Origin of the sequence: Streptomyces sp. NPDC050121, from assembly GCF_044460385.1 — a bacterium.
In the GTDB taxonomy this organism is placed as follows: domain Bacteria; phylum Actinomycetota; class Actinomycetes; order Streptomycetales; family Streptomycetaceae; genus Streptomyces; species Streptomyces soliscabiei.
In genome coordinates this window covers 1-55334 of the sequence record NZ_JBITJV010000006.1, presented here as the reverse complement: position 1 = coordinate 55334, position 55334 = coordinate 1, and the positions used below count along the sequence as shown (strand labels likewise).

Sequence of the window (55334 nt, the reverse complement as noted above, 5' to 3'; positions counted from 1 at the left end):
CCCTCATTGCCACCCCCCCCCCCCCCCCCCCCGCCCGCCCGGGCGGGGGCGCCCCCCCCCCCCGCCCCCGCCCCCCCCCCCCGGGCGGACGACGCTACTTTCGAAACACGCCCTACACCCGGCCGGTCCGCCGCGCTCTGCCCGGCGGACCCCTTTCCTGCGCCTTGCCAGGTTTGCGGCGTGGCCGTACGGAAGCCGGCTGACCGCCTCGGCGCACGGACGATCTCCACAGGGCGTGTTTCGGGTGACCGCGGTGCGGCTGTTGACCCTCCGGGGGACGGCGGTCGTAGAGTCGTGTGCGGCCGGACTCGATCACGACTCGAACGGGCCTGCACGCCCGGGGCGGAGTGGCACGGTGGGCACGGAAACCAGCCAGGCACGGGCGCGCATGGACAGCGATCTCGCGGAGGCGCTGGTGCGCAGCCGCCGCTTCTTCACCCGGGCGGAGGTCTCCGAGGACCTGCGCACCCTGCACCGCAAGGGCGGCCGGCAGGCGGACGAGTTCTACCGGGACCGCTGGTCGCACGACAAGGTGGTGCGCTCCACGCACGGTGTGAACTGCACCGGTTCGTGCTCGTGGAAGGTGTACGTCAAGGACGGCATCATCACCTGGGAGGCACAGCAGACCGACTACCCCTCGGTCGGCCCGGACCGCCCTGAGTACGAGCCGCGCGGCTGCCCGCGCGGGGCCGCCTTCTCCTGGTACACCTACTCGCCCACCCGGGTGCGCTACCCGTACGTGCGCGGCGTGCTGCTGCAGATGTACCGGGAGGCCAAGGTCCGCCTCGGCGATCCGGTGGCGGCCTGGGCGGACATCGTCTCCGATCCGGAGCGCGCCCGCCGCTACAAGCAGGCGCGCGGCAAGGGCGGCCTGGTGCGGGCGAGCTGGGACGAGGCGGTGGAGATGGTCGCCGCCGCCCACGTGCACACCATCAAGGTGTACGGGCCGGATCGGCTGGCCGGGTTCTCGCCGATCCCGGCGATGTCGATGGTCTCGCACGCCGCAGGCGCCCGCTTCTACTCGCTGCTCGGCGGCGTGATGCTCTCCTTCTACGACTGGTACGCGGACCTGCCGGTTGCCTCGCCGCAGGTGTTCGGCGACCAGACCGACGTGCCGGAGTCGGGGGACTGGTGGGACGCCGGCTACCTGATCATGTGGGGCTCGAACCTGCCGGTGACCCGCACCCCGGACGCGCACTGGATGGCCGAGGCCCGCTACCGCGGCCAGAAGGTGGTGGCGGTCTCCCCGGACTACGCGGACAACGTGAAGTTCGCCGACGAATGGCTCGCGGCCCAGCCCGGCACCGACGGAGCCCTCGCCATGGCGATGGGGCATGTGATTCTCAAGGAGTTCTTCGTCGACCGGCCGACCCCGTACTTCAGCGGTTACGTCAAGCAGTACACGGACCTGCCGTTCCTGGTCACCCTCGACGAGGCCGAAGGGGAGCCGGGCACCTTCACACCGGGCAAGTTCCTCACTGCCGCCGACCTGGGCGGCGAGGCTGCCGCGGGCGAACATGCGGAGTTCCGCACCGTGCTGCTCGACGCTGCCACCGGGCAGCCGGTGGTGCCCAACGGCACGCTCGGCGACCGTTACGGCGAATCCGGCGCCGGAAAATGGAACCTGGATCTTGGCGACATCCAGCCGCAGCTGTCCGCCGAGAGCAGCGAGGAGGCCCCGGTCGCCGTCGAACTGCCTCGCTTCGACGACTTGGACGGCAGCGCGGGACGACTGCGGCGCGGAGTGCCGGTCCAACGGGTCGCCGGGCGGCTGGTGACCACGGTGTACGACCTGCTGCTGGCCCAGTACGGCGTGGCCCGCGACGGCCTGCCCGGCCGGTGGCCCACCGGCTACGACGACGCGAGCGAGCCATACACCCCCGCCTGGCAGGCGGAGATCACCGGCGTGGGCGCCGACAAAGCGGCCCGCATCGCGCGCGAGTTCGCGGCCAACGCGGAGGAGTCCGGCGGCCGCTCGATGATCATCATGGGGGCCGGGACGAATCACTGGTTCCACTCCGACACCATCTACCGGGCGTTCCTCACCTTGACCACGCTGACCGGCTGCCAGGGTGTCAACGGCGGCGGCTGGGCGCACTACGTCGGCCAGGAGAAGGTGCGCCCGATCACCGGCTACTCGGCGATCGCGACGGCCGCGGACTGGAACCGGCCGGCCCGGCAGATGATCCAGACCGCGTACTGGTACCTGCACGGCGACCAGTTCCGCTACGACCCGTTCTCCGCCGACACCCTGGCGGCGAAAGGCTCCGGTGCCGGCCCCTTCGCCGGAAAGACCACCGCAGATGTCATCGCGCAGTCCGCGCGGATGGGCTGGATGCCGTCGTATCCCACCTTCGACCGCAACCCGCTCGATCTTGCGGATGAGGCCGAGGCCGCCGGTCGTGCGGTGGGTGAGCACGTGGTGGAGGAGCTGAAGGCGGGGCGGCTGGGATTCGCGGGCGAGGACCCTGACGCGCCCAAGAACTTCCCACGGGTGCTGACCGTGTGGCGGGCCAACCTGCTGGGCTCCTCGGCGAAGGGCAACGAGTACTTCCTCAAGCACCTGCTGGGCACCGACGCATCGGTGCGCGCCACCGAGGCGCCGCCCGAGGCCCGGCCGATGGACGTGGTGTGGCGCGAGGAGGCGCCCGAGGGCAAGCTCGACCTGCTGCTCACCCTGGACTTCCGGATGACCAGCACGACCGTCTTCTCCGACGTGGTGCTGCCGGCGGCGACCTGGTACGAGAAGCACGACCTGTCCAGCACCGACATGCACCCCTTCGTTCACGCCTTCAACCCGGCCATCGCCCCGCCCTGGCAGACCCGCACCGACTGGGACGCCTTCCACACGATCGCCGCGGAGTTCAGCCGCCAGGCTGCCGGCCACCTCGGCGTGCGCAAGGACGTGGTGGCTGCCCCGCTGCTGCACGACACCCCCGACGAACTGGCCAACCCACGCGGGAGGGTGCGGGACTGGAGGGCGGGCGAGTGCGAAGCGGTGCCCGGCCGCACCATGCCCAAGCTCGTCACCGTCGAGCGTGACTACGGGGCGATCGCGCAGAAGATGGCCGCCCTCGGCCCGCTGTTGGACTCCCTCGGCGCCACGACCAAGGGCGTGACGTTCAAGGTCGAACGGGAGCTGGATTACCTACGGCACAAGAACGGCACCGTGCGCGGGGGAGCGGCCGACGGCCGTCCGTCGATCGCCAGGGACGTACACGCCTGCGAGGCGATCCTCGCGCTCTCCGGCACCACCAACGGTCATCTGGCCACACAGGGTTTCCACACCGTCGAAGCACGCACCGGCAAACCGCTCGCGGACCTGGCCGCCGAGCACGAGGGCAAGCAGATCACCTTCGCCGACACCCAGGCCGCACCGGTCCCGGTCATCACCTCGCCGGAGTGGTCCGGCTCGGAGACCGGCGGGCGCCGCTATTCCCCGTTCACGGTCAATGTCGAGCGCCTCAAGCCCTGGCACACCCTCACCGGTCGGCAGCACTTCTACCTCGACCACGACTGGATGACCGCGCTGGGCGAGCAACTGCCCGTCTACCGGCCCCCGTTGAACATGCACGCCCTGTTCGACGAGCCGCGGATCGGTGACACCGGCGAGCTGGGCGTGACGGTCCGGTACCTGACCCCGCACAACAAGTGGTCCATTCACTCCGAGTACCAGGACAACCTGTTCATGCTCTCCCTCTCCCGCGGTGGGCCGACCATCTGGATGAGCACCCAGGACGCGGCCAAGGTCGGAGTCAAGGACAACGACTGGATCGAGGCGGTCAACCGCAACGGCGTCGTCGCCGCCCGCGCGATCGTCTCGCACCGCATGCCCGAGGGCACCGTCTACATGCACCACGCCCAGGACCGCCTGATCGACGTGCCCCGCACCGAGACGACAGGTCGGCGCGGAGGCATCCACAACTCCCTGACCCGCCTGCTGATCAAACCGAGCCATCTCATCGGCGGCTACGCGCAGTTGTCGTACGCCTTCAACTACCTGGGTCCGACCGGCAATCAGCGCGACGAGGTCACCGTCATCCGCCGCCGCAGCGACCAGGAGGTGACGTACTGATGCGCGTCATGGCACAGATGGCGATGGTGATGAACCTCGACAAGTGCATCGGCTGCCACACCTGCTCGGTCACCTGCAAGCAGGCGTGGACCAACCGCACCGGCGTCGAGTACGTGTGGTTCAACAACGTGGAGACCCGGCCCGGCCAGGGATATCCGCGCCGCTACGAGGACCAGGACACCTGGAAGGGCGGCTGGGAACTCAACAAGAAGGGCCGGCTCGCGCTGAAGGCGGGCGGCCGGTTCAAGAAGCTCATCCAGATCTTCTCCAACCCGGTCCTGCCCACACTCGACGACTACTACCAGCCCTGGACGTACGACTACGAGACCCTGACCAACGCCCCGCTGCAGGAACACACCCCGGTCGCCCGCCCCAAGTCCCTGATCACCGGCAAGGACATGAAGATTGCCTGGTCGGCGAACTGGGACGACGACCTCGGCGGATCGGCGGCGACCGGCGAGCAGGACGTGCTGCTGAACGAGGTCTCCGAGAAGATCAAGTTCGAGTTCGAGCAGACCTTCATGTTCTATCTGCCGCGGATCTGCGAGCACTGCCTCAACCCGTCGTGCGCGGCCTCCTGCCCGTCCGGTGCGATCTACAAGCGGGAGGAGGACGGCATCGTCCTGGTCGACCAGGACCGCTGCCGCGGCTGGCGGATGTGCGTCACGGGATGCCCGTACAAGAAGGTCTACTTCAACCACCGCACCGGCAAGGCCGAGAAGTGCACCTTCTGCTTCCCGCGCGTCGAGGTCGGCCTGCCCACCGTCTGCTCCGAGACCTGCGTCGGACGGCTGCGCTACATCGGCCTGGTCCTCTACGACGCCGACCGCGTCCTGGAAGCAGCCTCCACGCCCGAGGACACCGGCCTGTACGAAGCCCAGCGGAAGGTCTTCCTCGACCCGACCGCCCCGGACGTCGTCCGCGAGGCGGAGAAGGCGGGCATCCCCCGGGACTGGATCGAGGCAGCCCAACGCTCCCCGATCCACGCCCTGATCAACACCTACAAGGTGGCGCTGCCGCTGCACCCGGAGTACCGCACCCTGCCCATGGTCTGGTACATCCCGCCACTGTCCCCGGTCGTCGACGCCGTGCGCGACACCGGCCGGGACGCTGAGGACCACCGCACCCTCTTCGCCGCCGTCGACGCCCTGCGCATCCCCATCGACTACCTCGCCCAACTGTTCACGGCGGGCGATCCGGCCCCCGTGGACGCCGTGCTGCGCCGCCTCGCGGCCATGCGTGCGTACATGCGTGACATCAACCTCGGCCGCGAGCCGAACGCCGCCATCCCCAAGGAGGTCGGGATGGGCGAGGAGCAGATGTACGACATGTACCGGCTGCTGGCGCTGGCCAAGTACGACGAGCGGTACGTCATCCCCCCGGCCCACGCCGAACAGGCGCACCAGCTCGAAGAACTCGCCACCGAGTGCAGCCTGGACTACGAGGGCGGCCCCGGTATGGGCGGCTCCGGCCCCTTCGGCGAGACCTCCGGCGGACCGGCACCCGTCGCGGTGGAGACCTTCCACGCCCTGCGGGACCGCCAGACGTCCGACACCCTCGCCGCCCCCACCGACAAGGCCACCCGCGTCAACCTCCTCAACTGGGACGGCAAGAGCTCACCACCCGGCCTTTTCCCGGACAAACCGTCCGACAGCGGTAGCGGTGCCGACGGGGAGGCCGAGCCGAAGCCATGAAGAGGAAGCCCACGCGCACAGCCCGCACGCAGCCCTGGCACCCCCACGCCTGGCAGGCCCAGTCCCTGCTGTTCGCCTACCCCGACGAGCAGTTCGCCCAGCGCCTGGCCCTGGCCGGCCAGGTCGCCGCCACCCTGCCGGAACCGGTCGCCGGCCCCCTTCTCCGCTTCACCGCACACGCCGGACAGACCGCCCCCGCCGACCTGGCCACCGCCTACGTCGCCACGTTCGACCACCGCAAACGCTGCTGCCCCTATCTGACGTACTACGCCCACGGCGACACCCGAAAACGAGGCGTCGCCCTGCTGCGCCTCAAACAGGCCTACGCCGCGGCCGGATGGCGCCTGAGCGACGACGAACTGCCCGACCACCTCGCCGTCGTCCTCGAGTTCGCCGCCACCGAACCAGACACCGGAGCGGGCCTGCTCACCGAACACCGGGCCGGCCTGGAACTCCTGCGCCTCGCCCTGCACGACGACGACTCACCCTGGGCCCACGTGCTGGACTCAGTCTCCGCCACCCTGCCCGCCCTCGCCGGCAACGACCGCGAAGCCGTCCTGCGCCTCGCTGTGGCCGGGCCGCCCGAGGAACAGGTCGGCCTCGACCCGTACGCCTCCCCGGTGTTCCTGCCCGACCCCGTCGTAGGAGGCCCCCGATGACCGCACCCGCGCAGCCCCTCACCCTGGCGGCGGAGGCCGGCACCGGCTCCATCCTGCTGTGGGTCGTCCTGCCCTACGTCGCCCTCGCGATCTTCGTCCTCGGCCACGTCTGGCGCTACCGCTACGACAAGTTCGGCTGGACCACCCGCTCCTCCCAGCTCTACGAGAACCGCCTGCTGCGCATCGGCAGCCCGCTGTTCCACTTCGGCATCCTCGTCGTGCTGCTCGGCCACATCGGCGGCCTGGCCATCCCCAGGAGCTGGACCGACGCGGCCGGCATCAGCGAGCACACGTACCACATCGGCGCGGTCGTCCTCGGCACCATCGCGGGCGTCGCCACGCTCGGCGGACTGGCCATCCTGATCTACCGCCGCCGCACCGTCGGCCCGGTCTTCTCCGCCACCACCCGCAACGACAAGGCCATGTACATCTCCCTGACGGCGACCATCGTCCTCGGCCTGTCCGCCACCGTCGTCGCCAACATCATCGGCGGCGGCTACGACTACCGCGAGACCATCTCCCCCTGGTTCCGCTCCATCTTCTACTTCCAGCCCGACCCGGACCGGATGACGGGCGCCCCGATCCTCTTCAAACTGCACGCCATCAGTGCGCTGCTCCTGCTCGCGGCCTGGCCGTTCACCCGCCTGGTGCACATGCTCACCGCGCCGCTGGGCTACCTGACCCGCCCCTACATCGTCTACCGCAGCCGCGACACCCAGCTCGGCGCCCGCCGGCAACGCCGCGGCTGGGAGCGAGTGGGCTGACCACCACTAGCCGTGTCTCGTAATCCGGAGCGCGTGTGCCTGTCTCTGTGCTGCCTCAACGGCAGCGGCAAGCGACCCTGCTCCCAGAGACGAGAATCCCTGTGAACACCACTTCTTCCGTCGTGCCCACCGCTTGGATGCGCGAACACACCACGCTCCTGACCACGATCGACCCGGCTGCGGGCTTGGACGACCTTGAACCGCTGAGGCGGATTGTCGGTGACGCCCGCGTCGTCGCGATCGGTGAGGGCGCGCACTTCGTGGAGGAGCTCTCCACCGTCCGTCAGCGCGTGATGCGGTTTCTGGCGGGTGGGCTGATGGCCTGGCTGCGTGAGCAGAACGCCACCAGCGGCAACCCGCTGCGATTCGTCGGGGTCGACGTGCCTGAGGCCGGCGGTGCGCTGCGTCCCGTCCTTGCTCAGCTGCCGTCCGCCCGCCGGATCAGATGACGGATCTTGTTCGACCTGATGGTCGGGTGGTCGAGCCCCTGTGGTGAGCGTCACGCTGCTCTTCGGGAGCCGTTGCGTACGCTGATCGCGGCCGTTCGTGAGGGGCGCCTGGGGGTGTGAGGGCGACCCCGAGTGCTCCTCCCGGCGTCTGATGCACCGTCAGAAAAGTCGGCATTCGGTCAGCATGAGTCCTGAGAAACCTGGGGAGGGCTGCCTGGGCATGCGACTCGCTGTAGGGTGTAAAAACAGCCCTTGACCTGCAAAAACGCAGGCAGGGAGCCTGACTGTGGGAGTGCACCGATGTTGCGTACTATGTTCAAGTCCAAGATCCACCGTGCCACCGTCACCCAGGCCGACCTGCACTACGTGGGATCGGTGACCATCGACGCCGAGCTGCTGGACGCCGCCGATCTGTTGCCGGGTGAGCTCGTTCACATCGTCGACATCACCAACGGGGCACGGCTCGAGACGTACGTCATCGAGGGGGAGCGCGGCTCGGGCGTCGTCGGGATCAACGGGGCCGCCGCCCACCTCGTACACCCCGGCGATCTGGTGATCATCATCAGTTACGCTCAGGTGACCGACGTCGAGGCGCGGGCTCTGAAGCCACGGGTTGTACATGTGGACCGCGACAACCGGATCGTGGCCCTCGGGGCCGACGCCTCGGAGCCGGTACCGGGCTCCGACCAGGAGCGCAGCCCGCAGGCCGTGTCGGTCTGACCGAAGCAGGCATCGCATGCATCGCACGCATCGCACCGGGAGTGCCCATGAGTGACATCGAGATCCGCGACGACCGGGCGGCGGGCCGCCTCGAGGCCCTCGATGACGGCGGCGAAGTCGTGGGCCGCATCGAGTACTTCGTGCTGGAGTCGCCCGCACCCGCCCTGGTGCCGGTGCACACCATCGTCGAGCAGGCCCACGAGGGCAAGGGCATCGCGGGCGCGCTGGCGCGTGAGCTGTACGCCGTATCCGCGCGCGAGGGTGTCCCCGTCGCCCCGCTCTGCCCGTACGTCGTGAAGTGGGCGGCCCGCCACCCCGAGGAGGCTCCGGTGGCCGACCCCGAGCTGCTGAGCGCCGCCAAGGACTGGCTGCGTGCGCACCCCGGGCGGTTCTGACCGAGGAGGAGCACCCCGGCACCTCGCCCGCGCGGCTGTACGGAGTGCCGTCCTGCCCTCGGCCGGGCCTCGCCGCGGGCGTGCGGGCCGGCCGGGTCGTAGTGGCCCGGGTGAGCCCAGCCGGGTGAGTGTCCGGGGCGGAGCCGGGTACGCGGGAAGATAGTCCAGAGCCGAGCTTCTCGACTGCCCGGAGGACACCATGCCGAACCCGCAGCCCGACCCGGTCCCGCCCGGACCCGTCCCCGGCCCACCGGACCCGTACCCGAGCCCGGTGCCGACCCCGCAGCCTCCGCCGTCACCGGAGCCTCCGTCGCCCACCCCGCCCCCGCAGCCGGGCCCGCCCCCGCAGCCGGGCCCGCCCCCGGAGCCGTCCCCGTCCCCGGTCCCGCCGGGCCCCGAGCCGGTCCCGAGCCCGGAGCCGGGGCCGCCGCTCACCTGAGGGGACCGATCGGCCCCGGGCAAGCGCGCGGGGGTGGGGGAATCTCAGGATGACCCCGTCAGGGGGGACGGTGACGGTCAGGCCTCAGGCCGCCGTCAGGCCGTCACCTCAGACCGGTCGCCGCCCCACAGGGTGTGGAACGCGCCCTCCTGGTCCACCCTCCGGTACGTGTGCGCGCCGAAGAAGTCCCGCTGCCCCTGCGTCAGCGCCGCGGGCAACCGCTCCGCGCGCAGCGCGTCGTAGTAGGCGAGCGCCGCCGCGAACCCGGGCGTGGGCACGCCCTGGAGCGTCGCGGCCACCAGCACCTCGCGCCAGGGGTCCTGCGCCGCCGCGATCTCCGAGGCGAACGTCTCGTCCGACAGCAGGCTCGGCAGGTCCGCCCGGGCGTCGTAGGCGGCGCGGATCCGGTCGAGGAAGGCCGCGCGGATGATGCAGCCGCCGCGCCAGATCGCGGAGACGGCGCCGAGGTCGATGTCCCAGCCGTACTCCTCGCTGCCCGCGGCGATCTCGTGGAAGCCCTGCGTGTACGACACGATCTTCGAGGCGTACAGGGCCTGTTCCACCCGGTCGGCGAAGGCCTGCGCCTCCGCCTCGCCCAGCGCCGACGCCTTGGGCCCCGCCAGACCGCGCGAGGCGTCGCGCAGCGCCGCGTGCCCCGACAGCGACCGGGCGAAGACGGCCTCCGCGATGCCGGACACCGGCACGCCCAGGTCGAGGGCGATCTGGACGGTCCAGCGGCCGGTGCCCTTCTGCTCGGCCTGGTCGACCACCACGTCCACGAAGGGCCTGCCGGTCGCCGCGTCCACGTGGGACAGCACCTCGGCGGTGATCTCGATCAGGTAGGAGTCGAGGCGGCCCGTGTTCCAGGTGCGGAAGACGTCCGCGATCTGCGCGGGCTCGTACCCGGCGACGTCGCGCAGCAACTGGTAGGCCTCGCCGATCAGTTGCATGTCGGCGTACTCGATGCCGTTGTGGACCATCTTCACGAAGTGACCGGCGCCGTCCGGGCCGACGTGGGTGACACAGGGCGTGCCGTCCGCCGCCTTCGCGGAGATCTTCTCCAGCATCGGGCCCAGCGACTCGTACGACTCCGGGGAGCCGCCCGGCATGATGCTCGGGCCGTGCAGCGCGCCCTCCTCGCCGCCGGAGACGCCCGTGCCGACGAAGTGGATGCCCTGCTCGCGCAGTTCGCGCTCGCGGCGGCGGGTGTCGGCGAAGTGCGCGTTGCCGCCGTCGATGATCATGTCGCCGGGTTCGAGCAGCGGGGCGAACTCCCGGATCACCGCGTCGGTCGGCTCACCGGCCTTCACCATGACGACCAGACGGCGGGGCCGCTCCAGGGCCGCCACGAACTCCTTGGCCGTCTCGGCGGCGACGAACTCGCCCTCGTGGCCGAACTCCTCGACCAGGGCGTGCGTCCGCGCCACCGTCCGGTTGTGCAACGCGACCGTGTAGCCGTTGCGTGCGAAGTTGCGGGCGAGATTGCGGCCCATGACCGCCAGTCCCGTGACACCGATCTGCGCTGTCGTGCTCATACGGTTGGCTCCTCCGGGGGTGTGCCCGTCAGTATCGTCCTGGGGACCATCTTGACGGGTTTCCCGACGGGATTCCCGGTGGGGTGCCCCGAGCTCCAGGGCGCGTCGGAGCGGCCGGTTGTCGCCTTGTCATGGCCAGTTCGTGGCCCTTATTTTTGCCCCTCCTGACGCTCGTCGAGGGGGACCTCCATGGCCGTACGCGGCCGGCACCGCCGGTATCAGCCGAACAGGATCAACCGCGCCTCACTCACCGTCACGGCGGGCGGCGCCGGCATGGCGATACCGCTCATCGGCACCGGAGTCGCCCAGGCGGCCGACGTGGACACCTGGAACAAGGTCGCCGCGTGCGAGTCGACCAACGACTGGAACATCAACACCGGCAACGGCTTCTACGGCGGGCTGCAGTTCACCCAGTCCACCTGGGAGGCGTACGGCGGCACGCGGTATGCGCCCCGTGCGGATCTGGCCACCAGGGACCAGCAGATCGCGGTGGCCGAGAAGGTCCTGGACGGGCAGGGGCCCGGCGCCTGGCCGCTGTGCTCGGTCAAGGCCGGACTGAACAGGGGCGGCGACGCCCCCGACGTCCACCCGAACGGCTCGTCGGGGAAGACGGCCCACGGCACGAAGCCGTCCACGTCCTCCAAGGCCGCCAAGGCCTCCGCCAAGGGCTCGAAGACGTCCCTCGAGGACGTGCAGCCCCAGAGCACGCCCCAGTCCCGGGCCGGCACCGCCGAGATGTACACCGTCGTCCGCGGCGACACCCTCTCCGGCATCGCCGAGACCGAGGAGGTCAAGGGCGGCTGGCAAGGGCTGTACGCGGCCAACCGGACGACCATAGGCGGCGACCCGGACCTGATCCTGCCGGGCCAGCGGCTCAGTCTGAGCGAGCGCGCGGCCGCCACGGGCAAGGCCCCGAGCCACCATGCCCCGAGCACCAAGGCCCCGGGCCGCAAAGCCCCGACCGGCAAGGAGAGCAAGCCGGCCAAGAACACCAGGACCAGGGACGACGACAAGGCGACGACCGGCCATACCCTCGTCGCGCCGGTCAGCGCCGCCACCGGGACGCAGTACCACGCGACCGGCTCCTCGTGGTCGAAGGGCTACCACACGGGCGTGGACTTCCCCGTGCCCACCGGCACGTCCGTGAAGGCGGTCAAGGCGGGGAGCGTGGTGAGCGCGGGCTGGGGCGGTTCCTTCGGCTACCAGGTGGTCATCCGGCACGCCGACGGCCGCTACACGCAGTACGCCCACCTGTCGGCGATCTCCGTGCGCGAGGGGCAGTCGGTCGGCGGCGGCCAGCGCATCGGCCGGTCGGGCTCCACCGGCAACAGCACGGGCCCGCATCTGCACTTCGAGGTGCGGACGGGGCCCGGTTTCGGGTCGGACGTCGACCCGGTCGCCTACCTGCGTGCAGGCGGCGTCAGGATTTGACGCGCACCCGATGCCGGTCGACGGCCGGCATCGGGACGAGCAGCCCTCCGTAGACCGGAGCGTAGTACCACGGTCGTTCAGCGTCGTCGGGGTCCGAGAGGTCCTCCTCGCCGGGCGAGGCCGGGGCCGGTACCCGCCGGTCCTCCCGTACGTCCTCCAGCAGCGACGCGACCGGCAGTTCCGGGATCTCGATCTCCGCGGGGATCTCGATCTGCTCGGGGATCTCGATCCCGCCGAGCGTCTCGTCCGCCGCCGTGGCCGACGCGGGGGCGGCGTCGGCCTGTGCCCGCGGGGCGGGGACACGGGCCGGAGCCGCTTCCGCCTGCACAGTTGACTGCGACTGCGACTGCGACTGCGACTGCGACTGCGACTGTGCCTCCGCCTGTGCCGTCTCCTGCTGGGCTCCCTGCAGGCGCTCCGTCGTGAGCAGGATCAGTCCGCCCGCCGCCACCACACCGCAGCTCAGGGCGAGCGCGGTGCCCGTGGTGCCGTAGCGGAAGGTCTCGCCGAACATCGTGATGCCCACCGCGGCCGCCACCACCGGGTTGATGACCGTGAGCGTGGCCAGCGGGGCCGCGAGGCCCGCGCCCCGGTAGGAGGCCTGCGAGAGCAGCATGCCGGCCGTGGCCAGGACGCCGATCACGGCCAGGGAGGGGATGTCGGCCGCCGTGACGCCGTCGCTCCAGTCGACGGCGACGGTCTTGGTGAACACCGACGACATGCCGAACGCGATGCCCGACGCGGTCGCCAGCAGCATGCTGCGCACCGCCGGGTGCCGGTGCGCGGCCCGCGCGGCCACCATCAGGGTCACCACCGCGGCGGCGGTGACCATGGCCACCGTCACCCGCTGCGGGGTGCTCAACGTCTGCGCGTCGGCCGCCCCGACCAGGGACAGCAGACCGGCGAGACCGACCGTCGCCATGATCGCCCCGCGCCAGGCCGTCGCCCCGGCCTTGCGGCCGACGAACAGCGCGGCCATGGGCAGCGCGAACACGATGGTCAGCGCGCCGAGCGGCTGGACCAGGCTGAGGGGACCGTAGGCGAGGGCCACCACGTGGAGGAGGCCGCCGAGACCGTTCATCGCGACCGCGGCCCACCAGCTCGGCCGGCGCAGCGGGGCGTACTCCTCGGCGGGCGAGGACACCGCGACCCGCTCCTGCACGATCGCCCCGCCCGCGTACGCGACAGCGGAGACGAGCGACAGGACGACGGACAACGCGAGGGCGCTCATGAGCTGCTCCTCTGCGTGAGGCGGGGGCGCAGGGCCCGGCGCGGCGAACGGTCGGCTCTCATAACCAACACGATGCCTTCTCGATCTGTTCCCGTCGTCGTCCCTGAGCACGCAATGGGTCCTACTACCGATGGAGTACAACGGGCCCGCCGTCCTCCCTCAGGCGGGTGACGTACCAGGGATCCCCCTGATCACCGCCCCTACTCGCCTTGGTACTACTGCACTTCGTGGACATCGACCCCGAACTCGCCGCGCTCCGCCCGCTCGGCGGCTTCTTCGTCCTGCGCACGCTACGAGGCGACCCAGGAGAACCGCCGGGAGCGCTGCCGACCCTCGCAAGGGCCTATGAAGAAACCCCCGATCGCGCCGCCTCGGACGGGTACGGAGATCCGCTGGCCTTCAGGGTCGGAAAGGTCTCCCGGGCCCTGCGCTCTCCCGAGGACCGGATCGCCGCCTCCGTGACGCAGCAGGGCCTGGCGGCCCGGCTGTGGTCGGTGGCCCTGGGCTGCGCCGTCCTCTACGGGCGCGTCCCCGACCTGGCCCCGGGGCTGCTGCGCTGGGACCCGGACGCCGGCGCGCCCGACGATCTGTGGCTGACGGAGGTGCGGTCCCTGCCCGGGGACGCGGCGACCGTCGCCGCGACTGTCCTCGTCGGCCACCTCGAACCCCTCTCCGCGGCCCTGCGCGCCCGTCGATCGGTGGCGCCGGGCCTGCTGCGGGGCAACGCCGGATCGGCGCTGGCCGGAACCGCCCGGCAGCTCGACCAGTGGGCCCGGGCACACGGCCGCCCCGACGCCGCCGCACGCGCGCGTGCCCTCACCGCCGAGCTGTTCACGCACCCCCTCCTCGCCGGCACCGGCACACTGACGGGTACCGCGTTTCGCCGCCGCAGCTGCTGCCTGTACTACCGGGTGCCCGGCGGGGGCCTGTGCGGTGACTGTTGCTTCACACGACCCCCGCGCTCTTCCCCACGCGCCCCGTCTGGGTGACCATGAAGGGAGCCGACCGCTGAGACTGGGGGTTCCGGGTGCGAGTGGGACTGCTGACCCGGGAGTATCCCCCGGACGTGTACGGCGGAGCGGGCGTCCATGTCGAGTTCCTCGCCCGCGAGTTGCGGCGGCTGGTCGACCTCGACGTGCACTGCTGGGGCGAGGGCCGCACGGACGGCGTGCTGCGCCACCGCCCCTGGTCCGCGCTCGACGGAGCCAACGACGCGCTGCGCACGTTCTCCGTGGACCTCGCCATGGCGGCCGCCCTCGAAGGCCGCGAACTCGTCCACTCCCACACCTGGTACGCCAACCTCGGCGGTCACCTCGCCAAGCAGCTGTACGGCGTTCCGCACGTGGTGACCGCGCACTCGCTGGAGCCCCTGCGGCCCTGGAAGGCCGAGCAACTCGGCGGCGGCTACGCCCTGTCGAGCTGGGCCGAGCGGAGCGCGGTGGAGGCCGCCGACGCGGTGATCGCCGTGTCCTCTGCGATGCGCGAGGACATCCTGGCCTGCTATCCGACGCTGGCCCCGGACCGGGTCCATGTCGTGCACAACGGCATCGACACCGGTCTGTACCGTCCCGACCACGGCACCGACGCCCTCACCCGGATCGGCCTCGACCCGGACCGCCCGTATGTGCTGTTCGTCGGCCGCATCACCCGGCAGAAGGGCGTGCCCCATCTGCTGCGCGCCGTACGGGACATCGACCCGGCGGCGCAGGTCGTGCTGTGTGCGGGAGCGCCCGACACCCCGGAGATAGACCAGGAGTTCCGTGATCTCTTCGCGGAGCTGAGCCGAGCCCGGGGCGGGGTGCACTGGATCCCGAAGATGCTGCCGCGCCCCGAGGTGATCCAACTCCTCACGCACGCGGCCGTGTTCGTCTGCCCCTCGGTGTACGAGCCCCTCGGCATCGTCAACCTGGAGGCGATGGCCTGCGGCACCCCTGTCGTGGCCTCCCGGGTCGGCGGGATCCCGGAGGTCGTCGAGGACGGGGTGACCGGGACGCTCGTCACCGTGGACGAGGGATTCGAGACGGGTCTCGCGCGGGCGCTGGACGCGATCCTCGGCGATCCGGCGGCCGGGCGTCGCATGGGGGAGGCCGGGCGGGCGCGCGCGGTGGGGGAGTTCGGCTGGGACGCCGTCGCCCGGCGTACGGTCCGCCTGTACGAGGAGATCGTCAAACAGGCGTAGCGCGCCCCCCACGGGGGAAGGTCATGGTTCAACCAGGGTGAGGGGAGCGGCCATGCGTCGTGGTGGGCCTTCGGTACTCGGGATCGTGCTGGCGGGCGGTGAGGGCAAGCGCCTCATGCCCTTGACCGCGGACCGCGCCAAACCGGCGGTCACGTTCGGCGGCACGTACCGGCTCGTCGACTTCGTCCTGTCCAACCTCGTCAACGCCGACGTCCTGCGCATCTGCGTGCTCACGCAGTACAAGTCGCACTCGCTGGACAGGCACATCACCACCACCTGGCGGATGTCGAGCCTGCTCGGCAACTACGTCACCCCGGTCCCGGCCCAGCAGCGGCTCGGCAAGCGCTGGTACCTGGGCAGCGCCGACGCCATCCTGCAGTCGCTGAACCTGGTCTACGACGAACGGCCCGAGTACGTGGCCGTGTTCGGCGCCGACCATGTGTACCGCATGGACCCGCGCCAGATGCTCACCCAGCACATCGAGAGCGGCGCGGGCGTCACGGTCGCCGGGATACGGGTCCCGCGCAGCGAGTCCTCCTCCTTCGGGGTGATCACCCCGGGTTCGGACGGCCAGACGGTCGAGCGGTTCCTGGAGAAGCCCGCCGACCCGCCCGGCCTCGCCGACGACCCGGACACCGTGTTCGCCTCGATGGGCAACTACCTCTTCACCACCAAGGCCCTCATCGAGGCCCTTCAGCGGGACGCCGAGGACGAGGACTCCGTGCACGACATGGGCGGCTCGATCCTGCCCCAGCTCACCGAGCGCGGCGAGGCCCAGCTGTACGACTTCAGCGGCAACCACGTCCCCGGTGAGACCAGCCGCGACCAGGGCTACTGGCGGGACGTCGGCACGCTCGACGCGTACTACGACGCCCATATGGACCTGATCGCCGAGCGTCCCGCCTTCAATCTGTACAACCGCAGCTGGCCGATCTACACCCACTCGGGTCAGCTCTCCCCGGCCCGCTTCGCCGCCGGCGGCATGGCCAGCGAGTCGATCATCAGTGCGGGCTGTCTGATCCGCGGGCAGGTGACCCGGTCGGTGCTGTCCCCGGGCGTCGTGGTCGACCCGGGAGCGGTCGTCCAGGGCTCGATCCTGCACGACAACGTCCACATCGGACGGGGTGCAGTGGTGCGCGGGGCGGTCCTGGACAAGAACGTCGAGGTCCCTCCGGGTGCGGCCATCGGCGTGAACCCGGAGCGGGACACGGAGCTGTACACGGTGTCCAAGAACGGCGTGATCGCCCTGGGAAAGGGCCAGCGGGTGTCCTGAACTTAACGGCTTGTTAACTGTACGTAGTCTGATCGTACTTGACCGTAATCGCCCGGGCGCGCTTGACTACTTGCCTCACCCTTCGTCGTTGCGAGGCAAGTCCTTGACTGCTGATGATCTGCTGGCACCCCTCGACCTGGCGTTCTGGAACCTCGAGTCGGCCGAGCACCCCATGCACCTGGGGGCGCTCGGCGTCTTCGCGGCGCACTCGCCCACCGCGGGAGCCCACGCGGCCGACCTGCTCGCTGCCCGCGCGGCCGCCGTCCCCGGGCTGCGCATGCGGATCCGGGACCTGTGGCGGCCCTTCGACGCCGACCGGCCCCTCGACCTGCGCGGCGCGCTCGCCTTCGGGGGCGCGACCCGGGAGCCGGACCCCGACTTCGACCCCGTCCACCACGTCACCCTGCACACCCCCACCGCCGACTTCCAGACCGAGGCAGGCCGGCTCATGCAGCGGCCCCTGGAGCGCGGCCGCCCGCCCTGGGAGGCACACGTGCTGCCGGGAGCGGACGGCGTCTCCTTCGCCGTGCTCTTCAAGTTCCACCATGCCCTCGCCGACGGCCTGCGCGCCCTGACGCTGGCCGCGGCCGTCCTGGACCCCATGGACCTGCCCGCGCCCCGGCCCCGCCCCGCCGAGCCGCCGCGCGGGCGCCTCCCCGACGTGCGCAGGCTGCCCGGTCTGCTGCGCGGGGCCGTCTCCGACGTGGGCCGCGCCCTCGACATCGGCGCCTCCGTCGCCGTGCACACCCTGGGCATGCGCCCCACGCCCGCCCTCACCGCCCGGCCCACCGGCACCCGCCGCACCGCCGGCGTCGTGATCGACCTCGACGACGTGCACCGGATCCGCAAGACCGAGGGCGGCACCGTCAACGACGTGCTGATCGCGGTCGTCGCCGGGGCCCTGCGCCGCTGGCTCGACGAACGCGGCGACGGCAGCGAGGGCGTCGTCCCCCGCGCCCTCATCCCCGTCTCCAAGCGCCGCCCGCGCACCGCCCACCCGCAGGGAAACCGGCTCTCCGGGTACCTGATACGGCTTCCTGTCGACGACCCGGACCCGCTGCGCCGGCTCGGCACGGTCCGCGCCGCCATGGACCGCAACAAGGAGGCGGGACCCGGCCGGGGCGCCGGCGCCGTCGCCCTGCTCGCCGACCACGTCCCGGCCCTCGGCCACCGCCTCGGCGGTCCGCTGGCCGGCCAGGCCGCCCGGCTCTGGTTCGACATCCTCGTCACCAGCGTCCCCCTGCCCAGCCTCGGCCTGAAGCTCGGCGGGAACCCGGTGACCGAGGTCTTCCCGTACGCCCCGCTCGCCCGCGGTCAGGCCCTGGCGGTCGCCGTCTCGACCTACCGCGGCCGCGTCCACTACGGGCTCGTCGCCGACGCCGAGGCCGTCCCCGATCTCGACCGGTTCGCCCGCGCGCTGACCGCCGAGGTGGAGACACTCATCACGGCCTGCGGCTCTTGACGGGAACGGGTTTGGAGGAGGGGCCCGGCGCTCCGTAAAATTCCCCGTTCGAGGCGGGCGCGGTCGGAGCGCCGCACGGGTGATCAGGGAAGCGGCAGCGCGATGACGGTGACAGAGGACGGCTCGACGGCGGTCACGGAGGAGGTCGTGGACGAGGTCGTGTACGGGCCCGGCATCGACCCGGAGCGGCTCGCCCTCTGCCTGTCCGTGCTGGAGGAACTCGATAAGCTGGACGTCGACCACCCCGACGCGATCGCCGTGCGCCGCGCCACCGCCGGCATCTACCGCACCGTGAAGCAGCGCCGCCGTCAGGAGCGCCGGGCCGCCAAGACCGCCCACGACAAGGCGGTCACGGAGGCCACGGCGACCGGCTCCGCCCAGCGCATCGACGACGAGACCGAGGGCATCCTCCCGTCGTCGATCACCGAGGAGGGCCGGGTCGCGGGGATACTCCAGCGCCCGCGCTCCTGCTACACCTGCAAGACCCGGTACGTCGAGGTCGACTACTTCTACCACCAGCTCTGTCCGGACTGCGCGGACCTGAACCGCGCCAGGCGCGACGCCCGCGCCGACCTCACCGGCAAGCGCGCCCTGCTCACCGGCGGCCGCGCCAAGATCGGCATGTACATCGCGCTGCGGCTGCTGCGCGACGGCGCGCACACGACGATCACCACGCGCTTCCCCAAGGACGCCATCCGCCGCTTCAAGGCCATGGACGACTCGGCGGACTGGATGCACCGCCTGGAGGTCGTCGGCATCGACCTGCGCGACCCGGCGCAGGCCGTGGCCCTCGCCGACCAGGTCGCCGAGGCGGGCCCGCTCGACGTCCTCATCAACAACGCGACCCAGACCGTACGCCGGCTGCCGTCCGCCTACGCCGCCCTGGTCGAGGGCGAGAGCGCCCCGCTGCCCGCCGGTGAGCTCCCCGCCCACCACGTCATCGGCGCCTTCGGCTCCGGCGCGGTCGACGGCCTGGCCGCGCTGCCCGTCGGCATCAGCGGCCTCGACGCACAGCAGGTCGCCGACCTCGCCCTGGTCGCGGGCAACGCCAGCGTCGCCCGGCACCTCGACGGCACCGCCATCGACGCGGGCGGCCTGGTCCCCGACGTCGTCGATACCAACACCTGGGTGCAGACCATCGAACAGATCTCCCCGGTGGAGCTCCTCGAGACCCAGCTGTGCAACTACACGGCGCCGTTCATCCTGATCAGCAAGCTGCGGCCGGCCATGGCCGCGGCCGCCCGTGCGGCGACGAGCGGGCGCGCGTACGTCGTGAACGTCTCCGCGATGGAGGGGGTCTTCGGCCGTGGGTACAAGGGCGCGGGGCACCCCAACACGAATGCCGCCAAGGCCGCGATGAACATGGTCACGCGGACCAGCGCGCAGGAGATGTTCCAGGCCGACGGCATCCTCATGACCTCCGTCGACACCGGCTGGATCACCGACGAGCGGCCCCACTACGACAAGCTGCGGCTTGCCGAGGAGGGGTTCCATGCGCCGCTCGACCTGGTGGACGGGGCGGCTCGGGTGTACGACCCGGTCGTGCGGGGTGAGGCGGGGGAGGACGTGTACGGGGTCTTCTTGAAGGACTACGCGCCCGGCAAGTGGTAGGGCCGGCTACGCCTGATGGGTGGGCGCCGGTCGTGGCGGCTGGTCGCGGGCCGCGGCGAAGCCGCCGAGCGATGCGGCCCCGCGCCCCTGAGGTGCGGAGCTCGCCGCCCGGACTCTCGTGCCGCCGTCCACCACCAGGTCCGTGCCCGTGATCCACTTCGCCTCGTCCGACGCCAGCCACACCACCGCCCTCGCCACGTCGTCCGGCTCGCCGATCCTGCCCAGGGGCAGTCCCGCGGCGATCTCCTCCTCCCTCGGCTCCCACATGAAGCGGGCCATCTCGGTCCGCACCAGTCCGGGGGAGACGGAGTTGACCCTCACCCCCGGCCCCAGCTCCCCCGCGAGCTGTTGCGTGAGGTGCAGGAGGGCCGCCTTGCTGGTGCCGTAGGCGCCGACGCCCGGGCCCACATGGGTCGCGCCCTCCGTGCAGATGCTGACGACCGCTCCGCCGTGCTCGCGCATCCAGCCCCGCCACGCGCACTGCACCAGCCGTAGCGGCGCCTCGACGTTCACCGTGAACGCCTCGCGCCACAGCAGCGGGTCGGCGTCCATGAGCGGGCCGTAGGGCTGGTTCGTCGCCGCGTTGTTGACCAGGACGTCCAGCCGGCCGAACTCACGCAGACACAGGTCCGTCAGTTCCCCGGGGTGACCGGGGTCCCCGACGCTGCCGGCCAGGCCCACCCCGCCCAGCTCCGCGGCGGTCCGCCGCACCTCGTCCGCGTTCCGCGAGCTGACGCACACCCGCGCCCCGGCCTCCGCCAGCGCTCGTGCCACCGCCAGGCCGATGCCCCGCGTGGCGCCCGTGACGACTGCGGCCCTGCCTCGTAACGCATGCGACGACGTCATCGGCGTACGGTCTCACGGTGGGCCGTCAGTCGACAGCCCCGAGACGTGAGGTGCGGGCCGCCACCAGTTCCAGGACCGTGCGCCAGTCCTCCAGCACACCCGCGTCGAACCCGGCGACCCGGCCGTCCTCGTCGGCCTGGCGCAGGCTGAGCAGGTCGTCGTCGGCGGGTGTGCCGAGCCAGGGGTGCAGGCCGACGAGGCGGGAGACACGAGGGCCGAGCAGCGGGCGTACGGCGTCGGCGGCGCGCTCCGGGCGGCCGGCGGGGTCGGTGGGGCACAGGAGATGGCCGATGGGGTGGACCAGCCCGGTGAGCTGGAGCTCCTTGTCGGCGGGGCGGCTTCGGCGCAGCAGAGCGGCCGTCTGCAGCGCGTGATCGTGCAGGTCGACGCCGGGTCCACCGTGGACCGGCGTGTCACGTACGCCCCGGCAGGCGTACAGCAGGTCCATCAGCTCCTCGACGCCGCGCAGCTCCATGCGTCTGTCCTTCCGCGAGACAGCCGTTGCCGGACGCCAGCAGATCATGGCCGGCTTGCGATCGGACGAACGGGACCTGAACTGCACTGTCGTAGCCCGGACGGGCGAATTCGAAAGGCGTGAAAGGTGGTAAAAGTGTTCAATTCTCCTACGGGGAGCTGAGAGTGGCTTCCCATGGTTACCTCAAATCTTCAGCCCTATCGAGCGGACCCCCGCTCATTTGGTTACCCTGTAGCGGACGGACGACAAAACGGAGTGCCACCCACACCCACAGTCCGTCATGGGACAAGCCGCTTCACAACGGCCTGCTCTCCACAGGAGTTGCCGGCGCCACCGCGTCCTTGACCGACTTGAGCCAGACCCGAGGGAGCGTCAGGTGCCGGACCGCAGACTGGTCGGCACGCCCCGAGGGTGACCCGACACATAAGGAGTGCGCGGTGACACCGGAGAAGACGAATCGCGAGCAACGCCCCAAGGAACGCCCGGAGCGGGCCGGCCGCAGGCCCGGCGAGATCGGCAGCCTCGACGTGTGGGCCCGCTCCGCCCCGATCCGCCTGGCAGGCTACGAGGACGACCTCGCCGAGCCCCACATCCTGCCCAGCGTGGACTGACCCGCTCGCGATCGCTCACCGCATGGGCGTGCACCCGGCACGCCCATGCCGAGCCCCCTGCTCTCCCGGCCCGGCCGCCTCCGAGTCGCTCAGTCGAGCGGCGCCGTCCGCCGCCACGGACGCAGGTTCTCCAACTGCTCCGCCACCCGCAGCAGTTCGCCCTCCGCCCCCGGTCGGCCCACCAGCTGCACGGCCGCGGGAGCGCCCGACGGCAGCGTGCCGAAGGGCACCGCCATCGCGGGCCAGCCGGTCAGATTCCACGGCGGGGTCAGCGGCGAGTAGTTCGTGTTCACCAGGATGTTGCGCAGCCAGCCCCGCTCGTGCCACGCCGTCGCCTTCGGCGACCGTCGCGCGAGCGCCGGTGTGAGCAGCACGTCGTACTCCACGAAGAACGGCTCCAGGCGGCGGCGCAGTTCCTGCCGCGCCGAGCCGTCGCGCACCCCGTTCATGAACCGCCGGCCGAGGGCCGCGTGCACCCGGGTGCGCCGGGTCAGCAGGCGCGGGTCGAGCGGCGCGGCGTCCACCGCCGTGCCCGCCGTCCAGTGCGCGAGCGAGGTCATGCTCAGCGACAGCGGGTACGGCGGCTCGGCCCGCTCCACATGATGTCCCGCCCGCACCAGCACCCCGGCCGCCTCCCGCGCCGCGCTCGTGTACGGCCCGCTCACCGCGACCCCGGCCAGCGGGCTGCGCACCGAGACGGCGATCTTCAGCGCCCCGGGTTCCTCGGCCCGGACGGCGTCGGCGTCGGTGCCGGCCAGGACCGACAGCATCAGCCGAGCGTCCCCGACGGTCGTCGCCAGCGGGCCGTTCTCCGACATCCCGAACCAGTCGCCGTCCCCGATCTTGGCCGGGACGACGCCGCGGCCCGGCTTGATGGTCACCAGGCCGCAGTTGGCCGCCGGTATGCGCAGGGACCCCATGCCGTCGTTGCCCAGCGCGATCGGCGCCATCCCGGCGGCGACCGCGGCAGCGCTGCCGCCGGACGAGCCGCCGGCCGTGCGCGAGGTGTCCCACGGGTTGCGGGCGGTGCCGTGGACGCCCTCCGTGGTGCCGAAGACACACAGCTCCGGCACGTTCGTCAGGCCCACCACCACCGCACCGGCCGCCCGCAGCCGGGCCACGGTGACATGGTCGGCGCCGGCCGGGGTGTCCGGCGTCGCGGCCGAGCCGACGCGGGTGGACTCGCCCCGCACGGCCAGGTTGTCCTTGACCGCCACCGGAACCCCGGCCAGCGGCAGAGCGGCCAGGTCGCCGCGGGCGGCCACCTCGTCCGCCTCGGCGAGCGCCGCCTGCGCCCGCACCGTACGGAACGCACCGATCCGGCCGTCCAGCCGCTCGATCCGCGCGAGATGCTCCGCCACCACCTCACGCGGGGTGACCTGCTTCTCCCGCACGGCGGCGGCGATCTCGACGGCGGTCCGGCCGGCCCAGCTGGTCACAGGCAGCTCCCTCGGTGTGCGCGCACTACTCGCGAGTACGTCGCGTAGGGAGAACTGTGCCCGGCCCGGAGCGCCGCGTCGAGGGGCGACCGTACGCCCTGCAGATCTCAGTCACGCAGATCTCAGTCACGCAGATCTCAGTCACGCAGATCTCGGTCACGCGGGTCCCGGTCAGGCGGTCCCGGGCGCGTGAGGGTCGGGCTCGTGGGGGCCGGTCACAGGCTCACCTGGGCTCTCAGCCACTCCTCCACCTCGCCCACGTGCGCGGCCGCCGCCGCCCGCGCGGCCTCCGGGTCGCGGGCGGCCAGGGCGCGGTGGATCGCCGCGTGCTCGCGGCGCGTACGGGCGAACGCGCCCTCCTCCTGGTAGCCGCGCCAGACACGGGCCCGGAACGTGCGCGAGGACAGGCCGTCCAGGATCGCCGCCATCGTCTCGTTGCCGGCGGCCGTCGCGATCGCGCGGTGGAAGGCGAGATCGTGGGCGAGGATCTCCTCCGGGTCGTCCGTGGCGTTCATCGCCGCCAAGTGCCCCGCCACGACGGCCAGTTCCTCCGGGGTGATGCGGGCGGCGGCCAGTGCCGTCGCCGTCGACTCCAGGATCCGGCGCACCTGGAGCAACTCGACCAGACGCGGGCCCCGCGAGAGGTCGGCCACCACCCCGAACGTCTCCAGCAGATCACCGGCCTTCAGCGCGGTGACGTAGATGCCCGAACCGTGCCGGGCCTCCAGCACGCCCAGGACCGTGAGCGCGCGGATCGCCTCACGCATCGAACTGCGGGAGATGCCCAGCTGCGCCGCGAGGTCCCGCTCGGTGGGCAGCCGCTGACCGGGTTCCAGCAGACCGTCGGCGATCATCGCCTTGATGCGCTCGATGGCGCGCTGTGTCACCGTGCCCCTGGGGGCGTGCGCGCTGGACGGGGTGTCTTCCACGGGGCCTCTCCTGTCGCTGATGCGCCGCAGTCCAGCCAGGGAGGTGGTCGGACCACTTGAGGCAATAATGCGCCGAATCTCCACTCGAAGGGTGTTGTCGAGGCGAAGTGGTCTGATAAATATGCGTCAACCGTAGGGGAAGTCCGACGCCAGACCGGTCGGGCGGCCGCGGTACGTGTATCCCGGCGGCGACTGCTGGACAGCCAGCCTCAAGAGCCGAAGGAGAAGGCGGCGTGAGCGACTTCGAAGGGCTGACGGCCCTGGTGACGGGGGGCGGCTCCGGCATCGGCCGGGCGACCGCACAGCTCCTGGCCGAGCGCGGCGCCCGGGTCGCCGTCCTCGACCTGGACCTGTCGGGCGTGGAAAAGCCGCTGCTCGGCTACCGGGCCGACGTCGGCGACGACGCCTCGGTGCGGGAGGCGGTCGCGGCCGCCGTCACCGACCTCGGCGGGCTGGACGTCCTGGTCAACAACGCGGGCATCGGCGCCCAGGGCACCGTGGAGGACAACGACGACGCCGAATGGCACCGCGTCCTCGACGTCAACGTCGTCGGCATGGTCCGCACGACCCGCGCCGCGCTGCCGCACCTGAGGCGCTCCGCGCACGCGGTGATCGTCAACACCTGCTCCATCGCCGCCACCGCGGGCCTGCCGCAGCGGGCCCTGTACAGCGCAGCCAAGGGCGCCGTGTACTCGCTCACCCTCGCCATGGCCGCCGACCACGTGCGTGAGGGGATCCGCGTCAACTGCGTCAACCCCGGCACCGCGGACACCCCGTGGGTCGGCCGGCTGCTCGACGCGGCCGACGACCCGGCCGCCGAGCGCGCCGCCCTGGAGGCTCGCCAGCCCACCGGCCGCCTGGTCAGCGCGGCCGAAGTCGCGGGCGCCATCGCCTACTTGGCGAGCCCCCTGTCCGGCGCCACCACCGGCACCGCCCTCGCCGTCGACGGCGGCATGCAGGGCCTGCGGCTGCGCCCGGCGGACCCCCGATGACCGGCCTCGGCCGCAGCGGCGTGCAGGTCACCGCCCTCGGCCTCGGCGCCGCGCCCCTCGCCAACCTCTTCTCCGAGGTCACCGACGAGCAGGCGTACGACACCGTGACCGCCGCCTGGCGGCGGGGCGTGCGCTACTTCGACACCGCGCCGCACTACGGGCTGGGCCTGTCGGAGCGGCGCCTCGGCGCCGCCCTGCGGGACCTCCCGCGGGCGCAGTACACGGTCTCCACGAAGGTCGGCCGCCGTCTGGAACCCGTGGACCCGCCGGTCGGAGACGACCTGGCCAACGGCTTCGCGGTGCCCGCCACCCATCGGCGGGTGTGGGACTTCAGCGCCGACGGCGTACGCCGCTCCCTGGAGGCCTCCCTCGAACGGCTCGGTCTCGACCGCGTCGACATCGTGTACCTGCACGACCCCGACGACCACGCCGAACAGGCCTTCCGCGAGGGCTATCCCGCCCTGGAGAAGCTGCGCTCGGAGGGGGTGGTGGGCGCGATCGGCGCCGGCATGAACCAGGCCGAGATGCTCACCCGGTTCGTCCGCGAGACCGACGTCGACGTGGTGCTCTGCGCGGGCCGCTACACCCTGCTCGACCAGCGCGCCCGCGCTGAACTGCTGCCCGCGGCCGTCGAACGGGGCGTGTCGGTGGTCATCGGCGGCGCCTTCAACTCGGGCCTGCTGGCCGACCCGAGGCCCGGAACGACGTACGACTACGCGCAGGCCCCGGCCGAGTTGCTGGAGAGGGCCCTGCGGATGAAGGCGGTCGCCGACCGGCACGGCGTCACCCTGCGCGCCGCCGCCCTGGCCTTCTGCGCCGCCCATCCGGCGGTCGCGAGCGTCCTGGTCGGCGCGCGCTCGCCGGCCGAGGCCGAGGACTGCGCCGAGCAGTTTGCCGCCCCCGTCCCGGCCGCCCTCTGGGAAGAGCTGCGGGACACCGGTCTGTTGCCCTCACAGGAGTCGTCATGAGGATCGCCCTGCACACCAAGGTCCGCGCCGACCGGATCGCCGAGTACGAGGCCGCGCACCGGGAGGTGCCGAAGGAACTCACGGACGCCATCCGCGCGGCCGGCGCCACCTCCTGGACGATCTGGCGCAGCGGCACCGATCTGTTCCATGTCCTGGAGTGCGAGGACTACGCACGCCTCCTCGCCGAGCTGGAGAAGCTGCCGGTCAACATGGTGTGGCAGGCGCGGATGGCCGAGCTGCTCGACGTGGTGCACGACTACTCCGACGAGGGAGCCGGCGCGGGCCTGCCGGTCGTCTGGGAGCTGCCATGACCGTCGACGCCCACCACCATGTCTGGGACCTGTCGGTGCGGGACCAGGACTGGATCGCCGAAGGCAGCCCGCTGCGGCGGGACTTCGCCGTCGAGGACCTGCTGCCCGAGGCCCGCGCGGCCGGGGTCGACCGTACCGTCCTCGTCCAGACGGTCACCGTGGCCGAGGAGACCCCCGAGTTCCTCGCCCTCGCGGCCGGGCACGAGCTGATCGCGGGCGTCGTCGGCTGGACCGACCTGACCCGCCCGGACGTCGCCGACGAACTGGCCCGGCTGCGGGAGCTCCCCGGCGGCCGATACCTCAAGGGCGTCCGGCACCAGGTCCAGGGCGAGCCGGACCCGGAGTGGCTGCTGCGGGCCGACGTACGGCGCGCTCTCGCCGCCGTCGCCGACGCGGGGCTGGTCTACGACCTGATCGTGCTGCCCCACCAGCTCCCGGCCTGCACCAAGGCGGCCGCCGCCCTGCCCGAACTCACCTTCGTCCTGGACCACCTGGGAAAGCCGCCCATCGCCTCCGGCGCGTTGGAGCCCTGGGCCCGCGACATCAGGACCCTCGCCGCGCTGCCCAACACGGTCTGCAAGCTCTCCGGCATGGTCACCGAGGCCGACCCCGCCTCCTGGAGCGTCCACGACCTGCGCCCGTACGCCCACACGGTGCTGGAGGCCTTCGGACCGGCCCGGCTGATGTTCGGCTCGGACTGGCCGGTGTGCACGCCCACCGCGTCGTACGGCGAAGTCCTCGACCTGGCAAGGCAGTTGACCGACCCGCAAGACCACACCCAGATCTTCGAGGCCACGGCCGTCCGCGTCTACGACCTCTGAGAGACCCTGGCCAGCCTGGTCGGCGGCAGATACTCCCGCACATACGTCCGCTCCCAGCATGCGCCCGTCTCCCGCAGCTCACGCCAGGTCGTGTAGCGGTAGCGGAAGAGGCGGGCGCGGATGTGGCGCGGCGGCTCGTCGGGCGGGAACGGGGAGCGGCGCAGCAGTCTCAGGGTGTCGCGGTCGTTCTCCAGCAGCCGTTCCACCATCGCGCCGAACCACGGCCCGGCGTACGCGGGGGAGAGCGCGGCGAACCACATCAGCCAGTCCAGGCGCAGATGGTAGGGGGCGAACTGACGCGGCCAGCGCCGCGGATCGCCCGGTTTGCCCTTGAACTCGTACTCCCGCCAGTCGGACTCCTCGCGCGGCACGTCGTCGAGGGTGCCCTCGACCACCACCTCGTAGCGGATCCGGCTCACGCTGCCGAACGCGCCGTAGGTGTTGACCAGGTGCAGCGGGTCGAAGGAGCGGTTCATCACCTGGCGGCGGGAGAGCATGTTGACCACCGGGTGGTAGCTGAGGAACAGCAGGAGCGCTGCCGCGGCGAGGACCACGATCTCGAACCAGAGCGGTGCGGCAGGGCCCGACCGATGGCCGGTGGGGAGGGCGAGCGCAGGCACGGCCAGGACGATGGCGATCCAGTTCAGCCACGAGAAGTTACCCGACAGCACCAGCCACAACTGGGTGAGGATCATCAGGGACGCGGCCGCCGTGGCGACCGGCTGCGGGGTGAACAGCAGGAACGGCACGACGAGTTGGGTGAAGTGGTTCGCGGCCACCTCGATCCGGTGCAGCGGCTTGGGCAGGTGGTGGAAGAACCAGCTCAGCGGGCCGGGCATCGGCTGGGTCTCGTGGTGGTGGTAGAGACAGGTCAGCTTCCGCCAGCAGGCGTCGCCCCGCATCTTGATCAGGCCGGCGCCGAACTCGACCCGGAACAGGATCCAGCGCACCAGGAAGAGCACGAGAACCGGCGGGTCCACCTGGTCGTTGCCGAGGAACACGGCGAGGAAGCCGGTCTCCAGCAGCAGGGACTCCCAGCCGAACGAGTACCAGGTCTGACCGACGTTCACGATCGACAGGTACAACGCCCACGGCACCAGCCACATCACCATCCCGGCCCAGAGCGGCAGTCGGCCGTCCAGCCCCGCCAGCAGCGCCGCCGACACCGCGCAGCCCGTCCAGGCGACCGCGGCGAAGAGACGGTCGGAGTAGCGCAGCTGGAACAGGCTCGGGGCCGCCCGGAACGGCACGCGCTCGACGAAGCGGGGGATCGGCAGCATCCCGCGCTCACCCAGGAGCGCCCGGAACTGCCACGCCGCCGTCAGGAACGCGACCAGGTACACACCGGCCAGGGCCCGCTGGAAGACCAGCCGGCTCAGCCAGTACTCGGGTGCGGTGAACCAGTCCACGGCGGTGCCCTCCTCTTCTCCATTCTGGCCTCGTCACAGTGCGTGTTCCCCTCTTCCGTTTGCGTGACGCCGGCGGGTGGAGCAGACAATAGTGGTCGTGCGACTACCCACTGCCACACTGATCACCGCCTGCGCCCTCTCGGCGGCGCTCCTCGTCGTCGGCCGCGGCGGCGAAGGGCAGAAGGAATCCGCGCCGGGCTCGGAGGTCGTCGCCCCGGCGGTCGAGGGGCGTGTCCTGTTGACCGACCCCATCGACGACACCCTCGGCCATCTGTTCGCCGACGCCTCCGACACCGATCCCGCCGATCCGGCCGATCCCGCCGAGGCAGATGCGGACTCCGGTGCCGGGGGCGATGCCGATCCGGGCCTCGACCGTGCCCTGGAACCCGATGGCCCGGATGTTCCCGTCGGTCCCGGCGACATCGGCCCGGAGGTCGTCCCGGAGGTTCCCGATCCGCCCGACGGGGGCGGGCTGATCCCCGACGGGCCCGATGAGTCCGACGTCATGCCCGGCTGAAGGCCCCCGGTCGAAGAATCGGACAAACCCTGGCAAGGTGGCTCCATGGTTGATCGGGCAGCGAGCGCCCTGTCCCTCCCGGACGACTGGCCCGCCCACCCGGACCCGATCCTGGCGCTCAACCGGATGGGCAGCTTCGACTGGGACCTGGACACCGGGCTGTTCCACATGGACGCCCAGGCCCACGAGATCTTCGACCTGCGGCCCGAGGAGTACGACGGCGACCCCAAATCCCTCGCCGTGCGGGTCCCGCCGGTCGAGGCCATCCGGCTGGACGAGGTGATCGCCCAGGCCATCAAGGACGGCAGCGAGAACTACGGCGCCTACTTCCGGATGCGGCTGCGCGACGGCACCCCGCGCTGGACCCACACCCAGGGCTACATCCGGCGCGACGACACGGGCCGCCCGCGCCGCATCGTCGGCATCGTGCGCGACGCGTCCGACGAGCTGAGCGACCTCGCCGCCCGCACCGAGGAGACCACCCTCGACGACGCGCGCCGCGAGCAGACCAACGTCGTCCAGCTCACCACGGCGGCCCTGGCCCACGCCCGCACCGTGCAGGACGTCATCGACGTCCTGAAGGACACCCACGGCCTCACGCACCTCGGCGCGACCAGCCTCGTCATGGGTCTGGTCGAGGCCGGCCGGATCCGGCTGATCGCCGAGGGGCCGGAGGGCAGTTTCGTGCCCGGCACGCTGGTCACCCGGATCGACGAGCCGTACCCGATGAGCGAGGTAGTGCGCACCCTCACCCCCCGCTTCATCGAGTCACCGCAGGAGTTCGCCGGCGGCTACCCCGTGCTGTGGCCGCACCTCACCGACCTGAAGATCACCTCCGCGGCCTATCTGCCGCTCATCGTGCAGGCCCGGCCCATCGGCGCGATGGGCCTGCTCTACAGCGACCGCCACGGCTTCACCCCGGAGGAGCGCAACATCCTCGTCGCGCTCGGCAGCAGCATCGCGCAGAGCCTGCAACGGGCCATGTTCTACGAGCAGGAGAAGGACATCGCCCAGGGCCTCCAGCAGGCCATGCTGCCGCGCACCATCCCCAGCGTCGCCGGCGCCGACGTCGCCGTCCGCTACCGCGCCGCCACCATCGGCGGCTCGCTGGGCCGCGGCATCGGCGGCGACTGGTACGACCTGATCCCGCTGCCCGGCGGCCGGGTCGGCGCCGTCATCGGCGACGTCCAGGGCCACGACACGCACGCCGCCGCCGTCATGGGCCAGCTGCGTATCGTCCTGAGGGCCTACGCGGCCGAGGGCCACACCCCGGCCACCGTGATGGCCCGGGCCTCCGTCTTCCTGCACGAGCTCGACACCGACCGCTTCGCCACCTGCCTGTACGCGGAGGCCGACCTGTCCACCGGGGTCGTCCAGGTGGTCCGCGCGGGACACATCGACCCCCTGCTGCGCGCTCCCGACGGGACCTGCCGGCGCATCTCCGTGCCCGGCGGGCTGCCGCTCGGTCTGTCCGCCGAGTTCGGCAGCCTCCAGTACCCGGTCGGCACCGTCGAGCTCGACCCCGGCCACACCCTGCTGCTGTGCACCGACGGCCTGGTCGAGCAGCCCGGCGCCGACGTCGACGACGGCATGCGGGCCCTCGCCGCCATGGTCGCCGCGGGGCCGGGGGACGTGCGCAAGCTCGCCGACCAGCTCATCGAGGTCGCCGAGGAACGCGGCGGGGACGACGACGTCGCCCTGCTCCTGCTGCGCCGGCGCGGCCCGGACACCCCGCAGGCCGGGAACCGGCTCCAGCAGCATGTGGCGCCCGGCGACCCGGAGGCCCTCGCCGAGGCCCGGCACATGATCCGGGCCGCCGTCCGCGCCTGGGGCGCCGGGGACCGCGCCGACGAGATCGAGCTGGTCGCCGACGAACTGATCACCAACGCCCTCATGCACACCGAGGGCGCGGCGATCGTCACCGTGCGGGTGGTCACCGGCGGCGAGCGCCGGCTGCGGGTCGAGGTCGAGGACTCCTCCAGCGCCCTGCCGCGCCGCCGTGAGGCCGGCGAGTCGGGTGTCTCGGGGCGCGGTCTGCTGCTGGTGGACCTGCTCACCGCCGCGTGGGGCGTGGAGGCGCGGGGCGGCGGCAAGTGCGTGTGGTGCGAGTTCGTCGTACGCGAGCCCCGGTGACCTCTCGTGGCACTCTGGACGTATGCCCGAACTCCCCGAGGTGGAAGCGCTCAAGGACTTCCTGACCGAGCATCTCGTCGGCCACGAGATCGTGCGCGTGCTGCCCGTCGCGATCAGCGTGCTGAAGACGTACGACCCGCCCGTCACCGCCGTCGAGGGGCAGGAGGTCACCGCCGTGCACCGGCACGGCAAGTTCCTCGACCTGACGGCCGGCGACGGGCTGCACCTCGTCACACACCTCGCCCGCGCCGGCTGGCTGCACTGGAAGGACCGCCTGCCCGACGGCCCGCCGCGCCCCGGCAAGGGCCCCCTCGCGCTGCGGGTCGCCCTGGAGACGGGGGCGGGCTTCGACCTCACGGAGGCCGGCACCCAGAAGCGGCTCGCGGTGTACGTCGTGCGCGACCCGCAACAGGTGCCCGGCATCGCCCGGCTGGGCCCCGACCCGCTCGCCGCCGACTTCGACGAGCCCCGCCTGGCCGCACTCCTCGCCGGGGAGCGGCGCCGGCTCAAGGGCGCCCTGCGCGACCAGAGCCTGATCGCGGGCGTCGGCAACGCCTACAGCGACGAGATCCTGCACGCGGCGAGGATGTCCCCCTTCAAGCTCGCGGCGTCCCTCACGCCCGAGGAGACCCACACTGTCTACGAGGCCCTGCGCACGACGCTGACGGCGGCGGTGGAGCGTTCGCGGGGTGTGGCGGCGGGGCGGCTCAAGGCGGAGAAGAAGAGCGGCCTGCGGGTTCACGGCCGCGCCGGCGAACCCTGCCCGGTGTGCGGCGACACCGTCCGCGAGGTCTCCTTCAGCGACTCCTCGCTCCAGTACTGCCCCACCTGCCAGACGGGCGGCAAGCCGCTGGCGGACCGTCGGATGTCGCGCCTGCTGAAGTAGGCGTCACCGCCGAGGCGGCGTCCCTGCCGACCGGGGCACGAAGTGACCTGAACTCACTTCGGGCCGAGGTCAGTGGGCGTCGAGCGTCACCAGGTGCTCGCCGGTCGCCGTGCGCAGCTCGTAGCGGACGATCTCGTCGGAGTGCCAGGCCGCCGCGCCCTGCACGGTGTTGGGGCGGGCGTCGTGCTTGGGAACGACCCAGCTGGTGATCGTCTGCTCGGAGCCGTCGGCGCCGATGGCGATCAGACGGCAGGAGCGGGGGCCGGCCCCGTCCTTGACCTTCATCTCCACATGGCTGCCCCACGGCTCGTCCTCGGTGGTGATCTGCGCCCACACCCCGGACTTCTCGTCGGTCGCGGTGACCCGCGCGGCGTCGGCGCCGTCGCTGCCGCCGCCCGCCATCATCGCGATGACCGGACCGGCCAGGGCGACCACCACCGAGGCGGCCACCGCGTACAGCACCCGTCGGCGCACGGCGCGGTGCCGGGCCGCCACCTCACCGAGCAGTCGGTCCAGCAGCTGCGGGCCGGGCCCGGCGAAGGGGTGCACGGCGCGCGGGGTGGCGCGCCGGTAGAGCATCATCTGTCGGGCGGTGGGGCCGAACTCGGTGACCTGCGCCGCGCATTGAGGACACTCCATGAGGTGGTCCTCGAAGCGGAAGGCTTCCGCTTCGTCCAGCACGCCGAGCGCGTACGCGCCGACGTCGCGATGCCTCTCCAGGGACCTCATGCCGAAACCTCGTGCCGTTGAGTGCCAGTGGGGTTACTCCTTGCTCCCACCGGTACGCACCCGACGGACGAATCACTCAAGCCGCGTACCGAATCGTGACCCAGATGTTCGGAGCGGACCGGCCCGCGGATTGGTGCGGATCTAAAAGAGATGAATCGCGAGGTGCCCGAGGGGCAGTCCGAGCTGCCAGGCGGGTGTCCAGACCTTGGGTCCGTCCTCCTCGCCGACCATCGGGGCGCCGCCCGGCACCGCGTTGAGGTCGGGAGCCAGCAGCTCCGTCTCCTCCAGCCAGCGCCAGGCCGCGGCCGCCAGTTCGAGATCCGGGGCGGGCCCGTCCAACGCGGCCGCTTCAGCCGTCAGTTGAGACATACGTTCGCCGACCCAGTCCTGCCACGGCTGGTCGTACGCCGTGAGCGAAAGCCAGGTCTCCAGCTGAGTGACGACCCGGATGCCGGGCAGTTCACCGTCGGTGTCGGACAGGAAGATGGTGAGCGCCAGGGCATCGCGTCCGGCGCGGAACTCGAAGGACGTCGGTGGCATCAGATCGCCGGTCCGCAGCAGTTCGTCGGCGATGTACTCGGCGTACAGCCAGGCCATGGGGACGGTGAGTTCACCGCCGCCGGTGCCGTCCGTGTCCTGGTGACCTCTGTGCAGCATCCCTTCCTGCCTTCCTCCGGTGCGTGCGCGTCGCCCGATGCGGGGACCCCGGGGAGGACCCCATCCGGAACACGGATAAGGACACCCGATTACTCGACGGGGGTCCTCGGCAAGGCGCTTTACGGAGGCTTGACCGAGCCGTGGGTTTCAGTGCAGGTCGGCCGCGTATCCCGGAAGCACCCGGCGCAGGGCGCGCAGCGCGTAGTACGCGCGGGACTTCACCGTACCCGGAGGAATTCCGAGGGCTTCGGCGGCCTCCGCCACACTCGCCCCTTGGAAATACACCAGCACCAGGACTTCACGGTGTTCCGGAGTGAGTGTCTTCACAGCCTCGCGCACATCGAGGGCCGCGGCGGCCCGCTCGGCGTGGTCGGCGTGGACCGGCGCGTTCTCCAGCACCGCGTCCCCGACCTCCGCCGGCCGCGCCTGCCGGGCGCGCCGCGCGTCGATGGCGAGCCGTCGGCCCACGGTGAGCAGCCAGGGCCGTACGGAGTCGAAGGCGTCGGTGCGCAGTGCCTCGGGATGCTGCCAGGCGCGCACCAGGGTCTCCTGGACGAGGTCCTCGGCGCGCTGGCGGTCGCCGTCGGACAGCCTCAGCAGCAGCGCGAAGAGCGGCCTGCCGTGCTCGCGCTGCAAGGCGGCGAGTTCGTGCTCGGCGGTCGTCGGCCCGGTCGCGGTGAGGGTGGTTCCGGCGGTCATGGGCGTATGGCACCGCAGTGCGCCGGTTCGGGACAGTGTCCGCACAGGGATCTGCGGCGGACGGTCGATCGCGTCGACGAACGGTTCGACGAACGGTCCGGGCTACGCCGATCGCGGGCATCGGCCCTGGATGCGGGGAGTGGTGGGACGCTCGGACGTTTCCCATCCATTAGTACTGATACGCGCGTAAATATGACAATTCCTGTGAAGTGGAGTGATCAGGTGATCGCACGCAGACATCAGATGGCGCTGGTCCTCACGGCCGTCCTCGCGTCGGCCGCCGCCTGCCAGGCCCGGGACCGGCCGGCCGAGCGGACGGGACGTCCGGCGCCGTCCGCCGCCCGCGGGTTCACCCTCGTGGCCTCCGGCGACGTCCTGCCGCACAGCACCATCATCGACCGCGCCCACTTCGACGCGGGCGGCCCCGGCTACGACTTCCGCCCGATGTTCGAGGGCGTCAAGCCCGTCGTCTCCCGCGCCGACCTGGCCCTGTGCCACATGGAGACCGTCTACGGCGCGAACGGCGCCTACACCGGCTACCCCGTCTTCAGGTCCCCGCCCGAGATCGCCCCGGCCCTCGCCGCCACGGGCTACGACGGCTGCTCCACCGCCTCCAACCACAGCCTCGACGACGGCGCCGCCGGCGTACGGCGCACCCTCGACGCGCTGGACGGCGCCGGCGTACGGCACGCGGGCACCGCGCGCACCGAGGCCGAGGCCAACTCGGTCACGCTGCTGCGCGCGGGCCCGGCGAAGGTCGCCCACCTCGCCTACACCTACGACACCAACGGCTACCCGCCCCCGCCGGGGCAGCCCTGGGCCGTCAGTCTCATCGACGAGAACCGGATCGTCGCCGACGCCAAGGCCGCCCGGAAGGCGGGCGCCGACGTGGTCGTCGTCTCCGTGCACTGGGGCACCGAATGGCAGGACGCGCCGGACGACCGCCAACTCGCTCTCGCCCGCACACTCACCGCCGCCCGCACGGCCCGCCGCCCCGACATCGACCTGATCCTGGGCACCCACGCGCACGTCCCCCAGGCCTACGAGAAGATCAACGGCACCTGGGTCGTCTTCGGGCTGGGCGACCAGATCGCGGGCGAGATGTCCAACCACCAGGGCGTCCAGGACCCGCGCGGCAACCAGTCCACCCTCGCCCGCTTCACCTTCGCGCCGCCCGCCCGGCACGGCGGCCGTTGGGAGGTACGCAAGGCGCAGTTCGTACCCCAGCTGTTCGACATCGACGCCGGCCGGGTGGTGAACCTCAACAACGCGCTCGCCCGGGGCGCCGACGTCGAGGGCGTGCGCGACCGCATCAGGACCGTGGTCCTCAGCCGGGGGGCGGCCAAGGACGGGCTGGTGATGGGGGAGTGACCGGTGAGAGGGGAGTGAGAGGAGCGGCGGCCGCGCCTTCGGGGTGCCGGGGGTGCTACGGCACCACCGTCACCGGCCACCGCCCCGCCTTCACCAGCCGGATCGCGACGGACCCCACGATCCGGTGGCCGGCCTGTTCGGAGGCGCCCACCACCACCGCGTCCGCCTTGAGCTGGTCCGCCGCCTTCACCAGCCCGCTGTAGGGGTCGCCGCGGAAGGTGTGGAACTCCCAGCGCACATCGAATATCCCGCGCGTCCGCTCGGTGGCGTGCCGGATCTGCGCGACCAGGTCCTCGGCGATCGCGTCGGTCGTGTCGGCGACCGGCACTCCGAGCGCCGCGCCCGCCGCCAGCACCGGCTGCACGTACACCACGGCCAGCAGCGCGTGCTGGCGCCGGGCCAGACCGGCCGCGTAGGCCGCGGCCCGGAGCGAGGTGTCGGAGCCGTCCACGCCGGCGACGATGACCTTGGGTCCGTCCGTGCCCCGCTCGAACTGGTGCGCGGGCTGCTGCGAGTACTGTTCCGTCACGGCCCAGAGGTTATCGGAGCCCGCAGGTCCGCAGGGGACCCGCCCGGCCGATCACGCCGGCCCGGCGCCGAGGCTCTCCCGCGACCCGATCGGCAGGACGGCTCCCCGCGCGCGGGCCGCTCCCTTGCTCGCGCCGGCCGACCCCGCACTGCGCCGGTCGGGTGGAATCGTGCCGCCGGTGCGGTGTCGGTGTGGTGCGTCGAGGCTTCGCCGGGCGACTGATGACTCATGAAGAAGGATCAGTTGTTCACGCGGCGCCGGGCGTTGCTCGCCGGCGCCGCCGCGGTCGGAGCGGTCGGCACGGCCGGAGTGTTCGGGTGGGGCGGGGACAGCAAGCCGGTGAAGGCCGCCGACCCGGTCCCCGCGGCGGGCGCCCCGGCGCGCAGCGTCCCGCTGAAGCCCTCCGCCTACCGTCTCCAGCCGCTGACCGGCTACGGCCCCCCGCGTGCCGCGCCCGCCCGCACCCCGGTGCGCCGCGAACCGCTGCTGAGGATGAGCGGCCGCGGCAGCACCATGGTGCTGACCTTCGACGACGGCCCCGACCCGCGCTACACCCCCGGCATCCTCGACACGCTGGCCGAGTACGACGTGCGCGCGATGTTCTTCGTGTGCGGGGAGATGGCCGTCGACAACGAGGACCTGCTGGAACGCATGGCCGACGACGGCCACATCGTCGGCAACCACACCTGGTCCCACCCCCTGCTCACCCGGCTGACCCGCCGTCAGATCCGCTCCGAGATGATCCGCACCAGCGACGTCATCGAGGAGAGCTACGGCGAGCGGCCCCGCTGGTTCCGCGCCCCCTACGGCGCCTGGAACCGCGCCGCCTTCCAACTCGGCGCCGAACTCGGCATGGAACCCCTCGCCTGGACGGTCGACAGCCTCGACTGGACCACCCCCGGCACCGGCACCATCGTCGAACGGGTCGAAACGGGCGCCGCCCCCGGCGTCGTGGTGCTCTCGCACGACGCCGGGGGCGACCGCTCCCAGAGCGTGCGGGCGCTGCGCAGATATCTGCCGCAGCTATTGGATTCCGGCTATCACATCACCGTTCCGCACCGGAAGTACACCTGACACGAGGCACCCGCCCGCCCGGTCGGGAACCGCTCAACGGACCTCGACCAGGCGGGCGAAAGCGACGACGTTCCCGTCGTAACCCTTCGCCTTGGAGAAACCGCCGCCGCAGGTGATGATCCGCAGTTCGGGAGATCCCTTCGAGGCGTAGACGCGGTCGCCGGGGAAGTTGTTCTTCTCGAACACCTCGACGCCGTAGACATCGAAGACCGCGGTCTTTCCGTCCTGCCGCGCCACCTCGACGCGGTTTCCCTTCTTCAGGGCTCCGAGACCGTAGAAGACGGCCGGACCCAGTTTGTTGTCGACATGGCCGACGACGACCGACGTCCCCTTCTCACCGGGCGAGACCCCGCCCGTGAACCAGCCGGCCAGGTTCGGGTCCTCCGGCGGCGGTGCGGCCACCCAGCCGTCCGTGTCCAGGCCGACCGGCATGATCGGCGCGTCCACGCTGATGGCGGGGATCCGTACCCGGTTCGGCACGGCGTACGCCAGCGGAGTCGGGGGCAGGCCGAGGTCGCCGGCCCGGCTGTCCGCGGCCGCCGCCGAGGCCGGCTGCGGCGGGCCGATGTCGAACTCCCCCGACCCGTTCCGGATGAGCGCGAGACCGGTCAGCAGGACAAGCGCTATCACGCCCCAAGGGGCGCGCTTCTTCTGCCGCTCCTTTTCTTCCGCCGCCTCGGACAGCTCGTACGCATACATTCGCCATCCCCTTTCGATGCGGCCGTCGCCACGTCCTTTTCGCGCATACGAGAACGCTAAGTCCCGAGTGGGTAACCGGCGACGGGGCGGCAGCGAACGGGTGGCCCCCACCCTCTTCGGTGCGCCATCCGAGTTGCCGACGACAGGAATTTTCTGACAGTCCGTGACCTGCGGCGATATCCCCTTGTGCGCATGCCGCCCGGCGTGTCCTCTCACCAGTACGGACCATTCCCGAAATGCGGGCGCGTGCACGGCATCTGAGGGTCTTTTCGGGAGGTGCTTTCTCGCCGACATGCCGGGGACGGGCCCCGGGACGCCTTCCGCGGAGGATCACATGCGTACCACTCGTGTCCTGGCGGCCGCGGCGGTCTCAGCCGCCTCGGTCGCCACCCTCGGCCTCGCCGTACCCGCGGCGCTCGCGCGTGACGGCATGGGCGTCAGCCCGAGCAACATCGTCGTGCTGCCCGCCGTCATCGCCCGCGGCGGACAGATCACCGTCACCGTGGACGGCTGCCCCAGCGGCGGCACCATGACGTCTCCCGCATTCAGGACGGCCAACCTGACCCCGATCAACGGCGCCAACCAGACGGCCAAGGGAAGGGCGACCATCGACGACGACGCCCGCCCCGGCAGGTACGACATCACCGTCAACTGCTCCGGCCGGACCCTGACCCGCCCGGACGCCTTCACCGTCATCGGGGGCGTCCGCGGCGGTCTGGGCGGCGGCACCAGCACCGGCGCCACGCCGACCGACATGGCCATCGGCGGCGGGCTCGTCGCCGCGGCCGTGGTCGGCGGCGGTCTGTTCTGGATGCGACGCCGCGCCGAGCGTCGCATCTGAGCTCCGTCCCCGCACCCCCGCAGACCGCACGTCACACAGACCTTCGCCCCGGTCCCCGCCGGGATCCGGGGCGAAGACCCGTGCCCGGCGGAGCGTCAGCCGCCGTCCTCGCCGGTGCGGCGCCGGGAGAGGCAGTACGCGGCGCCGACCGATCCGGCGATGAGCGCGGCGCCCAGCCCGATCTCCTTCAGGTCGAACCCGGCGACGGTGCCGCCCTCGCCGGCTTGCACACCCCGCTGCACCGGATAGGGCGCCGGCGTGAGATCGACCGGACGGCCGCCGGCGATCGTCAACTCCTTGACGGCGCTGACGCCGCCGCAGGCGAACGTCACCCGGTACGACCCGCCCACCCTGGCGTCCCGGTCGACCAGGGTCACCGCCGACGACGACCCCCTCGCGATGGCGACAGTGTCGAACACCGGCGACGAGACCGTCACGGAGCGTCCGCAGCCACTGGCGACGCGGTCCACCCGAAGGGTGACCTGCCCGCCCGCCGCGATGGCCGAGGGCAGCACGTCGTAGCCGTTGGACATGACGTAGTGGTTGTCGTCGCCGCCGCCGTCGCTCGCGAGGGCGGCCGGTGCGGAGCAGGTCAGGGTGGTCAAGCCCAGCAGGGCGGCCGAAGCGACGCGTATCGCGTGCATGTGGATCCTCCGGTCCTCGAGGAGCAGCGGTGCGGACCTGTTCCGCTTGCGCCGTAAATACACCTCGATGACCGAAACGCTAGGAACAGGTGTGCGCCGCCGCGATCGCAGTCGCGCGAATGGGGCAAGCGTGTGGGCCGCTCAGGGGACGCCGTTCGTGCGACCGGGGGACGGCCGCGGCGTGGCGGCCGCCCCCCGGCGCGGGAACGAACCTCAGCCGCCGATGTGCGGGAAGAGACGGAGGAACGGCTCCGCCGACGCGGTGACACCCCGGCTGTAGGGCGCGTCGAAGTCCCAGATCAGGAAGAGCAGGAAGGCGATGAGAGCGGAGAACAGCCCGGCCAGGACCAGTTCACGGGGCGTGCGCCGGATCTGCAGAGCGAAGACCATGCCGATGGTGATGACGGCCCCGGCCAGCAGCCCGAACCACACCACGCCGGGCATGGTCGCCCCGGTCGAGGCCGCGCGGGCGTTGCGTGCCTGGTCCGCCGCGGCCATCTGGTCGAGCAGCGGCTGATAGGCCTGCGCCTCGAAGTCGGACGCCGGCCGGTAGTCGGTGACGTCGACCCGGACGCGCTGCAGGAGTTCGTCGCCGCGCTTGGTCACCTCGCCGTCGTCGGCCATCTTCTTCCATTCGACGGTGACGACGTGTCCGACATAGGCGTTGACATCGTCCCGAATACGGTCACGGACGTCGGTCGGGTAGACCCGCACGCGCTCGGAGATCTCGTGCAGTGCCTGGGCCTCCGCCTGGACGTGGTCCTGGGCGACGCTGCGCGCCTCCCACACGCCCGCGATGGCCAGGCCCAGCACGATGGCGTACACCACGCCGATCCACATCGTCATGTACTCGATGACGTCCGGGGTCTCGGATGGGTCCTCGTCCTCGGGCGCCCTGCGGTGCCGTACGAGGGTGACGACGACCACCACCGCACAGGCGGCGAGCATCGCGAGGGTGAGAACAAGCCATTCCGGCAAGTGATGCCTCCAGGATCATCGTTAGCGCGGTCGCATCGCGGCGACGGCGATCACCGCGGGCACGGTGATGAGCAGGACGTAGACGACCGGCGACTGGCCGCCACGGGCGGGCCGCTGGTGCACCGAGGGGCGATACACGGGATAGGTCACCGGGGTCGCGGAGGGGCGTGGCGTGGGGGTCGGCGTCGCGGTGGGGGTGGGTGTGGGGGTGGGTGTGGGGGCCGGCCGGGGCAGTGGCGCGGCGGGCCGGGGCGGCGGGGGCGCCGGTGGCTTCGGGCGCGGCACCGGGCGCGGGGTCGGCGTCGGCGGCCGGGGCTCGGGCGGCGGCGGCTTCGGGGTGGGGGTCGGCTTCGGGGTGGGTTTCGGGGGCGGGCTCGGGGTCGGCTCGGGCGGTGGCGTCGGCTTGGGCGGCGGCTCCGGTTTCGGCGGGGTGGGGCTCGGGGTGGGCGTCGGCGTCGGCTTCGGGCACACCGGGGGAGTCGGCCACGAGCCACTCCCCGCGACCGCCACCGCCTCGATGCCGTCCGGGCCCGTCGAGGCGTATGCGCACGCGTCGGCCGCCGCCACCCCGGCCGGTGCGGCCGCGAGGATCCAGGCCACGGTCACCAGTGCCAACGCCCTTGTGGCGAGGGTGGATCGGGTCTGCTGGGGTCCATGCACGACGGAGATCATGCGACCTCTCGCACCTGCCTACGCCTGCACCCGGCGGGGAATGCCCCGAACGGGGGAAGTTCGGGACCAGGCGTTTGCCGGGAGTGCGTCCGTGCATCCGGTCCCTCGCGTGCCTGTGCGACCCGGTGTCGGGCCGACTCTCCGGCGGACTCTTCGGCGGACTCCTCGGCCGGCGGATCGGCCGGCGGATCGGCCGATGAGACGGCCGGCCCGGGCCCCGGGTCACAGCTTCCGGAAAGTTTTTCGTGCCGGGTTTGAACACAACGACCGCCCGCATGCGTACTCAGGGCCGTGCGGCGGCGCAGCAGGGCGCTGCAACACCCTTGTGACGATCGGGGAGTTGTTGACGATGAAGACCACCTGGCGGAGCGCCTCACTCGCGGCGGGCACCGTGGCCGTTCTGGCGCTGACGGCGGCGTGCGGATCCGAAAGCGGCACGTCGGCGTCGAGCCAGAACGTCGGAGCCACGGCTCCGGCCGGTGGCATCGGCGGCGTCGGCAGCGGCTACGGCGGGGTCGGCGCCAGTCCGAGCGCCAGCGCGCCCGGCGGTGTCGGTGCGGGCACCGGTACCGGCACCGGAGCCCAGACCGCGGGCGCCGGTGAACTGGCCATCTCCGCGAACGGCCAGCTCGGCAAGATCTTGACCGACAGCGCAGGCAAGACTCTCTACCGCTTCGACGCGGACACCGCCGAACCGCCGAAGTCGAACTGCGACGGCGACTGCGCCACCACCTGGCCGCCGGTGTCCGCCGACGACACCAGCGCCGGCGACGGCATCGACAAGTCACTGCTCGGCGAGATCACCCGCCCCGACGGCACCAAGCAGCTCACTGTCGGTGGCTGGCCCGCGTACTACTACGCGAAGGACGCCAAGCCCGGTGACACCACCGGCCAGGGCGTCGGCAACAAGTGGTTCGCGCTGGCCCCCGATGGCAAGAAGGCCAAGTCGGGCTCGGGTTCGGGCTCGGACACCGCCCAGGCGGGCCTGTCCGTCCGCAAGGACGCCAACCTCGGTGACATCGTGGTCGACAAGAGCGGCATGACGGTCTACCGCTTCCTCAAGGACAAGGCGTGGCCCAAGCCGGTGTCGAACTGCAACGGCGCCTGCCGTGACAAGTGGCCGGTGGTCGAGCCCGTCGACTTCTCCCAGACCAAGGGGATCCAGAAGAAGGGCTACATGAACTTCACCCGGTCCGACGGCGACAAGCAGCAGACCATCAACTGCTTCCCGATCTACACCTTCTCCGGTGACAAGGCCCCCGGCGACATCAACGGCCAGGGCGTCGGCGGTACCTGGTACGCCGTGGCCCCCAACGGAGACCTGGTCGGCGCGCCCAAGCAGTAGGGATCGCCTCCCCAGGGCTGATCACCGCACCTGCTGAATGAGCGCGCACGACCACAGATCCGCCCCCTCCACGCCGCACGGAGGGGGCGGATCGCCGTTTTCCCGTTCATGCCCCGTATGCGTAGACTTTCGCCGCCCTGGGGGCCGCGCCGGAACTCTCCGGAACGCCCCGGGCACTTTTCGTAGCCCCTCGGGGGTCGTCGATTCGGCACGTGCCGCAGGCAGTGACCGGGAACGGACGGTCAATTTCCGTTTCCACTCGCCCGTTTGGCGGGCGATCAGTAGCCTCAGCTCGAACACCGGATCGCCTACGCCTTGGAGAGATAGATGGAGCGTCCCGCCTGGGCCCCTCGGAGCATCGACATCTCGGTGCCGAGCGTCTCGCGGATCTACGACTACTACCTGGGCGGTTCGTACAACTTCGAGGTCGACCGGGAAGCGGCCCGCAGGGCCATGGAGTTCATGCCGGGACTCCCGAAGATCAGCCAGGCGAACCGGGCGTTCATGCGCCGCGCCGTGCGGTACGCGGTCGGCGAGGGCATCACCCAGTTCCTCGACATCGGCTCCGGCATCCCCACCTTCGGCAACGTCCACGAGGTCGCCCAGGCGGCCGGCCCGGGGGCGCACGTGGTGTACGTCGACCACGACCCGGTGGCCGTCGCGCACAGCGAGGCGGTGCTGGCGGACAACGCCGACGCCGACGTCGTGGCCGCCGACCTGCGCAAGCCGCAGGAGATCCTCGGCAGCCCGCAGGTGGAGCGACTGATCGACCTGGAGCGGCCGGTGGCGCTGCTGCTCGTCGCCCTGCTGCACTTCGTGGAGGACGCCGACGACCCGTACGCGGCGGTGGCCGAGTTCGGCGCCGCGCTCGCGCCCGGCAGTCTGCTCGTGCTCACGCATGCCTCGTACGAGGGAATCCCGCTGCCGCCGGAGCGGGCCGAGGGCGCGGTGGACGTATACAAGGACATTCGCAACCCGCTGGTCATGCGCTCGCGTGCCGAGATCGAGCGGTTCTTCGAGGGGTACGACATGGTGGAACCGGGACTGGTGCCGATGCCGCACTGGCGGCCGGACACGGCGCCGGAGGACGAGGACCCCTGGGCCTTCTCGGGTTTCGCCGGCGTGGGGCGTACGGCGTGAGTGCGGAGCCGGACGGGCCGGAGGACAGACTGCGGCGGTTCGTGACGATCTGGAGCCGGGCCGTGTTCCCGGTGACCTCGACGTCGCTGACCCGGCCCGAGCTGGAGGAACAACTGCTGCCGCTGGCACGGCGGTTGAGCAGGGCGCTACTGGAGCGGGCCTTCGACGCGGACGCGGGCAAGGCGGTGGGCGCGGCCCTCGTCGACGCGCACTGCACCGACCCCGAGGCCCTCAGCCGCTCCCTCGACTGCGTGGACGCCTACCTGGTGCTCTACTGCGGCGAGGACGGCCCCCAGGAGGACCTGCGCACCCGTGCCTCACGGCTGCAGCACGCCATGGCGGCCGGATACGCGCAGGCGCTGCGCCGGCGCACGCTCGCCGAGCAGGAGGCCATCGCCCAGGCCGCGTTGCGGGCCCAGGGCGTGGTCGCGCAGGCGCTGCACGCGAGTGAGGCCCGCTTCCGAGCGGTCTTCGAGGGCGCCGCGATAGGAATCGGCATCGCCGACCTGGAAGGCAACGTCCTCCAGGTCAACGGGGCGTTGCTGCGCATGTTCGGCGGCTCCGAGCAGACTCTGCGGGGCCGCAGGGTCCAGGACCTGACCCATCCCGAGGACGCGCCGCAGACCTGGAAGCTGTACTCCGAACTCGTCCACGGAGAGCGCGAGCACTATCACACCGAGAAGGCGTTCAGCCGTCCTGACGGAACGGTCCTGTGGACCAACCTGACGGTCTCGCTGCTGCGTGACGCCGACGGCAACCCGCAGTACCAGCTGGCCCTGATGGAGGACACCACCGAGCGTCGGCTGCTCAACCTCCGGCTGCGCTACGAGGCCACCCATGACGCGCTGACCGGCCTGCCCAACCGCACCCTGTTCTTCGAACGCCTGGAGAAGGCGCTGGGCGCCCGCGAGAACCAGCGCTTCGGTCTGTGCTACCTCGACCTGGACGGCTTCAAGACCATCAACGACAGTCTCGGACACGCGGCCGGCGACCGGCTGCTCGTCGAGGTCGCCGACCGGCTGCAGTCCTGCGCGACGGCGCCCGGTGAGATGGTCGCCCGGCTCGGCGGCGACGAGTTCGTGGCGTTGACCACCGGCCCCGACACCCGCCGCGAGGTCGACGAACTCGCCGCCCGCATCATGAACGCCCTGCTCGCGCCGGTCAGCATCGACGGCCGTGAGCTGACCGTGCGCGGCAGCATCGGCATCGTCGAGGGGCCGGCCGGGGAGCGCAGCGCGGCGGAGGTGCTGCGCAGCGCCGACATCACGATGTACCGGGCCAAGTCGGCGGGCGGCAACCGTTTCGAGCTCGCCGACCCGGAGGCCGACGCCCGCGCGATCACCCGGCACGGGCTGACCACGGCGCTTCCGGCGGCTCTCGAACGCGGTGAGTTCTTCATCGAGTACCAGCCGCTGGTGCACCTCGGTGACGGCAGTGTGCGCGGCGCGGAGGCCCTGGTGCGCTGGCTGCACCCGCAGCACGGGGTGCTCGGCCCCGACCGGTTCATCCCGCTCGCCGAGCACACCGGGCTGATCGTGCCGCTCGGCCGCTGGGTCCTTCAGGAGTCGGTCCGGCAGGCCGGCGAGTGGCGGGAACGCAACGGGGACACCGAGCCCGTCCGTATCAACGTCAACCTCTCCCCGTGCCAGCTCACCCACCCCGGTCTGGTGCAGGACACCGTCGACATCCTGGAGCGGGCGGGCGTCGAGCCGGCGGCGCTGTGCCTGGAGGTGACGGAGTCGGCGCTGATCGGCGCCGACGACGACCTGCTCAAACCCCTGCGCCAACTCGCCGAGATGGGCGTCGACATCGCCCTCGACGACTTCGGCACCGGCTACTCCAACCTGGCCAACCTGCGCCGTCTCCCGGTGAACGTGCTCAAGCTGGACCGGTCCTTCACTCAGGGAATGCAGCAGTTCCCGGCGGACCCCGTCGACCTCAAGATCGTCGAGGGGATCGTCTCGCTCGCCCACAGCCTGAACCTCGCGGTCACGGTGGAGGGCGTGGAGACCGGCGCGCAGGCCGAGCAGCTGCGCATACTGGGCTGCGACACGGCCCAGGGCTGGTACTACGCCCGCCCCGGCCCGCCGGACCGGCTCCACCAACTGGCCCTGGTGGACGCCACGGGGTGAGCGCGGGCGGCCGGGCGCGCGGGCTGCCGCCCCTGCCCGGCCGTCAGTCCGCTTCCCGTTGCCGCGAGGGCGTCACGGCGGCGTCCTCCCCGGCCCCTTCCGCCACCGACACGGCGGCGCGGACGAGGGCTGCCGTGGCCGTCGAGCGGGACTGCTGCGGCCAGACGATGGCCAGCGCCGCGGGCGGGGCGTCCGGCACCGGGCGGTAGACGACGTTCGGGCGGGGGTAGCGGACGACGACGGAGGCGGGCAGCAGGGGCACGACGCGGCCGAGGCCGACCAGGGTGATGAGTTGGGCGAGGTCGCGGCCCTGGCTGCGGATCTCGTCCAGGTAGCGGTGCAGCTCGCCGGGGCGCAGGCCCAGGTCGGCGAGGGTCACCCGGTCACGGGCGGCGAGCGGGTGGTCTGCCGCGAGGGCGGCGACGTACGGCTCGGTGGTGAGCCTCTCGGAGTCGAGACCGGTGCGGTCGAACGGCTCGTAGATCAGCGCGGCGTCGGCCTCGCCGAGCCGCAGCAGCCGGGGCTGTTCCTGCCATCCGCTCAGGCGGACGGTGACCGGCAGTGCGGACGGCTCCTGCGCGTAGCGCGCGCACAGCGCCTCCAGCAGCCCCGCGTCGCCGTCGGCCTTCACCGCCAGCACCAGCTTCGGGCCTCCGCCGGCGGCCCGCCGCGCGCGCCGCCCCGCGGCCTCCAACGCCTCCAGCGCGAACCGGGCCTCCGTCAGGAGGACCTCTCCCGCCGGGGTGAGCGCCACGCTGTGGGTGGTCCGCTCGAAGAGGGCGGCCCCCAGCTCCGTCTCCAGCCCGCGGATCGCCCGGGACAGCGGTGGCGCGGAGATGCCCAGCCGCTCCGCGGCGCGGGTGAAGTTGAGCTCTTCGGCGACGGCGACGAAATAGCGCAGCGGACGGGACTCCATGGGCGGCCCCCCTCGGCTCGGTATTGCTCTGAGGGTAACAACCGCGACCGAACGGGTCCTTCAGTTCACCGCCGCCGGGCGGCAGGCTCGACGACGTCCCCGCCGAGTGACGTCCCGACCGAGGGACACCCCCGAGGGACCTCCCAACCGATTCTGTTTCAGGAGCAGTTCATGATTGTCGTCACCACGCCCACCGGGCAGATCGGCCGTGAGGTCGTCGCCCGCCTCCTCGACGCCGGCGAGGGCTCCGCACCGGTCCGGGTGATCGTCCGCGACCCCGGCTCGCTCGCCCCGGGGGTGCGCGAGCGCGTCGACGTCGTCCAGGGGTCGCACGCCGACCCGGCCGTGCTGAAGGAAGCCTGTCAGGGTGCCGACCAGGTGTTCTGGCTGGTCCCGCCGACCCCCACCGCGCCCGACGCCGAGGCGCACTACGGTGCGTTCACCGACCGGCTGTGCGAGGTGATCGAGGCGCAGGGCCTGGAGCGGGTGGTGGCCGTCTCCACCCTCGGCCGTGGCGTCGCGCGGGACGCCGGGCTGATCTCCGTGGGCCTCGCCATGGACGAGCGGATCGCCGCCACGGGCGTCCCCTACCGGGCGCTGTGCCCGCCCGCCCTGATGGAGAACACGCTCCGTCAACTGGCCGCGATCCGCGACACCGGAGTGTTCGCCACCGGCCATGTGACCGACCGTGTGCTGCGGCTGTGTGCCACGCGCGACGTCGGTGCCGCGGCCGCCCGGCTGCTGCTCGACGACTCCTGGTCCGGGCGGGCGGACGTTCCCGTGGTCAGCCCGGACGAGCTGACCCCCGAGGGCATGGCCGACGTCCTCGCCGAGGTGCTCGGCCGGCCCGTGCGCGCCCAGTTCCTTCCCGTCGCCGAGCAGCGAGCGGGGCTGCTGCGGGCCGGGGCGACGGAGAGCTGGGTCCGTTCCTACACCGACATGGTGACGGCCCAGAACGAGCAGGGTTTCTACGGCGCCTCCCAGCGCCCGACGCCCGACCTCGCGCCCACCACCTTCCGTCAGTGGTGCGAGGAGGTGCTCAGGCCGGCAGCCGAGGGCTGACAGCCCAGCGCTCCGGACATCGCTCCGGTCATCTCTCCAACAGCATCCGCTGCAACTCTCGGGCGGCCCGCGGCGGAGCCACGTCGCTGCGGTGCGCGAGGGCGATCGTGCGGTGGAGGCCGGGACGGGACAGGGGGGTGACCCGTAGGCCCCGGCCGGAGCGTGTCGCGACCATGCGGGGGACGACGGCCACCCCGAGCCCCGCCCGCACGAACCCGAGCACCGCGTCCATCTCGCCGCCCTCCACCGCGAAGTCCGGCTCGAAGCCCTCCGCCCGGCACGCGGCCACGGTCAGTTCCCGCAGGTCGTAGCCGTGCCGGAACATCACCAGGCGTTCGCGCTCCAGATCGGCGATCCGGACCGTGCGCCGCCCGTCGCCCGGTTTCGACGCCTCGGGGGAGGACACCACGACCAGGTCCTCCCGCAGCAGCTCCACCGTCGTCAGCGCCGGGGACGGCGTCGGCAGCGGCAGGACGACCAGGGCGAGGTCCAGGGCGCCGCGGGCCAGCTCCCGGACCAGGTCGTGCGAGCCGCCCTCCTCGATCAGCAGCCGGATGCCCGGATAGCGGTCGTGGAAGGCGCGCAGCACATCCGGCAGCAGACCGGTGCACAGGCTCGGCGTCGCCCCGAGCCGCACCCGGCCGCTGCGCAGCTGCACCAGCTCCTGCACCTCGTACCGCGCGGTCTCGGTGTCCGCCAGGATGCGCCGGGCCAGCGGCAGCAGCGCCTCGCCCGCGTCGGTGAGCGTGATGTTGCCGCGTGCCCGCAGGAACAGATCGGCGCCCAACTCCCGCTCCAGCGCCTTGATCTGCTGCGACAGCGAGGGCTGCGCCACGTGCACGAGGTCGGCGGCCCGGGTGAAGTGCCGGGTCTCGGCGACCGCCACGAAGTACTGGAGCTGCTGGAACTGCATGCCGAAACCCTACGCCTCGATAGCCGCAGCCTATGGAATCGAGGCGGACCATGTCTTGGACCGATGGGATGGCCCGGCCCTAGCGTCTTGACCCATGGCTCTGGCAACGCGGACGGACCGACGGCCGTCCATGGCACGCACCGTGTGGGACTCCTCCGTCGGCAAGAAGACCGTGATGGCCGTCAGCGGCGTGATCATGCTGCTGTACCTGGTCGCCCACATGATCGGCAACCTGAAGATCTTCTTCGGGGCGGGGGAGTTCAACCACTACGCGCACTGGCTGCGCACGGTCGGCGAGCCCTTCATGCACTACGAGTGGACGCTCTGGCTGATCCGCGTGGTGCTGGTCGTCGCGGTCTTCGCCCACGCCGTCTGCGCGTACCAGCTCAGCCGCCGCGACATCAGGGCGCGGCCCAGCAAGTACATGCACCGCAAGCCCCGGGCGAGCTACGCCACCCGCACCATGCGCTGGGGCGGGATCATCCTCGGCCTGTTCATCGTCTGGCACATCCTGGACCTGACGACCGGCACCGTGCACAGCGGCGGTTTCCAGGAGGGCCACCCGTACCAGAACGTCGTGGACACCTTCTCCACCTGGTACGGCAACGTCATCTACATCGTCGCGATGCTCGCCCTCGGGCTGCACGTCCGGCACGGCTTCTGGAGCGCCGCCCAGACGCTCGGCGTCGGCAGCCGCTCCCGCGACCGCGCCCTGAAGATCGTCGCCGACGTCCTCGCGCTGCTGCTCACGGCCGGCTTCATCGCCGTGCCCGTGGGCGTCATGACCAAAGTGGTGAGCTGAATGACCGACTACGTGGACTACGAGACCGGCGAGCCCCTCGCGGACGCCAAAGCCCCCGCCGGCCCCGTCGCCGACCGCTGGGACACCCGCCGCTTCGAGGCCAGGCTGGTCAACCCGGCGAACCGGCGCAAGCACACCGTGATCGTCGTCGGCACCGGCCTCGCCGGCGGCTCCGCCGGGGCCACGCTCGCCGAACAGGGCTACCACGTGGTCCAGTTCTGCTACCAGGACTCCCCGCGCCGCGCCCACTCCATCGCCGCGCAGGGCGGCATCAACGCGGCCAAGAACTACCGCAACGACGGCGACTCCATCCACCGGCTGTTCTACGACACCGTCAAGGGCGGCGACTTCCGGGCGCGGGAGTCCAACGTCCACCGGCTGGCGCAGATCTCCGTCGAGATCATCGACCAGTGCGTGGCGCAGGGAGTGCCCTTCGCCCGGGAGTACGGCGGGCTGCTCGACACGCGCTCCTTCGGCGGCGTCCAGGTGTCGCGGACCTTCTACGCCCGCGGCCAGACCGGGCAGCAGCTCCTGCTGGGCGCCTACCAGGCCCTCAGCAGGCAGATCGCCGCGGGCAACATCGAGATGCACCCGCGCACCGAGATGCTCGACCTGATCGTGATCGACGGGCGGGCGCGCGGGATCGTGGCGCGGGACCTGATCACCGGGAAGATCGACACGTACGTCGCCGACGCAGTCGTCCTGGCGAGCGGCGGCTACGGAAACGTCTTCTACCTGTCGACCAACGCGATGAACTCCAACGCCACCGCGATCTGGCGGGCGCACCGGCGTGGCGCGTACTTCGCCAACCCCTGCTTCACCCAGATCCACCCCACCTGCATCCCGCGCACCGGCGACCACCAGTCGAAGCTGACGTTGATGAGCGAGTCGTTGCGCAACGACGGCCGGATCTGGGTGCCGAAGACCAAGGGCGACGACCGTCCGCCGAACCGGATCCCCGAGGACGAGCGCGACTACTACCTGGAGCGCACCTACCCCTCCTTCGGCAACCTGGTCCCGCGTGACATCGCCTCCCGCGCCGCGAAGAACGTCTGCGACGAGGGCAGGGGGGTCGGCCCCGGCGGGCAGGGCGTCTACCTGGACTTCGCCGACGCCATCGAGCGGATGGGGCGGGGGGCCGTCGAGGCCAGGTACGGCAACCTCTTCGACATGTACCAGCGGATCACCGACGAGGATCCGTACGAGGTGCCGATGCGGATCTACCCGGCCGTGCACTACACGATGGGCGGCCTGTGGGTCGACTACGACCTGCAGACGACCGTCCCGGGCCTGTTCGCGATCGGTGAGGCCAACTTCTCCGACCACGGCGCCAACCGCCTCGGCGCGTCCGCGCTGATGCAGGGCCTGGCCGACGGCTACTTCGTGCTGCCGGCCACCATCAACGACTACCTCGCCCGCCACCCGCGCCAGGGCGAGGTGGGCGACGAACACCCCGTCGTGCAGGAGGTGTTGGCTCAGACGCAGGACCGGTTGAACCTGCTGCTGTCCGTCGACGGCGATCGCACTCCCGACTCCTTCCACCGGGAGGTCGGCGAGCTGATGTGGGAGTTCTGCGGCATGGCCCGCACGGGCGCCGGACTGCGCAAGGCACTCGAGCGCATCCCGCAGATCCGCGAGGAGTTCTGGCGCCGCATCAAGGTGCCCGGAACCGGCGAGGAGTTCAACCAGTCCCTGGAGAAGGCCAACCGGGTCGTCGACTACCTGGAGCTCGCCGAGCTGATGTGCCTCGACGCGCTGCACCGGGCCGAGTCCTGCGGCGGCCACTTCCGCGAGGAGTCCCAGACCCCCGACGGCGAGGCGGCCCGCCGGGACGACGTGTTCGGGTACGCGGCCGCCTGGGAGTTCACGAGCACCGGCTCCGCTCCCGTCCTGCACAAGGAAGACCTGGTCTTCGAGTACGTCCACCCCACCCAGCGGAGCTACGCATGAAGCTCACCCTGCGCGTCTGGCGGCAGCGCGACGCCGACGCCGACGGCGCCATGTCCACGTACGAGGTGGACGGCATCTCGCCCGACATGTCCTTCCTGGAGATGCTCGACACCCTCAACGAGGAACTCATCCTGCGCGGTGACGACCCGGTCGCCTTCGACCACGACTGCCGCGAGGGCATCTGCGGCGCGTGCTCGCTCGTCATCAACGGCGACGCGCACGGCCCGGAGCGCACCACCACCTGCCAGCTGCACATGCGCTCCTTCCAGGACGGCGACACCATCGACGTCGAACCGTGGCGGGCGTCCGCGTTCCCGGTGATCAAGGACCTGGTGGTGGACCGGTCGGCGTTCGACCGGATCATCCAGGCCGGCGGGTACATCACCGCCCCGACCGGTGCCGCGCCGGAGGCCCATGCGACGCCGGTGCCGAAACCGGACGCCGACTTCGCCTTCGAGCACGCGGAGTGCATCGGGTGCGGGGCATGCGTGGCCGCCTGCCCGAACGGAGCGGCGATGCTGTTCACGTCCGCCAAGGTCAACCACCTGAACGTCCTGCCCCAGGGGGCGCCCGAGCGGGAGACGCGGGTGCTGGACATGGTGGCGCAGATGGACGAGGAGGGGTTCGGCGGGTGCACGCTGGCCGGGGAGTGCGCGACCGCCTGCCCCAAGGGCATCCCGCTGGTCTCCATCACCAGCATGAACAAGGAGTGGCTGCGGGCCACCAGGAAGGTCGCCAAGCGGTAGCGCCATAGCGGGTACGGCGGGACCACCGGACGTTCGCCGACAAGGTGCGGACGGGCGGGGCCGGGAGTGGTGCTCATCCCCGGCCCCGCCAGGCATCCCCTGCCCTGCCAGGCGTCCCCGGCCCCATCCGGGACCCATGGCACCGCCGGAAGGCACCCGGCAGGGCGGCCGGGACCGGCGAGGCGGGCAAGCCTGCGGGCGACGACTTCCGGCATTCAGCATTCGCACATCCACGGGTCCCGCGCCGGACACGCCGAGGCCAGCCGACCGCGGAAGAAAGCAGGTGCAGATTCCCCATGCACTGTCCCCATGCTTTTCCGCTCGGCGCAGGAGACCTCCATGACCGCCATGCCCGTCTCGCCCCCCGCCCTCGCCGTCCCGCCCGGCGGTTCCGGCTACCTCGTGTCGCTCGCCCGCGACCTGGACGACGTCCGGGCCGCGCAGCGGCTGCGTCACCAGGTGTTCGCCGGGGAGCTTGGCGCCCGGCTCGACGGCCCGGAACCGGGCCTGGACACCGACGCCTTCGACGCGTACTGCGACCACCTCCTCATCCGGGACAAGGACACCGGCGAGGTGGTCGGCACCTACCGGCTGCTGCCGCCCGAGCGGGCCGCGGTCGCCGGCCGTCTCTACTCCGACGGCGAGTTCGACCTGAGCCGGCTCGACGCGATCCGGCCCGGCCTGGTCGAGGTCGGCCGCTCGTGCGTGCACCCCGCCCACCGCGACGGCGCCGTCATCGGCCTCATCTGGGCCGGGATCGCCCGCTACATGGTGGACCGCGGCCACGAGTGGCTGGCCGGCTGCTGCTCGATTCCGCTCGCCGACGGCGGCGCCCTGGCGACGGCGACCTGGGACCGGGTGCGCGAGAAGCACCTGGCGCCGGAGGAGTTCCGGGTACGGCCGCTGCTGCCCTGGGCCCCGAACGGCGCCGGCCCGGTCGCCCGCACCGAACTCCCGGCGCTGCTGCGCGGCTATCTCCGCCTCGGCGCCTGGGTGTGCGGGGAGCCCGCCCACGACCCCGACTTCGGCGTCGCCGACCTGTACGTGCTGCTCTCGATGCGCCGGGTCAACCAGCGCTATCTGCGGCACTTCCTCTCCCTCGTCCCGGCCTGATGAGCGTCTGGCTGCCCAGCGCACCCTGCACCCCGCGGGCGTGCGTGGAGACGACGGCGTCCCTCACGGCCGTACCGAGGGCCGTGCTGCGGCTCACGTCGGTGGTCGTGCTGGTCCTGGTCGGGGTCGTGCTGTCACCGGTGGGACAGTGGATACCGGACCGCGTGGTGCGGTCGTGGAGCCGGGCCGTGGTGCGGGCGGCGGGGGTGCGGATCCGGGTGACCGGCTCGCCCGCGCCCACCGCCACCGGGCTGCTCCTGGTCGCCAACCACATCTCCTGGCTGGACATCCCGCTGCTGGCCGCCGTCCGCCCGGCCCGGATGCTGGCCAAGGCCGAGATCCGGCGGTGGCCCGTGGCGGGCGCGCTGGCCGCCCGCGGCGGCGTCCTGTTCATCGACCGCGACCGGCTGCGCGCCCTGCCCGCCACGGTCACCCGGATCGCCGACGTGCTGCGGGCCGGGCGGGCGGTCGCCGTGTTTCCGGAGGGCAGCACCTGGTGCGGCCGCGCCCAGGGACACTTCCGGCGGGCCGTGTTCCAGGCCGCGCTGGACGCCCGCGTGCCCGTCCAGCCGGTACGCATCCGCTACCTGGACCGCGCGGGCGGGGCCAGCACCGCGGCGGCGTTCGTCGGCGACGACCCGCTGCTCGCCTCGCTGTGGCGGGTGGTGTCGGCGCGGGGTCTGGTCGCGGACGTCGAGGTACTGCCGGCGCTCGCACCGGGCAGTCACCCCGACCGCAGGTCGCTGGCGGCCGACGCCGGGGCCCGGGTGCAGGGCGGGACGCACGAGCGGCGGATTCTCGCACCGGCCGACCGGCACCGCCCGCTCGACGGACGCCGGTCCGGCGAATTCCCGGTAAGCAAGGGGGAGACGGCCGTCCTTGATGGGATCATGACGCGACCCGACCTCTGAGGGGAGCGCGCGTGAGCGGAAGCCCGGCCGGCCGGACGGTACTCGTGACGGGAGGCAGCGGCTTCGTGGCCGCCCATCTCGTGCAACAGCTCCTGGAACGCGGCCACCACGTCCACACCACCGTGCGCGGCACGGCGAACACGGCCAAGCTCCGTCCCCTGCACGCCCTGCGGGACGCCCATCCCGGCCGGCTCGACCTCTTCGAGGCGGACCTGCTGACGGAGGGCTCCTTCGACGAGGCGGCGAAGGGCTGCGCGGTGGTCTTCCACGTGGCCTCGCCGTTCCTCATGCCGGAGAAGATCAAGGACGGCCTGCGGGACGTGGTGGAACCGGCCCTGCGGGGCACCCGCAACGTCGTGGCGGCGATCGAGCGCACGGAGACCGTCGAGCGCCTCGTCTTCACCTCCACCGTGGGCGCGATCTTCGGCGACTACGCCGACGTACGTCAGATGGACGACCAGACGCTGTCGGAGAAGTACTTCAACACCACCAGCACGGTGGAGAACAACCCGTACCACTACGCCAAGACCGTGGCGGAGCAGGCGGCCTGGGCGGCCGAGGCGGCGCAGAAGCGCTGGCGCATGGTCTCCGTCAACCCCGGCCTGATCCTGGGCCCCTCGCTCACCCCCGCCTCGGACTCGGGCAGCCTGTTCCTCCTGGACGAGCTCTTCAAGGGCTACTTCTTCTACGGCGCCCCCGACTTCAGCTTCACCACCGTCGACGTACGGGACGTGGCGGCGGCCCACATCGCGGCGGCGGAACGCCCCGAAGCACACGGCCGGTACATCGTCGCGGCCGAGGAGATGACCTCCTTCCACCAGATGGCGAGAGCCCTGCGGAAGCACCACCCGCGCAACCTGCGGCTGCCCCGGACCGCCCTCCCGCACTGGCCGGTCCGCGTCCTCGGCCCCGCGTTCGGCCTCTCCCAGGACTACATCCGGGCGCACCTCGGCATCCGCTTCCGCGTCGACAACCGCAGAAGCACCGAGGAACTGGGGCTCATCTACCGCCCGATCGAGGAAACCCTGCTGGACCACTACCGCTCCTGGCAGGAGCAGCGGAACTAGGGCGTGTTTCGAAAGTAGCGTCGTCCGCCCGGAGGGCGGGGCCCGCGGCGTCTGGTGCGGTGCATCGCAAGGCGGAGGGTCGTCCGCGTA

Annotated in this window: 52 protein-coding genes; 35 read left to right on the top strand and 17 right to left on the bottom strand. The window is 71.8% G+C overall.

Translation table 11 applies throughout. The features are described from left to right. Positions 1-388 precede the first annotated feature (388 nt). From ACIBTS_RS11460 to ACIBTS_RS11430, 7 genes are all read left to right on the top strand, one after another. The gene (locus ACIBTS_RS11460) at positions 389-4075 is read left to right on the top strand and encodes a nitrate reductase subunit alpha (RefSeq protein WP_399318872.1); all 3687 of its coding nucleotides are present in this window, start codon (positions 389-391) and stop codon (positions 4073-4075) included. Continuing rightward, positions 4075-5769: a nitrate reductase subunit beta gene (narH, locus tag ACIBTS_RS11455; RefSeq protein WP_399318527.1), complete on the top strand. Its 1695-nt coding sequence runs from the start codon at positions 4075-4077 to the stop codon at positions 5767-5769. The genes ACIBTS_RS11460 and narH overlap by 1 nt, the downstream gene beginning before the upstream one ends. Then, positions 5766-6428, top strand: coding sequence for a nitrate reductase molybdenum cofactor assembly chaperone (gene narJ / locus ACIBTS_RS11450; RefSeq protein WP_399318525.1), 663 nt, complete (start codon positions 5766-5768; stop codon positions 6426-6428). Before narH ends, narJ begins: the two co-directional genes overlap by 4 nt. Continuing rightward, entirely contained in the window at positions 6425-7192 is a 768-nt protein-coding gene (narI, locus tag ACIBTS_RS11445; RefSeq protein ID WP_399318523.1) for a respiratory nitrate reductase subunit gamma, read from the top strand. The genes narJ and narI overlap by 4 nt, the downstream gene beginning before the upstream one ends. A gap of 101 nt (positions 7193-7293) precedes the next feature. Next, the gene (locus ACIBTS_RS11440) at positions 7294-7641 is read left to right on the top strand and encodes a hypothetical protein (RefSeq protein ID WP_399318521.1); all 348 of its coding nucleotides are present in this window, start codon (positions 7294-7296) and stop codon (positions 7639-7641) included. Between the two features lie 300 nt (positions 7642-7941). Beyond that, entirely contained in the window at positions 7942-8361 is a 420-nt protein-coding gene (panD, locus tag ACIBTS_RS11435) for an aspartate 1-decarboxylase (RefSeq protein WP_399318519.1), read from the top strand. A gap of 47 nt (positions 8362-8408) precedes the next feature. Then, the gene (locus ACIBTS_RS11430; protein WP_399318518.1) at positions 8409-8756 is read left to right on the top strand and encodes a GNAT family N-acetyltransferase; all 348 of its coding nucleotides are present in this window, start codon (positions 8409-8411) and stop codon (positions 8754-8756) included. Between the two features lie 534 nt (positions 8757-9290). Here ACIBTS_RS11430 and gndA read toward each other — a convergent pair. Next, positions 9291-10730, bottom strand: coding sequence for an NADP-dependent phosphogluconate dehydrogenase (gene gndA, locus ACIBTS_RS11425; protein ID WP_399318516.1), 1440 nt, complete (start codon positions 10728-10730; stop codon positions 9291-9293). Between the two features lie 189 nt (positions 10731-10919). Here gndA and ACIBTS_RS11420 point away from each other — a divergent pair, with 189 nt between their 5' ends. Then, positions 10920-12161, top strand: a complete 1242-nt coding sequence (locus tag ACIBTS_RS11420; RefSeq protein WP_399318514.1) for a transglycosylase family protein — start codon at positions 10920-10922, stop codon at positions 12159-12161. On the opposite strand, the gene ACIBTS_RS11415 is transcribed toward ACIBTS_RS11420, so the two are convergent. Further along, entirely contained in the window at positions 12151-13392 is a 1242-nt protein-coding gene (locus ACIBTS_RS11415; protein ID WP_399318512.1) for a DMT family transporter, read from the bottom strand. The two genes, ACIBTS_RS11420 and ACIBTS_RS11415, sit on opposite strands and share 11 nt — an antisense overlap. Positions 13393-13619: 227 nt before the next feature. Between ACIBTS_RS11415 and ACIBTS_RS11410 the strand changes: the two genes are divergently transcribed. From ACIBTS_RS11410 to ACIBTS_RS11390, 5 genes are all read left to right on the top strand, one after another. Next, complete coding sequence (locus ACIBTS_RS11410; RefSeq protein ID WP_399318510.1) at positions 13620-14381, top strand: (2Fe-2S)-binding protein; 762 nt, start codon at positions 13620-13622, stop codon at positions 14379-14381. 38 nt (positions 14382-14419) lie between these two features. Further along, positions 14420-15571, top strand: a complete 1152-nt coding sequence (gene glgA, locus ACIBTS_RS11405; protein ID WP_399318508.1) for a glycogen synthase — start codon at positions 14420-14422, stop codon at positions 15569-15571. 52 nt (positions 15572-15623) lie between these two features. After that, positions 15624-16844, top strand: a complete 1221-nt coding sequence (gene glgC / locus ACIBTS_RS11400) for a glucose-1-phosphate adenylyltransferase (RefSeq protein ID WP_319676804.1) — start codon at positions 15624-15626, stop codon at positions 16842-16844. Between the two features lie 103 nt (positions 16845-16947). After that, complete coding sequence (locus ACIBTS_RS11395; protein WP_399318506.1) at positions 16948-18306, top strand: wax ester/triacylglycerol synthase family O-acyltransferase; 1359 nt, start codon at positions 16948-16950, stop codon at positions 18304-18306. A 102-nt stretch (positions 18307-18408) separates the two neighbouring features. Beyond that, on the top strand, positions 18409-19917 hold the full coding sequence (locus ACIBTS_RS11390) for an SDR family NAD(P)-dependent oxidoreductase (protein WP_399318504.1): 1509 nt from the start codon (positions 18409-18411) through the stop codon (positions 19915-19917). A gap of 6 nt (positions 19918-19923) precedes the next feature. Here ACIBTS_RS11390 and ACIBTS_RS11385 read toward each other — a convergent pair whose 3' ends face one another. Continuing rightward, positions 19924-20763, bottom strand: a complete 840-nt coding sequence (locus tag ACIBTS_RS11385; protein ID WP_399318502.1) for an SDR family oxidoreductase — start codon at positions 20761-20763, stop codon at positions 19924-19926. A gap of 25 nt (positions 20764-20788) precedes the next feature. Continuing rightward, on the bottom strand, positions 20789-21238 hold the full coding sequence (locus ACIBTS_RS11380; RefSeq protein WP_399318499.1) for a hypothetical protein: 450 nt from the start codon (positions 21236-21238) through the stop codon (positions 20789-20791). Between the two features lie 437 nt (positions 21239-21675). Here ACIBTS_RS11380 and ACIBTS_RS11375 point away from each other — a divergent pair, with 437 nt between their 5' ends. After that, positions 21676-21849: a hypothetical protein gene (locus tag ACIBTS_RS11375; protein ID WP_107472678.1), complete on the top strand. Its 174-nt coding sequence runs from the start codon at positions 21676-21678 to the stop codon at positions 21847-21849. A gap of 89 nt (positions 21850-21938) precedes the next feature. Here the strand turns inward: ACIBTS_RS11375 and ACIBTS_RS11370 are convergent, their stop codons facing one another. Then, complete coding sequence (locus tag ACIBTS_RS11370) at positions 21939-23288, bottom strand: amidase (RefSeq protein WP_399318497.1); 1350 nt, start codon at positions 23286-23288, stop codon at positions 21939-21941. On the opposite strand from ACIBTS_RS11370, the gene ACIBTS_RS11365 reads away from it, so the two are divergent. Further along, the gene (locus ACIBTS_RS11365) at positions 23224-23481 is read left to right on the top strand and encodes a pentapeptide repeat-containing protein (RefSeq protein WP_399318495.1); all 258 of its coding nucleotides are present in this window, start codon (positions 23224-23226) and stop codon (positions 23479-23481) included. The two genes, ACIBTS_RS11370 and ACIBTS_RS11365, sit on opposite strands and share 65 nt — an antisense overlap. Before the next feature lie 22 nt (positions 23482-23503). On the opposite strand, the gene ACIBTS_RS11360 is transcribed toward ACIBTS_RS11365, so the two are convergent. After that, entirely contained in the window at positions 23504-24217 is a 714-nt protein-coding gene (locus ACIBTS_RS11360) for a FadR/GntR family transcriptional regulator (RefSeq protein ID WP_399318493.1), read from the bottom strand. Positions 24218-24450: 233 nt separating this feature from the next. Between ACIBTS_RS11360 and ACIBTS_RS11355 the strand changes: the two genes are divergently transcribed. Genes ACIBTS_RS11355 through ACIBTS_RS11340 form a run of 4 tightly spaced genes read left to right on the top strand, consistent with a single transcriptional unit; the run spans position 24451 to position 27309 of the window. Next, positions 24451-25209, top strand: a complete 759-nt coding sequence (locus tag ACIBTS_RS11355) for an SDR family NAD(P)-dependent oxidoreductase (RefSeq protein ID WP_399318490.1) — start codon at positions 24451-24453, stop codon at positions 25207-25209. Beyond that, entirely contained in the window at positions 25206-26177 is a 972-nt protein-coding gene (locus tag ACIBTS_RS11350) for an aldo/keto reductase (protein WP_399318488.1), read from the top strand. The genes ACIBTS_RS11355 and ACIBTS_RS11350 overlap by 4 nt, the downstream gene beginning before the upstream one ends. After that, entirely contained in the window at positions 26174-26488 is a 315-nt protein-coding gene (locus ACIBTS_RS11345; protein ID WP_319674214.1) for an L-rhamnose mutarotase, read from the top strand. Before ACIBTS_RS11350 ends, ACIBTS_RS11345 begins: the two co-directional genes overlap by 4 nt. Further along, positions 26485-27309, top strand: coding sequence for an amidohydrolase family protein (locus ACIBTS_RS11340; protein WP_399318486.1), 825 nt, complete (start codon positions 26485-26487; stop codon positions 27307-27309). Before ACIBTS_RS11345 ends, ACIBTS_RS11340 begins: the two co-directional genes overlap by 4 nt. On the opposite strand, the gene ACIBTS_RS11335 is transcribed toward ACIBTS_RS11340, so the two are convergent. Further along, the gene (locus ACIBTS_RS11335; protein WP_399318484.1) at positions 27297-28718 is read right to left on the bottom strand and encodes a lipase maturation factor family protein; all 1422 of its coding nucleotides are present in this window, start codon (positions 28716-28718) and stop codon (positions 27297-27299) included. The genes ACIBTS_RS11340 and ACIBTS_RS11335 overlap by 13 nt on opposite strands. A gap of 97 nt (positions 28719-28815) precedes the next feature. On the opposite strand from ACIBTS_RS11335, the gene ACIBTS_RS11330 reads away from it, so the two are divergent. From ACIBTS_RS11330 to ACIBTS_RS11320, 3 genes are read left to right on the top strand one after another with little or no spacing between them, the layout of a single operon-like run. Next, positions 28816-29235, top strand: coding sequence for a hypothetical protein (locus ACIBTS_RS11330; RefSeq protein WP_399318482.1), 420 nt, complete (start codon positions 28816-28818; stop codon positions 29233-29235). Positions 29236-29280: 45 nt separating this feature from the next. Further along, positions 29281-31368, top strand: coding sequence for a SpoIIE family protein phosphatase (locus ACIBTS_RS11325; RefSeq protein WP_399318479.1), 2088 nt, complete (start codon positions 29281-29283; stop codon positions 31366-31368). Between the two features lie 22 nt (positions 31369-31390). After that, a complete protein-coding gene (locus ACIBTS_RS11320) occupies positions 31391-32254 on the top strand; it encodes an Fpg/Nei family DNA glycosylase (RefSeq protein WP_399318477.1) in 864 nt (287 codons plus the stop codon). 69 nt (positions 32255-32323) lie between these two features. On the opposite strand, the gene ACIBTS_RS11315 is transcribed toward ACIBTS_RS11320, so the two are convergent. From ACIBTS_RS11315 to ACIBTS_RS11305, 3 genes are all read right to left on the bottom strand, one after another. Continuing rightward, positions 32324-32983 (bottom strand): zf-HC2 domain-containing protein, encoded by a 660-nt coding sequence (locus ACIBTS_RS11315; protein WP_319674220.1) that lies wholly within the window; start codon positions 32981-32983, stop codon positions 32324-32326. Positions 32984-33124: 141 nt separating this feature from the next. Further along, a complete protein-coding gene (locus ACIBTS_RS11310) occupies positions 33125-33640 on the bottom strand; it encodes a hypothetical protein (protein ID WP_399318474.1) in 516 nt (171 codons plus the stop codon). Between the two features lie 147 nt (positions 33641-33787). After that, positions 33788-34339: a sigma-70 family RNA polymerase sigma factor gene (locus ACIBTS_RS11305; protein ID WP_319347903.1), complete on the bottom strand. Its 552-nt coding sequence runs from the start codon at positions 34337-34339 to the stop codon at positions 33788-33790. 222 nt (positions 34340-34561) lie between these two features. Here ACIBTS_RS11305 and ACIBTS_RS11300 point away from each other — a divergent pair, with 222 nt between their 5' ends. Beyond that, positions 34562-35710, top strand: coding sequence for a CapA family protein (locus tag ACIBTS_RS11300; RefSeq protein WP_399318472.1), 1149 nt, complete (start codon positions 34562-34564; stop codon positions 35708-35710). A 55-nt stretch (positions 35711-35765) separates the two neighbouring features. Here ACIBTS_RS11300 and ACIBTS_RS11295 read toward each other — a convergent pair whose 3' ends face one another. Beyond that, on the bottom strand, positions 35766-36239 hold the full coding sequence (locus tag ACIBTS_RS11295; RefSeq protein ID WP_319674225.1) for a universal stress protein: 474 nt from the start codon (positions 36237-36239) through the stop codon (positions 35766-35768). Positions 36240-36467: 228 nt separating this feature from the next. Between ACIBTS_RS11295 and ACIBTS_RS11290 the strand changes: the two genes are divergently transcribed. Then, positions 36468-37313, top strand: a complete 846-nt coding sequence (locus ACIBTS_RS11290; RefSeq protein WP_399318470.1) for a polysaccharide deacetylase family protein — start codon at positions 36468-36470, stop codon at positions 37311-37313. 33 nt (positions 37314-37346) lie between these two features. On the opposite strand, the gene ACIBTS_RS11285 is transcribed toward ACIBTS_RS11290, so the two are convergent. Then, entirely contained in the window at positions 37347-38012 is a 666-nt protein-coding gene (locus tag ACIBTS_RS11285) for a class F sortase (protein ID WP_399318468.1), read from the bottom strand. A 334-nt stretch (positions 38013-38346) separates the two neighbouring features. On the opposite strand from ACIBTS_RS11285, the gene ACIBTS_RS11280 reads away from it, so the two are divergent. Then, positions 38347-38853: a hypothetical protein gene (locus tag ACIBTS_RS11280; RefSeq protein WP_399318466.1), complete on the top strand. Its 507-nt coding sequence runs from the start codon at positions 38347-38349 to the stop codon at positions 38851-38853. Between the two features lie 95 nt (positions 38854-38948). On the opposite strand, the gene ACIBTS_RS11275 is transcribed toward ACIBTS_RS11280, so the two are convergent. The 3 genes from ACIBTS_RS11275 to ACIBTS_RS11265 form a co-directional block, all read right to left on the bottom strand. Then, entirely contained in the window at positions 38949-39497 is a 549-nt protein-coding gene (locus tag ACIBTS_RS11275) for a hypothetical protein (protein ID WP_399318464.1), read from the bottom strand. 213 nt (positions 39498-39710) lie between these two features. Further along, positions 39711-40475 carry a hypothetical protein gene (locus ACIBTS_RS11270; RefSeq protein ID WP_399318462.1) on the bottom strand — a complete coding sequence of 255 codons (765 nt, stop codon included), beginning with the start codon at positions 40473-40475 and terminating at the stop codon, positions 39711-39713. Between the two features lie 21 nt (positions 40476-40496). Beyond that, positions 40497-41135 carry a hypothetical protein gene (locus ACIBTS_RS11265; RefSeq protein WP_399318460.1) on the bottom strand — a complete coding sequence of 213 codons (639 nt, stop codon included), beginning with the start codon at positions 41133-41135 and terminating at the stop codon, positions 40497-40499. 361 nt (positions 41136-41496) lie between these two features. Between ACIBTS_RS11265 and ACIBTS_RS11260 the strand changes: the two genes are divergently transcribed. The 3 genes from ACIBTS_RS11260 (at position 41497) to ACIBTS_RS11250 (ending at position 45764) form a co-directional block, all read left to right on the top strand. Further along, a complete protein-coding gene (locus tag ACIBTS_RS11260) occupies positions 41497-42492 on the top strand; it encodes an SCO0930 family lipoprotein (RefSeq protein WP_399318458.1) in 996 nt (331 codons plus the stop codon). 327 nt (positions 42493-42819) lie between these two features. Next, entirely contained in the window at positions 42820-43632 is an 813-nt protein-coding gene (locus tag ACIBTS_RS11255) for an SAM-dependent methyltransferase (protein ID WP_399318456.1), read from the top strand. Continuing rightward, positions 43629-45764 (top strand): putative bifunctional diguanylate cyclase/phosphodiesterase, encoded by a 2136-nt coding sequence (locus ACIBTS_RS11250; RefSeq protein WP_399318454.1) that lies wholly within the window; start codon positions 43629-43631, stop codon positions 45762-45764. Before ACIBTS_RS11255 ends, ACIBTS_RS11250 begins: the two co-directional genes overlap by 4 nt. Positions 45765-45807: 43 nt before the next feature. On the opposite strand, the gene ACIBTS_RS11245 is transcribed toward ACIBTS_RS11250, so the two are convergent. Next, positions 45808-46680, bottom strand: coding sequence for a LysR family transcriptional regulator (locus tag ACIBTS_RS11245; protein ID WP_399318452.1), 873 nt, complete (start codon positions 46678-46680; stop codon positions 45808-45810). A 171-nt stretch (positions 46681-46851) separates the two neighbouring features. On the opposite strand from ACIBTS_RS11245, the gene ACIBTS_RS11240 reads away from it, so the two are divergent. After that, positions 46852-47742 (top strand): NAD(P)H-binding protein, encoded by an 891-nt coding sequence (locus ACIBTS_RS11240; protein WP_399318450.1) that lies wholly within the window; start codon positions 46852-46854, stop codon positions 47740-47742. A gap of 28 nt (positions 47743-47770) precedes the next feature. Here the strand turns inward: ACIBTS_RS11240 and ACIBTS_RS11235 are convergent, their stop codons facing one another. After that, positions 47771-48655 carry a LysR family transcriptional regulator gene (locus ACIBTS_RS11235; protein WP_399318448.1) on the bottom strand — a complete coding sequence of 295 codons (885 nt, stop codon included), beginning with the start codon at positions 48653-48655 and terminating at the stop codon, positions 47771-47773. A gap of 130 nt (positions 48656-48785) precedes the next feature. Between ACIBTS_RS11235 and ACIBTS_RS11230 the strand changes: the two genes are divergently transcribed. The 6 genes from ACIBTS_RS11230 (at position 48786) to ACIBTS_RS11205 (ending at position 55244) form a co-directional block, all read left to right on the top strand. Further along, the gene (locus ACIBTS_RS11230; protein WP_399318446.1) at positions 48786-49457 is read left to right on the top strand and encodes a succinate dehydrogenase; all 672 of its coding nucleotides are present in this window, start codon (positions 48786-48788) and stop codon (positions 49455-49457) included. Further along, positions 49458-51407 (top strand): fumarate reductase/succinate dehydrogenase flavoprotein subunit, encoded by a 1950-nt coding sequence (locus ACIBTS_RS11225; protein WP_399318444.1) that lies wholly within the window; start codon positions 49458-49460, stop codon positions 51405-51407. It begins immediately after the preceding gene. After that, positions 51404-52153: a succinate dehydrogenase/fumarate reductase iron-sulfur subunit gene (locus ACIBTS_RS11220; protein WP_399318442.1), complete on the top strand. Its 750-nt coding sequence runs from the start codon at positions 51404-51406 to the stop codon at positions 52151-52153. The genes ACIBTS_RS11225 and ACIBTS_RS11220 overlap by 4 nt, the downstream gene beginning before the upstream one ends. Before the next feature lie 339 nt (positions 52154-52492). Further along, a complete protein-coding gene (locus tag ACIBTS_RS11215) occupies positions 52493-53266 on the top strand; it encodes a GNAT family N-acetyltransferase (protein ID WP_399318440.1) in 774 nt (257 codons plus the stop codon). Beyond that, positions 53266-54177 carry a lysophospholipid acyltransferase family protein gene (locus ACIBTS_RS11210; RefSeq protein ID WP_399318438.1) on the top strand — a complete coding sequence of 304 codons (912 nt, stop codon included), beginning with the start codon at positions 53266-53268 and terminating at the stop codon, positions 54175-54177. The genes ACIBTS_RS11215 and ACIBTS_RS11210 overlap by 1 nt, the downstream gene beginning before the upstream one ends. Before the next feature lie 11 nt (positions 54178-54188). Then, a complete protein-coding gene (locus tag ACIBTS_RS11205; protein ID WP_399318436.1) occupies positions 54189-55244 on the top strand; it encodes an NAD-dependent epimerase/dehydratase family protein in 1056 nt (351 codons plus the stop codon). Positions 55245-55334 lie beyond the last annotated feature (90 nt).

Bases quoted from the DNA above. Each gene is read 5' to 3' on its own strand.
- ACIBTS_RS11460 (WP_399318872.1), top strand. From the start codon at position 389: ATGGACAGCGATCTCGCGGAGGCGCTGGTGCGCAGCCGCCGCTTCTTC.
- narH (WP_399318527.1), top strand. From the start codon at position 4,075: ATGCGCGTCATGGCACAGATGGCGATGGTGATGAACCTCGACAAGTGC.
- narJ (WP_399318525.1), top strand. From the start codon at position 5,766: ATGAAGAGGAAGCCCACGCGCACAGCCCGCACGCAGCCCTGGCACCCC.
- narI (WP_399318523.1), top strand. From the start codon at position 6,425: ATGACCGCACCCGCGCAGCCCCTCACCCTGGCGGCGGAGGCCGGCACC.
- panD (WP_399318519.1), top strand. From the start codon at position 7,942: ATGTTGCGTACTATGTTCAAGTCCAAGATCCACCGTGCCACCGTCACC.
- ACIBTS_RS11430 (WP_399318518.1), top strand. From the start codon at position 8,409: ATGAGTGACATCGAGATCCGCGACGACCGGGCGGCGGGCCGCCTCGAG.
- gndA (WP_399318516.1), bottom strand. From the start codon at position 10,730: ATGAGCACGACAGCGCAGATCGGTGTCACGGGACTGGCGGTCATGGGC.
- ACIBTS_RS11420 (WP_399318514.1), top strand. From the start codon at position 10,920: ATGGCCGTACGCGGCCGGCACCGCCGGTATCAGCCGAACAGGATCAAC.
- ACIBTS_RS11415 (WP_399318512.1), bottom strand. From the start codon at position 13,392: ATGAGCGCCCTCGCGTTGTCCGTCGTCCTGTCGCTCGTCTCCGCTGTC.
- glgC (WP_319676804.1), top strand. From the start codon at position 15,624: ATGCGTCGTGGTGGGCCTTCGGTACTCGGGATCGTGCTGGCGGGCGGT.
- ACIBTS_RS11390 (WP_399318504.1), top strand. From the start codon at position 18,409: ATGACGGTGACAGAGGACGGCTCGACGGCGGTCACGGAGGAGGTCGTG.
- ACIBTS_RS11385 (WP_399318502.1), bottom strand. From the start codon at position 20,763: ATGACGTCGTCGCATGCGTTACGAGGCAGGGCCGCAGTCGTCACGGGC.
- ACIBTS_RS11380 (WP_399318499.1), bottom strand. From the start codon at position 21,238: ATGGAGCTGCGCGGCGTCGAGGAGCTGATGGACCTGCTGTACGCCTGC.
- ACIBTS_RS11350 (WP_399318488.1), top strand. From the start codon at position 25,206: ATGACCGGCCTCGGCCGCAGCGGCGTGCAGGTCACCGCCCTCGGCCTC.
- ACIBTS_RS11345 (WP_319674214.1), top strand. From the start codon at position 26,174: ATGAGGATCGCCCTGCACACCAAGGTCCGCGCCGACCGGATCGCCGAG.
- ACIBTS_RS11340 (WP_399318486.1), top strand. From the start codon at position 26,485: ATGACCGTCGACGCCCACCACCATGTCTGGGACCTGTCGGTGCGGGAC.
- ACIBTS_RS11325 (WP_399318479.1), top strand. From the start codon at position 29,281: ATGGTTGATCGGGCAGCGAGCGCCCTGTCCCTCCCGGACGACTGGCCC.
- ACIBTS_RS11320 (WP_399318477.1), top strand. From the start codon at position 31,391: ATGCCCGAACTCCCCGAGGTGGAAGCGCTCAAGGACTTCCTGACCGAG.
- ACIBTS_RS11315 (WP_319674220.1), bottom strand. From the start codon at position 32,983: ATGAGGTCCCTGGAGAGGCATCGCGACGTCGGCGCGTACGCGCTCGGC.
- ACIBTS_RS11310 (WP_399318474.1), bottom strand. From the start codon at position 33,640: ATGCTGCACAGAGGTCACCAGGACACGGACGGCACCGGCGGCGGTGAA.
- ACIBTS_RS11305 (WP_319347903.1), bottom strand. From the start codon at position 34,339: ATGACCGCCGGAACCACCCTCACCGCGACCGGGCCGACGACCGCCGAG.
- ACIBTS_RS11290 (WP_399318470.1), top strand. From the start codon at position 36,468: ATGAAGAAGGATCAGTTGTTCACGCGGCGCCGGGCGTTGCTCGCCGGC.
- ACIBTS_RS11285 (WP_399318468.1), bottom strand. From the start codon at position 38,012: ATGTATGCGTACGAGCTGTCCGAGGCGGCGGAAGAAAAGGAGCGGCAG.
- ACIBTS_RS11280 (WP_399318466.1), top strand. From the start codon at position 38,347: ATGCGTACCACTCGTGTCCTGGCGGCCGCGGCGGTCTCAGCCGCCTCG.
- ACIBTS_RS11275 (WP_399318464.1), bottom strand. From the start codon at position 39,497: ATGCACGCGATACGCGTCGCTTCGGCCGCCCTGCTGGGCTTGACCACC.
- ACIBTS_RS11260 (WP_399318458.1), top strand. From the start codon at position 41,497: ATGAAGACCACCTGGCGGAGCGCCTCACTCGCGGCGGGCACCGTGGCC.
- ACIBTS_RS11255 (WP_399318456.1), top strand. From the start codon at position 42,820: ATGGAGCGTCCCGCCTGGGCCCCTCGGAGCATCGACATCTCGGTGCCG.
- ACIBTS_RS11245 (WP_399318452.1), bottom strand. From the start codon at position 46,680: ATGGAGTCCCGTCCGCTGCGCTATTTCGTCGCCGTCGCCGAAGAGCTC.
- ACIBTS_RS11240 (WP_399318450.1), top strand. From the start codon at position 46,852: ATGATTGTCGTCACCACGCCCACCGGGCAGATCGGCCGTGAGGTCGTC.
- ACIBTS_RS11235 (WP_399318448.1), bottom strand. From the start codon at position 48,655: ATGCAGTTCCAGCAGCTCCAGTACTTCGTGGCGGTCGCCGAGACCCGG.
- ACIBTS_RS11230 (WP_399318446.1), top strand. From the start codon at position 48,786: ATGGCACGCACCGTGTGGGACTCCTCCGTCGGCAAGAAGACCGTGATG.
- ACIBTS_RS11225 (WP_399318444.1), top strand. From the start codon at position 49,458: ATGACCGACTACGTGGACTACGAGACCGGCGAGCCCCTCGCGGACGCC.
- ACIBTS_RS11220 (WP_399318442.1), top strand. From the start codon at position 51,404: ATGAAGCTCACCCTGCGCGTCTGGCGGCAGCGCGACGCCGACGCCGAC.
- ACIBTS_RS11215 (WP_399318440.1), top strand. From the start codon at position 52,493: ATGACCGCCATGCCCGTCTCGCCCCCCGCCCTCGCCGTCCCGCCCGGC.
- ACIBTS_RS11210 (WP_399318438.1), top strand. From the start codon at position 53,266: ATGAGCGTCTGGCTGCCCAGCGCACCCTGCACCCCGCGGGCGTGCGTG.